The following is a 57,671-nucleotide window of genomic DNA, read 5'->3' as shown; positions in this document are numbered from 1 at the left end:
CTCGAGGGCACGAGTCAGGTCCACCTCACGCTCGGCGTCGCGCCCTTCCAGCAGCGCCACCAGGGCGCAGGCCAGCGCCACGCAGCCGCGCTCGGCGGCGTGTTCGAGCATCACTGCCAGGCGCGGATGCATCGGCCAGCGCGCACAGCGCCGGCCACGCTCGGTCAGATGATGCTGTGCGTCGAGCACGCCCAGGCGCTGCAAAAGATCGCGGCCGGCGGCCAGCGCGGCGGCCGGTGGCGGAGTCACCCAGTCCAGCGCAGCGGCGTCGCTGATGCCCCAGCGCGCCAGCTCGAAGGCCAGCGGCGCCAGGTCGGCCTGGCGTATCTCAGGCTCGGCATGGGGCACCAGCGGCTGCTCCTCGGCCCACAGCCGATAGCAGACGCCGGGGGCCTGACGCCCAGCGCGCCCGCGCCGTTGATCGGCGCTGGCGCGGTTGACGTGGCGTGTGGTCAGGCGCGTCAGGCCAGTGCGGGGCTGAAACAGCGGCACACGCTCGCGCCCGGCATCGATCACCACCCGCACGCCGTCCACGGTGACGCTCGACTCGGCAATCGCCGTGGCCAGCACCACCCGCTGGCGCCCGTCGGGGTCTCGGCGCAGCGCGCGGCTCTGCGCCTCCAGCGGCAGCCGGCCGTGAAGCTCGACCACCGCAGGCGTCGCCGAGCGCTCGGCGAGCACCCCGGCCAGGCGACGAATCTCGGCCACCCCGGGCAGGATCACCAGCACGTCGCCCGCCGCCTCGGCGAGCGCCTCCGCCACCACATCGGCCTGCTGGCGGGCCGTGTCGTGGGGGTGGCGTGCAGCACGCAGCGGGCGATAGTGGGTGGTGACAGGATGACTGCGGCCCGGACACTCGATCAGCGGGGTCTCTGCGCCCAGCAGCGCCTGAAGCGCCGCCACGTCAAGGGTCGCCGACATCACCAGCAGGCGCAGGTCGTCGCGCAGGCCCCGCTGTACGTCGAGGGTCAGCGCCAGTCCGAGATCGGCCTCGAGGCTGCGTTCATGGAATTCGTCGAACAGGATGCCGTTCACGCCTTCGAGCAGCGGATCGTCCTGCAGCAGGCGGGTCAGCACCCCCTGGGTGACCACCTCGATGCGCGTATGCGGCCCAACCCGGCTCTCGCCGCGCATGCGATAGCCCACCGTCTCCCCTACTGTTTCGCCGAGCTGCTCGGCCATATAGCGCGCCGCCAGGCGGGCGGCCACTCGCCGCGGCTCGAGCAGCAGCAGCTTGCCGTTTTGGCACCACTCGGCATCGAGCAGCTCCAGGGGCACACGGGTGGTCTTGCCGGCCCCGGGCTCGGCGACCAGCAGCGCCGTGTTCGACGCATCCAGGGCGCCGACGATGGCCGGCAGCCGCGCCTCGATCGGCAGCTCGGACACGCGGCTAGGCGGGCTGAGCGAAGATGGCGGCGAGATCGATCTGCGCCGTCTGCGGACGCAGGTCGAGCAGCGCCTCGAGGCTGTCGAGGTGGGCGTGCAGCGCAGCTCTAGCGGCGGCGCTGTCGCCTGCGGCCAGCGCGTCGCGCAGCCGTGGGTGGTCGCCCTCCAGGTAGCAGGAGGCAAGCCCTGAGTGCTTGTAGAGGGCGATCACGATCGAGGTGCGCAGGATCAGGTCGCCGAGCATGGCGCCGAGGATGCGGTTGGGCGAATGTTCGGCCAGGGTGTGGTGCAGCGCCAGCGAGTGCTCGATCCTCTGCGGCTCATCGCCGCGGGCGTGGGCGTCTGCCTCGGCCTCGCACAGCTCGCTCAGGCGCGCGTGCCAGGAGGGGGCCGGCTCGAGCGCCAGCAGGGCCACCACCTCCCCCTCCACCAGGCGACGCGCGGCGAATATCTCGCGGGTCTCGTCGACGCTAGGCGCGCTGACCCGCGCCACCTGGTTGGGCTGCTGGGTGATCACGTGGTCCGCGGCCAGCCGCGTCAGCGCCTTGCGCACCACCGAGCGGCTGACGCCGAAGATATCGCCCAGCGCCACTTCCGGCAGGCGGGTGTTGGGCGGCAGACGCTGCATCAGCACCGCCTGGCGGATGCGATCGACGATGTGCTGATCATTGATGCGGACGCCCGAAGCGACGTCGGCGAGTACCTCGTCCTGCCAGCGGCTACTCATGGTGTGCTGTCCTCGACGCGTATCCACGCGCTACGCTTTTGGAGAGTGTCATCCAGACATGATGCAATACGACTGCTCACCATTACATCATCTATTTGTATACAAAGTCAGCCTTACCGACGCCCGGTGACGCCGCACCCCTTGAGTATCACCGTGCACAGGAATTCGGTGATGCGCTGGTAGTCCTCGTCGCTCAACTCGTTGCGGTCGGTGATGCCCAGCACCTGGGCCTCGAAGTCGGCGTAGTGCTGGGTCGACGACCAGATCAGGAAGATCAGCCACACCGGGTCGATGCGGTCCATCAGGCCGCGCTCGGCCCACTGCTCGAAGACCCGCGCCCGCGCCTCGACCCAGTCGCGCAGCTCGCCGCGCAGGTACTCCTGCAGGAAGGGCGCCCCGCCGAGGATCTCGGCGGCGAATAGCCGCGAGCCGCGGGGATGGTCGCGGGTCAGCTGCATCTTGCTGCGAATGAAGGCTTCGAGCACCTCGGCGGGGTCGTCGTCGACGCTGATATCGTCGAGCATGGCGTTCCAGCGCGCCATCATGCGTTCGAGCAGGGTCACGTAGAGCTTCTGCTTGCTGCCGACGTAGTAGAGCACGTTGGACTTGGGCAGCCCGGCGGCCTCGGCGATGGCCTGGACGCTGGCGCCGCGGTAGCCGTGCTGGGCGAAGACCTGCTCGGCGGCCTCGAGGATCGCCTTCTCGTTGCGCAGGCGGGTAACGGTGGATTCGGCCACAGAAGAGGTCGCGGTCATGGCTCAAGCTCTTGCGAATGGAGCCCACAAGCTTGCCGCAGGCGCCTGCGCCCTGCAATGCCGGGCATGGCGTGAGACGCCAGGGACACGCCATTGGGGGCTATTGTCGACGGGGCGGTCACCAGGACGCAGCGAGGGACGCCGGGGACAGGTCGAAGAGGGGGTTCTGCGCCATGGATGGCGCAGGTAGCGCCCAGGGACGGTTTACAGCGCCCCCTCGTAGGCCTGTCGACGGATCAGTCCCGAGCGGTGCCGCCTGCATTGCCCTCACCCTCTCGAGAATTTTCTGCGCCAGAACCTTGCGCTCTCACCGAGGATGGGCCACGCTTATCCATAGTTGACCATTTGGTCAGAACCCGACACTATCACCCTAGCGTTACCTTGCCAGGCCGGTACGGCCTGGCGAGCACAACAACCAGCGGATCCTGCGATGATCGACTTCTACCTCAACGGCAAGCGTCAGCGGTGCGACGGCGTGCCCGCCGACACCAGCATTCTCGAACTGCTGCGCACCCACCTGGGCCAGACCGGCACCAAGGAAGGCTGCGCCTCCGGCGATTGCGGTGCCTGCACCGTGGCCATCGGCGAACCCGGCGACGACGGCGCGCTGCGCTATCAGGCCGCCAACGGCTGCATCACCCCCGCCCACCAGCTCGACGGCTGCCACCTGGTGACCGTCGAAGGGCTGGCCCGCGGCGATGCGCTGCACCCGGCCCAGGCCGCCATGGTCGAGTGTCACGGCAGCCAGTGCGGCTTCTGTACGCCGGGCATCGTGATGTCGCTGTTCACCCTGCACGAGGAGCAGCGCCGCACGCCGGCGCCGTTGAGCCAGCAGCGCCTCGAGGAGGTGCTGGGCGGTAACCTGTGCCGCTGCACCGGCTACCGACCGATCCGCGATGCCGCCCTGAGCATGAACGACTATCCCGACACCCACCCGCTATGGGCCGATGACCCAGACCTGGCCAGCAACGTCGCGCAGCTGCGTGCGGCCAAGGCTGCCTCCCGCAGCGGCGGCCACTATGTCGCGCCGCGCGACCTCGCCGCCCTGCGCCAGCTCAAGGCCGAGCGCCCCGAGGCGCGGCTGGTGGCCGGCGCCACCGACCTGTGGCTGGAGACCACCCAGCAGCTCAAGGCGCTGGACGACCTGATCGACGTGCGCCAGGTGGCCGAACTCAACGCCATCGAAGAGACGCCGCAAGGCTGGTGGATCGGCGCCGCGGTCACCTACTCGCGCCTCGAGCCGCTGTTCGAGCAGCACTACCCCGCCTTCGCGCATCTGCTGCATCGCTTCGCCTCCAAGCAGATCCGCAATCGCGGCACCCTGGGGGGCAATGTCGCCAACGCCTCGCCGATCGGCGACTCGCCGCCGGTGCTGCTGGCCCTCGACGCCCGCGTCAGCCTCGACGGCCCCGACGGCGAGCGCGAGCTGCCGCTTGGGGACTTCTTCCTCGACTACAAGCAGACCGCGCTTGGCGCCAACGAATTCATCCGCGCGATCTTCCTGCCACGGCCCAGCGAGACGCAGAATCTCAAGGTCTGGAAGCTGTCCAAACGCCGTGAGGACGATATTTCCGCGGTGCTGGGCGCCTTTGCCTGGCGCCTCGAAGGTGGCGTGATGCGCGACGTACACCTGGCCTTCGGCGGCATGGCGGCGATTCCCAAGCGCGCCGCAGGCGCCGAGGCCGCCCTCGAGGGGCAGGCGCCAAGCGCCGACACCTTCGCCGCGGCGCGGTCAGCGCTGGCCGGTGACTTCCAGCCGATGAGCGACGTGCGCGGCAGCGCCGAATATCGCCAGGTCGCGGCGAGCAACCTGCTCGAGCGCCTGCGGCTGATGATCGACACCGACAACACCATCGACGCGGAGGTGACCCTGCATGCGTACGCTCACTGATATTTCGCCCGCTTCCGTCAAGGCGCGCGCCGACCAGCAGGGCCGCAACAAGGGCGATGGCCCGCTGGCCCGCGATGTCAGCGACGTCAGCCGCCAGGGGGCGGCAGGCTCAAGTCGCGCCCATGAAAGTGCCATCAAGCACGTTACCGGCCGCGCCGCCTATATCGACGACCTCCAGGCCCCGGCGGATACCCTGCACGTGGCGCTGGGGCTATCGCCGGTGGCCCATGGCCGCCTGACCCGCCTCGACCTGGAGAAGGTCAAGGCCGCCCCCGGCGTGGTCGATGTGATCACCATCGTCGACGTGCCCGGCCATACCGATATCGGCCCGGTATTTCCCGGCGACCCGATCTTCGCCGACGACGAGATCAGCTACGTCGGCCAGTGCCTGTTCGCGGTGGCTGCCGACAGCCACCAGGCGGCGCGCCGCGCCGTGACCCTGGCCGAGATCGAGATCGACGAGCAGCCGGCCAGCCTCGACCCGGTGGCCGCCGCCCAGCGTAAAGAGTTCGTGCGTCCCACCCACGTGCAGCAGAGCGGCGACTGGCAGGCGGCGCTGGACGGCGCGGCCCACGTGATCGACAGCGAGCAGTTCGTCGGCGGCCAGGAGCACTTCTACCTCGAGGGCCAGGCCTGCCTGGTACAGCCCACCGAGGACGAGGGGGTGATCGTGCACACCTCCAACCAGCACCCCAGCGAGACCCAGAAGCTGGTCGCCGAGGTGCTCGACATTCCCTTTCATGCAGTCACCGTGGAGATGCGCCGCATGGGCGGCGGCTTCGGCGGCAAGGAGACCCAGGCCTCGCCGTGGGCCTGCATCGCCGCGATCATCGCGCGGCGCACCGGGCGTACCACGCGCGTACGCCTGCCCCGCGCCGAGGACATGCGCGCCACCGGCAAGCGCCACCCCTTCCACAACCGCTACACGCTCGGCTTCGATGCCCAGGGCGTGCTGCAGGGCGGCGACATCAGCGTGATCGGCGACTGCGGCTATTCGCCGGACCTCTCCGAGGCGATCGTCGACCGCGCCATGTTCCACGCCGACAACGCCTACTCATTGGGCCGCGCACGGGTCACCGGCCAGCGGGCCAAGACCCATACCGCCTCCAACACTGCCTTCCGCGGCTTCGGCGGCCCCCAGGGCATGATGATCATCGAGGCGGCCATGGACGATATCGCCCGGCGCCTCGGCGAGGACCCGCTGACGATTCGCAAGCGCAACCTCTATCGCGCCGCCGAGGAGCACGGCATCAAGCGCGACGTCACCCACTACGGCCAGCCGGTGGAGCAGCTCGGCCTGCTGCACGACCTGATCGCCCAGCTCGAGCAGAGCAGCGACTACTGGGCGCGCCGCGAGGCCGTGGCCGCCCACAATGCGCGCAACCCGATCATCAAGAAGGGCCTGGCGCTGACGCCGGTGAAGTTCGGCATCTCGTTTACCGCCAAGCACCTCAACCAGGCCGGTGCCCTGCTCCACGTCTATACCGACGGCAGCGTGATGATCAACCACGGCGGCACCGAGATGGGCCAGGGCCTGCACACCAAGGTGTGTCAGGTGGTGGCCCGCGAGCTGGGCCTCGACCTAGAGCAGGTGCGCATCACCGCCACGCGCACCGACAAGGTGCCCAACACCTCGCCCACCGCGGCCTCCAGCGGCGCCGACCTCAACGGCCAGGCCGCCCGCGATGCCAGCCTCAAGCTCAAGGAGCGGCTGTTCGACTTCGCCGCCGAGCATTTCGGCGCCGACCGCGGCGGCCTCGACCGCGAGGGCATGCGCCTGGAGGGTGGCGAGCTGATCGCCGGCAGCGGCGAGGCCGAGTGCCGCATCGCCTGGGGCGAGCTGGTGCAGGCCGCCTACCTGTCGCGCATCTCGCTGTCGGAGAAGGGCTTCTACTCCACGCCGCTGATCCACTACGACCGCGAGACCGCCAAGGGCCGGCCGTTCTACTATTATGCGTTTGGCGCCGCGGTGGCCGAAGTCAGCGTCGATACCCTGAGCGGCGAGTACCAGGTAGATCGCGTCGACATCCTCCACGACGTCGGCGACTCGCTGAACCCGGCCATCGATATCGGCCAGGTCGAGGGTGGCTTCATCCAGGGCATGGGCTGGCTGACCAGCGAGGAGCTGAAGTGGAACGACGCCGGCCGGCTGGTCAGCGACGGCCCCGCGACCTACAAGATCCCCGCCTTCGGCGACCTGCCGCCGCTGTTCAACGTCGAGCTGATGCAGGGCCACCCCAACTCCCAGGCCAGCATCTACCGCTCCAAGGCGGTCGGCGAGCCGCCGTTCATGCTCGGCATCGCGGTGTGGTCGGCGCTGCGCGACGCGCTGTCGAGCCTCGCCAACTATCGCCAGTGCCCGCGGCTGGACACCCCGGCCACGCCGGAGCGGGTCTTGATGGCCGCCGAGGCGTTGCGCCGTGGCGGTGACACCCAAGAGGCGCAGCATGCACCGGCCTGAGGCATCGCTGCAGCAGGCCAGCGCCCTGCCCTGGCACGCCGCGCTGCACCAGCTGCAGCGCGAGGCACAGCCCCACGCCCTGGCCAGCGTGGTCGGGGCGGCGGGCTCCACGCCCCGCGAGCCCGGCGCCAAGATGGTGATCACCGAGGACGCCGTGCACGACACCCTGGGTGGCGGCACCTTCGAGTTCCAGGTCATCGCCTGCGCCCGCGAGGCGCTGGCCCGCGGCGAGTCCGGCACCCGCCTCGAGGCCTTTCCCCTCGGCGGGCGCAGCGGCCAGTGCTGCGGCGGCTACGTGCACGTGCTGATCGAGCTGTTCGCCGGCGCCGAGATGCAGGTCGCGGTGTTCGGTGCCGGCCACGTCGGCCAGGCACTGGTGGGGCTGATCGCCCCGCTGGCCTGGCGCGTGGACTGGTTCGACAGCCGCGACGACGTCTTCCCCGCACAGCAGCAGCCGCGCCTGGCAAAGCACCACTCGCCGGACCCGGCGGCGGCGGTGGCCACGCTGCCCCGCGGCTGCCATGCGCTGGTGATGACCCACGACCACGGCGAGGACTGCGCGCTGGTCGATGCCCTGCTGGCCCGCGGCGACTGCGCCTCCATCGGCCTGATCGGCTCGCATAGCAAGTGGGCCAGCTTTCAGCGCCGCCTGCGCGACGCCGGCCATGCACAGGCGCGCCTGGAACGCGAGGTACGCTGCCCGATCGGGGTGGCCGGCGCCAAGGGCAAGCTGCCCTACGAGATCGCGCTGTCGGTGGTCACTGAGCTACTCACGCTCAAGCCCGCACAGATACACGCAGACCGACGCGGCGCAGCACCCGAGACCCTGCGCAAGGCATTTGCGCCCCCGACGGACGAATGACGGCGGGGCCGAGCCCCCGCCCAGACGGAGAACGACATGACCAACGCTGCCCCTTCAGCGGGACGCCTGCTGCGTGGACCCGTGGTGAGCTTTCTCAACGACCCCGGTGAAGGCGACACGCCCGAACCCGGCAGCCTGCTGCACCTGGAAGACGGCGCCATCTGGCTGGTAGATGGCCGCATCCAGGCGATCGGCGACTATGCCGAGCTGGCCCCGCAGCTGCCCGCCGGCATCGAGCAGGTCGACTATGCCGGCAAGCTGATGATGCCCGGCTTCATCGACAGCCACGTGCACTATGTGCAGCTCGATATCATGGCCTCCTACGGCCGCCAGCTGCTCGACTGGCTCAACGAGTACACCTTCCCCGAGGAGTGCCGCTTCGCCGAGCGCGCCCACGCCGAGAATGTCGCCGAGGCATTCCTCGACGAGCAGCTGCGGGTCGGCACCACCACCGCACAGGTGTTCTGCACCTCGCACCCGGTGTCGGTGGACACCTTCTTCGCCGCCGCCCGGCGCCGCGGCCTGCGCATGCTGGCCGGCAAGGTGCTGATGGACCGCCACGCCCCCGAGGCGCTGACCGACAGCGTCGAGAGCGGCGTACGCGACAGCGAGCGGCTGATCGGCGACTGGCACGGCAAGGACCGCCTCGGCTATACCCTGACGCCGCGCTTCGCGCCGACCTCCAGCCCGGCGCAGCTGGATACCGTGGGCGGCATCCTGCGCAACGCACCGGACCTGCACCTGCAGACGCACCTGTCGGAGAACAAGGGCGAGATCGACTGGGTCGCCGAGCTGTTTCCCGACTGCCGCGATTATCTCGGGGTCTACGAGCGCTATGGTCTGGTGGGGCCGCGCAGCACCTTCGCCCACGGCATCCACCTCGATCAGCCGATGCGCAACCGGCTGGCCGCCGCCGGCGCCAACATCGCCTTCTGCCCGACCTCCAACCTGTTCCTGGGCAGCGGGCTGTTCGACCGCCTGGCATGCCGCGACGCCGGTCTCAACACCACCCTGGCCAGCGACGTCGGCGGCGGCACCGACCTGTCGGGCCTGGCCACCCTCAAGGCGGCCTACCAGGTCGGCCAGCTGCTCGGCCAGCCGCTGACCGCCTGGCAGGGCTTCTACCGCCTGACCCTGGGCAACGCCCGGGCGCTGCACCTCGACACCCACATCGGCAGCCTGCGCCAGGGCAAGGAGGCCGACATCGTGGTCCTCGACCCCGCCGCCACCCCGCTGCTGGCACGCCGCAGCGCCAGGACCCGCAACCTCGCCGAGCAGCTGTTCGCGCTGATGATGCTCGGCGACGACCGCAGCGTCTATGCCACCTGGGCCAACGGTGAATGTGTGCACCAGCGCGACGTCGCCTCTACGCCCTGATAGCCATGCATGTGCCAGGTACATGAGCGTTGCGCTGATTGGGCGACCATCTCTGATGGTCGCCCCTTTTTATGTCTGCTTTGTATGCTTGCTTGATCCAGCTCAAGGCACGTTTCCCTGCGGCCCCTTAGCCTGATATGGCACCGCTTTCTGGTCTCTGATGCGGTGTGAAAAACAGATACAGGGATACGAAGAGGGGAAACCAAACATGCAACACAAGACATCCTGGATCGCTGCAATTGGCGCAAGCGCGCTGCTGGGAGTATCGCTCAGCGCCAGCGCCGATGACGGCTTTGCCGACTATCGAGAGCGCTTCGAGCCACTGCCGCATTTTCCGCCGATTCCTGCCGATAATTCGCTGACCGAGGAGAAGGTCGAACTCGGTAACATGCTGTTCTTCGAGCCGCGCATTTCCGCCAGCGGCGTGATCAGCTGCGCCACCTGCCACAATCCGGCACTCGGCTGGAGCGACCGAATCCCGCGCGCCACCGGCCACGACGGCCAGATTGGCGAGCGCAACACCCCCACCGTGCTCAACTCGGGGTTTCTCGAATCGCAGTTCTGGGACGGTCGCGAACCGGACCTCGAGGGCCAGGCGCTGGGGCCCATCGAGGCCGATATCGAGATGGCCATGCAGCTCGAGCACGCCATCGAACGGCTGACCGAATTCTCGCTGTATCAGGAGAAGTTCGCTGCCGCCTATCCCGATGATGAGGACCCCATCAGCACCGACAACCTGGCCAAGGCGCTGGCCAGTTTCCAGCGCACCTTGAATACCCCGAACTCGCCCTTCGACCGCTATCTGCGTGGCGACCTGGATGCGCTCGACGAGCAGGAAAAGCGCGGCATGGTGGCCTTCGTCGATAACGGCTGCGCCGCTTGCCACAGTGGCCCCGCCTTCACCGACAGCAACTTCCACCGCATCCAGGTGCCGGGTTCCACTGACGTCGGCCGCTACGAGGTTACCGGCGAGGAGCGCGACATGTACCGCTTCCGCACCCCGACGCTGCGCAACGTGGGTGTGACCTACCCCTACATGAACAACGGCGCCACCGCGACCCTCGAGGAAGCCGTCGCCATCATGGGCAGTGAGATGCTCGGCCGCGAGTTCGAGGTGGACAAGATCGACGATATCACCGCCTTCCTGCACACCCTCACCGGTGAGATGCCGGAGTTCGAGGTCCCGGCGCTGCCGTAGCACCCCATCGCCAGGACGGCCAGCAAGACGATACCGGCTCAGGCCGGTATCGTTGTCTGAATAGCCAAGCAGCGGCAGGTGGCGATCTCGGCCCTCGATGGTAGTCTGGACATAGCGCCAATGCTTTTATCCCGCGGAGAATCGCCCATGACCGTCACCCTGGCATCCCCCCAAGCCGTCGACCAGCCCGAGTGGATTCGCCTCTATCGCGGCTACGCCGACTACTACGGCGTGCCGATGACCGAGCAGACGCTGGACACCGTATGGGACTGGATTCAGCAGCCGGACATGGCCTTCTACTGTCGGCTGGCGAAGAGTGAGGAGGGCCGGGCCATTGGCCTGATGCACTACCGCGCCATGCCGTCGCCGCTGCGCGGCACGTACATCGGCTTCCTCGACGACCTCTATGTCGACCCGGCCCATCGCGGCAGCGGCGCGGTGGACACCATGCTCGAGACGCTACGCGAGGAGGCGCGCAGCCACGGCTGGCCGTTCGTGCGCTGGATCACCCGCGAGCAGAACTATCGCGGCCGCGCCGTCTATGACCGCCACGCCACGCATACCGACTGGCAGACCTATCAGCTCGACACCCAGTAACCAAGCAACGCGAACAGGACGTTCACCCCATGCAATGGATCAGCGATCACGCCCAGGCGATCAATGCGATCGCCGGTGTCCTCACCCTCTTCGTCTGGGTGTTCTACGCCCAGCTGCTCTACAACGGCTATGTCCGCCAGCGTCGTGCGCGGTTGATCATCAACCGCGGCCAGGGCAAGGACATCGACTCACTCTGCCTGATCAGCAACATGAGCGCCGAGGCGATCTTCATCCAGCATATCGTGGTACGTATCGAGACCTCGCAAGAGCCGCTGCTGCTCGATGTCAGCGACTACCAGCAGTCCAACGACGACGGTCAAACCGAATATCGTAGCCACCAGGGGCCCTTGTCATCCGGCGGCTACCTGCATATCGGCAGCTTTAAGGAGCTGATACAGCGGGTTGCCGAGGACCACGATATCGAGCTCGACGGGCATCGCCCCAGCGGCGAGCTGACCTTCAAGGCCATCGAGCTGCGCGTCATCGCCATCTACGGTTCCGAGGACCAGCCGGTGGGCGCACGACGCCGCTTCATTCTCGACGATGATGGCGATGCCTGCTCGATCACCCCGGCTCAGCTCGACACCCAGCGCCTGACCCGGCGCCGCGACCGGCGACTGGTCAAGCAGTGGATGCGCAATCTCGAATAGCGCCTGGCGACTTACACGGCGAGGGCGTCGAGGCGCGCCAGCAGCTCGGCGCGCCGCGCGTCGTCCATGAAGGCCACGTCGATGGCATTACGCGCCAGCCCCACCAGGGTCGCCTCGGACCAACCGAAGGCACGCTGGCAGGCGCTGAAGTTGTCATGCATGCCGCCGCCGAAATAGGCCGGGTCATCGGAGTTGATGGTCAGCAGCAGGCCCGCCTCGAGCAGCTGCGGCAGCGGGTGGTCGTCGATACGCTCGACCACCTTGAGCTTGACGTTGGAGAGCGGGCAGACCGTCAGCGGCATCTGCAACTCACGCAGCCGTGTGACCAGAGCAGGATCTTCGAGGCAGCGCACGCCGTGATCGATGCGGCACACGTCGAGCAGGTCGAGTGCCTGGGTGATATAGGCCGGCGGCCCCTCCTCGCCGGCGTGGGCAACCCGTGCGATACCCAGCGCCCGGGCGCGCTCGAACACCTCGACGAATTTCTCCGGTGGATGGCCGTGTTCGGCGCTGTCCAGTCCGATGGCGTCGAGCATTTCCCAGTAGGGGGCGGCGCGCTCGAGCACCTGCATCGCCTCGTCCGCCGGGCGGTCGCGCAGAAACGCCATGATCAAGGCGCTGCTCAGGTCGAGCTCGCGCCGGGCCAGCCGGCAGGCTCGGGCCAGCCCTTCGATCACCACACCTAGTTCGATGCCCCGCGACAGATGCGCTTGGGGGTCGAAGTGCAGCTCGACGTGGACCACGCCTTCGGCGCTGGCGCGGCGGAAGTAGTCCATGGCCAGGTCGAAGAAATCCTCGGCCGTGCGCAGCACGCTCATGCCCTGGTAGTAGAGATCCAGGAACGACTGCAGGTCATCGAACTGGTAGGCCGCACGCACCTCCTCGACGCTTGCGTAGGGCAGCGCCACGCCATTGCGTTCGGCGAGGGCAAACATCAGCTCGGGCTCCAATGAGCCCTCGATATGCAGGTGCAGTTCGGCCTTGGGTAGGCGGGTAATGAAGTCTTGCATGATGAGTTCCTGATCAGGCATCGGCGCGGATTTACTCCATCCTGCGACACTTTGACCGTTTGCGCAAAACCACCCGTAGCGACGCGTGCCAACGTTGGATATCTCACATTGAAGCATGTAGCAGTGCAGTATCGTTCGGGACTGATCCGCCGGCAGGCCTATGAGGAGGCGCTATAAACCCATCCCTGGGCGCTACCTACGCCGTCCATGGCGTAGGACCTCCTCACCGGCGTCCCTCACTGAGAGCCATTTTCCCCCTCTCCAGTTGCCGCCAGTCGTCAACGCCGAGCGCCGCCAGCGGCTGACCAGCGCGCTGGTGGCAGAGCAGCAGCAGGCTGCGTCCGGCAAGCCAGTGGTCGAGGCGCGCGGCGATGCGTTCGGCCAGCGCCGCATCGAGCCCGGCGAAGGGCTCGTCGAGAATCACGATGCGCGGCTCGGCCAGCAGCAGCCGCGCCAGGCACAGGCGCCGGGCCTGGCCACCCGACAGCTGTTGGCCGCCCTCTCCGACCCGCGTTGCCAGCCCCTGCGCCTGCTCCGCCCAGGCATCCAGCTCGACCGTGGCCAGCGCCTGGCACAGCTGGGAGTCGCTGGCCAGCGGAGCGCCGAGCCGCAGATTGGCGGCCAAGCTGTCGTCGAACAGCTCACCCTGCTGGGTCAGCAGCCCGACGCAGCCGCGCACCTCGTGCAGTGCCAGTTCCACCAGCGGCTGGCCATCGAGGGTCACCCGGCCCGTCTGGGGGTCGATCAGGCGTGTGGCCAGCTGGGCCAGGCTCGACTTGCCGGCCCCCGAGGCACCCAGCAGCGCCAGCCGCTGTCCGGCCTCCAGGCCCAGCGAGACTTGCTCCAGCGCCGGCTGCAGCGCCCCCGGATAGCGCAGCGACACAGCCTGGAACGCGAGGCGAGGCGTGGTCGAGCCTAGCGGCGCTGGCTGCCTGGGGTCGTCTATCGCTCCCTGGGCGGCGCCCAGGGCGTTGAGGCGTCGGGCCGCGGCGCGGGTCGCACCCAGCTGCGTGAAGGCGCTGGGCAGCAGTCCCAGCGTCTCGGCCAGCGCCAGCACCGCCAGCGGCATCATCACCACCAGCGGCCCGCTCAAGACGCCGCGAGCATAGGCCAGGCTGGCCAGCCACAGTACCGCCAGCAGTGTCACGCCGACCCCCAGCCCCACCAGGGCATTGCCGAGTGCTGCACGTCGACCGAGCAGACGCTGATCGGCATACAGCGCCTGCTGGTGCTCGTCCAGGCGCCGACGGTGGGCCGCCAGGCCGGTATAGGCGCTGAGCTCGGCGAGCCCCTGGACATGCTCGATGGCACGGCTGCGCAAGCGATCCAGGCTGGCAACCCGACGCTGGCTCGCCGCCATGCCCAGGCGCGCCTGCCCCAGGGTAAGCAGCACCCACAGCCCCAGCAGCAAGCCGCCCGCCAGCGCCCCCGCCCAAGGCAGGAACACGCCAATCAGCAGCGTCAGGCCGGCAATCGCCAGCAGCGCCACCAGCGGCGGCGCCATAAGGCGCAGGTAGAGGCTGTCGAGGGTATCGATATCGGCGGTCAGGCGGTTCAACCACTCGCTGGCGCGCCGCTTCGACAGCGCCTGGCCGTCGAGCCGCACCAGCACCCGGAACATGCCGCCGCGCAGGTCGGCCAGCAGGCGCAGCACGCTGTCGTGGTTGTAGACTCGCTCGAGATATCGGGCCACGGTGCGGGTCAGCGCGAAGAAGCGAATCCCGCCGCCGGGCACATATACGTCGAGACTCGCCGCCACCCCGGCGGCCAGCAGCATGCCGGTCAGGGCGGTGGCGGTGATGAACCAGCCCGACAGCGCCAGCAGGCCGATACCGGCGAAGGCGGTGATCGCCATCAGCAGTGCGCCCAGCGCCAGCCGCCCGCGGCGCCGACCGAGCAGCTTGAGCCAGGGGCGTAGCTCGCGGTAGACGCTCGCCAGCAGACTCATGGCATCACCTCATCGACGCGCCTGCCGTCCTCGAGGCGTACCACGCGGCCGGCCATTCCCATCAATGCCGGATGGTGGGTGGCGATGATCAGGGTCCGCCCCGCCGCCGTCAGCGCCTTGAGCGCCTCGATAAGCGCTGTCTGGGTGTCGTCGTCGACGCTCGCGGTAGGCTCGTCGAGCAGTACCAGCGATGCGCCCGACAAGAACACCCGTGCCAGCGCCAGGCGCTGGGCCTGGCCGCCGGAGAGCCCGGCGCCGCGCTCACCCAGCGCGGTGTCGATCCCCGCCGGCAGCGCGCCAAGCAGCTCGCCGAGCCCCGCCTGCTCGAGCGCCCTCTCGATATCCGCGTCGCTTGCCTCCGGGGCCGCAAGACGCAGGTTATCGGCCAGGCTGCCGTGGATCAGCAGCGGCCGCTGATCCATCCAGGCGACCTCGCCGGCCGGCACCGTCACCCGTCCCGTGTCGCTGTCGACGAAGCCGGCAATCAGCTGCAGCAGCGTCGACTTGCCGGCCCCGGAGGGGCCTGCCAGGGCGACGCACTCGCCGGGCGCGATGGTGAGATCCAGCGGCCCCAGCACTCGCCCGCGACCGGCAAAGGTGACGCTCACCCCATCCAGCGACACCACCGACTGGCCGTCGCTTGGCTGGCGCCGGGCGGCGCCTTTCGGCAGCGGCAGATTGAGCAGCGCCACCAGCGCATCGGCGGCGCCCAGCGCCGCGGCACGGTCGTGATAGTGCTGCGACAGGGTGCGCAATGGCTGGAAGAATTCCGGCGCCAGCAGCAGGATCAACAGGCCGCTGAACAGCGTCAGCTGCGGCGAGGGACCGTAGTCGATATAGCCGAGCAGGCCGAAGCCGATATAGATCGCCAGGACCGCGATGGCCACCGCGGCAAAGAACTCGAGCACCGCCGAGGAGAGGAACGCCAGCCGCAGGGTGCGCATGCTCAGGCGTCGATAGTCGTCGGCGGCGGCGTGCACCTCGGCGCTGGCCTGCTCGGCGCGATTGAACAACTGCAGGGTGGTAATGCCGCGCACGCGGTCGAGGAAATGCCCCGCCAGCCGGCTGACGGCGGCGAACTGCTGCCGATTGAGGCGTTCGGCGCCGATTCCCACCAGCGCCATGAACAGCGGGATCATGGGCGCCGCCAGCATCAGGAAGATCGCTGCCAGCCAGTCGAGCCACAGCACCAGCACGGCGATGACCGCGGGGATCGCAACCGCCAGGCGCAGCTGCGGCAAGAAACGCGCGAAGTAACCATCCAGCGCCTCGACCTGCTCCACCAGCTGACCGCCCAGGGCGGCACTGTGGCGCCCGCCCAGCCGCACCGGCCCCAGCGCCTCGATATGCGCCAGCAGCTCGGAGCGCGCCGCCTGGCGAATGCGCAGGCTGGCTTCCTGGCCGGCCACCTCCTGTGCCCATTGGGCCGCCGCCCGCAGCGCCAGTACAACGATCAGCGCAACGCCCAGGCCGGCAAGCGACGTCGGTTCGGCATCATCCACCAGCAGTGCGCTGACCCAGCCGGCGATCAGCGCCATCTGCACGATGGTGGCCAGCCCGACGCACAGCCCCGCGCCCATCGACAGGCCAATCAGACGCCGCTGGCGGGCGGCCAGGCGGCCCAGCCAACGGCGCGGCGTCAACACAGAGTCTTGCTGCCCCACGCTGGCGACCTCAGTGATAGCCCTCACCTACCTTGACCTTGCCGCGGAACACCCAGTAGGTCCAGGCGGTATAGGTCAGGATGATGGGGATCACGAACAGCACCCCGATCAGCAGAAACAGCTGCGACTCCGGCGCCGAGGCGGCGTCCCAGATGGTGTAGTCGGGCGGCACGATCACCGGCCACTTGCTGACCACCAGGCCGAGGTAGGTGAACAGGAAGATGCCCAGCGTCGACATGAACGGTAGCAGCTCGCGGCGCTGCCTGATCGACATCACCAGCAGCGCCATGCACAGCGTGGCCAGCCCCGGCAGTATCCAGATGATCTGGATGTTGCCGAACCAGCGCTGCCAGACGACAGGATTGACGAACGGCGTCCACAGGCTGATGGCGAAGAAGATCGCCACCACGCCAATCAGCAGTCGGGGCGTGATCCGGTAGGCCCAGTCCTGGATGTAGCCCTCCGACTTGAGGATCAGCCAGGTAGTCCCCAGCAGCGCATAGCCGATCATCATGCCGATGCCGGTGAGCACGGTGAACGGCGTCAGCCAGTCGAAGGCGCCGCCGACGTAGGCGAAATTCTCGGTCTCGAAGCCCTGGATGTAGGTGCCGACCACTGCGCCCTGGGCGAAGGCCGCCACCGACGAGCCCCAGCAGAAGGCGCGGTTCCACCAGCGACGATTCTTGCGCGACTTGAAGCGCAGCTCGAAGGCCACGCCGCGGAACACCAGCCCGGCAAGCATCAGGAACACGCCAATATAGAGCGCCGGCAGGAACACCGAATAGACCAGCGGGAAGGCCCCCAGCAGGCCGGCACCGCCCAGCACCAGCCAGGTCTCGTTGCCGTCCCACACCGGCGCCACCGAGTTCATCATCACGTCGCGGGCGTCCTCGTCGGGGGCGAAGGGAAACAGGATCCCCAAGCCCAGATCGAAGCCGTCCATGAGCACGTACATCATGATGCCGAAGCCGATGATCAGCGCCCAGATCAATGACAGGTCGAACATTTCCATGGCTCAGCTCCTCTCCGCCGGTGCGGGATCATCGTCGAAGGGAATATGCGTCGCCGACCACGGGCGCATGGGCCGCTCCACTTCGTCGATCAACCGCTCTTCCTCCTTGGGTACCATGCCGTTGCGCACCACTCGAGTCAGGTAGTAGACCCCGGCATAGAACACCACGCCGTAGACTGCGGCATAGCCGATCAAGGTGAACAGCGCCATGCCGCCGGTCAGCGACGGCGTCAGGCCCTCGGCGTGGGTCATGATGCCGTAGACCAGCCACGGCGCGCGCCCTGCTTCGGTGACGATCCAGCCCGCCAGCACCGCGATGAAGGGCGTGACGCTCATCAGTCGCAGTAGCTGCAGAAAGCCACGATGCTCATAGACACGACCGCCGCGCCGCAGCACCAGCCCCGCCAGCGCTACCGCAATCATCAGCAAGCCGATGCCAACCATGACCCGGAAGGCCCAGAATACCAGCGCCACCGGCGGCTGCTCCTCGGCACTTACCTCGTTGAGGCCCGGCACCTCGCCGTCCAGGTCGTGGGTCAGGATCAGGCTGGCCAGGCGCGGAATACCGAGCTCGAAGCGGTTCTCCTGGGCTGCCTGGTCAGGCAGCGCGAACAGCAGCAGCGGCACCCCCTCGCGGGTCTCCCAGTTACCCTCCATCGCCGCCACCTTGGTCGGCTGGTACTCCAGGGTGTTGAGGCCGTGGAAGTCGCCCATCAGCGCCTGGGCCGGGGTCAGGAACAGCAGCAGCCACAGGCACATCGACAGCGCGCGCTTGTTGGCCTCCACGTCGCGCCCCTGGAGCAGGTACCAGGCGCTGACCCCGGCGACCACAAACCCGCCGGTGATGAACGACGCCAGCGCCATATGCCCGAAGCGATACGGAAATGACGGATTGAAGATCGCCTCCATCCACGACACCACGTAGAAGGAGTTGTCGGTGAACTCGACCCCCGCCGGCGTGTGCATCCAGCTGTTGGCCGAGAGAATCCAGAACGTCGAGATGAAGGTACCGATGGCCACCATGATCGCGGCGAACAGGTGAACCCCCTGGGGCACCTTGCCGCGACCGAACAGCAGCACCCCAAGGAACGCGGCCTCGAGGAAGAAGGCGGTTACCACCTCATAGCTGAGTACCGGCCCGAGGAAGTTGGCAGCGGCCTGGGAGAAGTTGCTCCAGTTGGTACCGAACTGGAAGGACATCACGATGCCCGACACCACCCCCATGCCGAAGACCACGGCGAAGACCTTGGTCCAGAACACCGCCAGGCGCTCCCAGGCGGGGTTCTCGGTCTTGTAGAACAGGCCATGCAGCAAGGCGATATAGGATGCCAGGCCGATGGTGAAGACCGGAAAGATGGCGTGAAACGAGACGACAAAGGCGAACTGCATGCGTGACAGGACGAGCGGATCAAGCTCCATCATCATACTCCCTACGAAGACACTGACTCGTGATCGCCGCGATCGATGCGAAGGGGTGGCGGCTCGCCACCACGTCTTGTCACTCGGGCCCAGCGGGCCGTTGCGCATTTCTGTGCGACTTACGGGGCGTTGCAGCCTAAGCCTAGACGCTTGGCAGCGTTAATACCCGTCACCGGTGCCCTAATGCACCGGCTCGATCATGTTACGTATAGGAGGCGTACAACTAAAGAAGGTTTCTTCGCTAACGGTGTGTCGCGTTGCCGCAGGGCAGCACAGCCAGTGTTCGTGCCTGGCCTAGATGATGGCGCGACGCACCCGTGCCGATACCCACTCCGAGGCCAGCACCGTGACGAATATCATCAGGAAGATCACGCTGACCTGGTTCCACGCCAGACTATTGATCGCCGAGTTGAGCTGTAGCCCGATGCCGCCGGCACCGACCAGCCCCAGCACCGTCGACTCGCGGATGTTGATGTCCCAGCGGTAGACACTGATCCCGGCAAAGGCGGGCATCACCTGGGGCAGCACGGCATAGCTCATCACCTGCATGCGGCTGGCACCGGTGGCGTTGATCGCCTCTACCGGAGTCGGGTGGATCTCCTCGATGGCTTCATAGAGCAGCTTGCCGACGAAGCCGATGGAGCGTAGCGCGATGGCGATGATTCCCGCCAGCACCCCCGGCCCGAGGATGGTCACCAGCAGCATCGCCCAGATCAGTGAATTGATCGAACGCGAGGAGACGATGACGACCAGTGCCGCGCTACGCACCAGCGGATGCGGGCTGGTGTTGCGCGCCGCCAGGAAGGCCACCGGAAAGGCCATGGCGATGCCCAGCAGCGTGCCCAGGGTGGCGATGTTGAGGGTATCCCACATCGGCTGCCACAGCCGCTGGGCATAGCTCCACTGCGGCGGCAGCATGCGGCTGATCAGGTCGCTTCCCTGGCGGCCGGCGTCTTCGACGAACACCCACATGGTGTTGTCGGAAATCAGCTTCCAGCACAGCAGGAACAGTGAGATTCCTGCCAGCCAGGCAAGATAGCCCAGCCACTGAGCGCGGGTGGTGCGCAGGCGCCAGATCGGTTCGCCCTGCTCATTGGTCGAAACAGGCATTTATTTACTCCTTAATTAGCCGATGCAATGCGCGTCGCCAGGGCATCACTGGGTCCAGCGGCGCACGTGGCTGGAGCTATACTCGCTCAGCAGCACGATGCCGATGATGATCAGCAGGATCGCCGCCGAGGTGTCGTACTCGTAGCGGCTGATCGAGGTATTGAGGGTCGCGCCGATGCCACCGGCACCGACGATGCCGATCACCGCCGACTCGCGGAAGTTGATGTCCAGCCGGTACATGGAGAGACCGATCAGGCGCGGCATCACTTGCGGTTGGACCGCGTGGTTCATGGTCTGCAGCCAGCTGGCGCCGGTTGCGCGCACCGCCTCGACCTGGCGCCAGTCGAGGTCTTCGATGTCCTCGGCGAGCAGCTTGGCCATGAAGCCGATGGTGGCAAACGCCAGGGTGATCATCCCCGCCAGCGGGCCGAAGCCGAACATCACCACGAACAGGATGGCGATGATGACCTCCTGGAAGGTGCGCGACACGGTAATGATGCCGCGGCACAGCAGGTATACCGGCAGCGGCGAGATATTGCGTGCCGCGCCAAGCCCTACCGGGATCGCCAGCGCGACGCCGATCACCGTCGAGGTGAGGGTCATGGTCAGGCTTTCCAGCAGGCCGTTGACGATATCGCCGCGTCGGCTGATGAAGTCCGGCTGAGCGAAGGCGGCCAGGAAATTGAGCCCGCGGCTCATGCCCTCGGCGACCCGCGCCCAGTTGACGCTGATCGAGCTCAGCGCCAGCACCAGGTACAGCACCACACCGATCACCAGCAGCCAGCGCAACCGCGCATCGCCGATCAGCGGCATCCGCCGCCACTCGCCCTGCTCGGCCAACCGTTCACGCGCAGCGCTCATCGCCCGCCCCCCATGGCCAGCGCCGGTGCCGGCGTTACCTGCACGGCATCGTCGGCGTCGTCTTCTTCGCCCTCTTCGTTGCTCCAATCCTCTTCGCCGTAGATGGTCGTGAGGATCTCGGCGTTGAGTTCGCCGGGCTTGCCATCGAAGACGATCTCGCCGCCACGCAGCCCGACGATGCGGTCGGCAAACTGCCGCGCCAGGCTGACATCGTGGATATTGATGATCGCCGCCAGGTCGCGCTCCGCACACAGCTCGCGGATCAAGCGCATGATCTGTCGCGAGGTCTTGGGATCGAGGCTTGCGGTGGGCTCATCGACCAGCAGCAGGCGCGGGTCCTGCAGCAGGGCGCGGGCGATACCCACCCGCTGGCGCTGGCCGCCTGAGAGCGCATCGGCGCGCTTGTCCAGTGCATGCCCCAGGCCGACCCGCTCGAGCAGTCGAAATGCCTCGATCACATCGGTCTTCGGGTAGCGGCGCAGAAAGCTGCGCCAGAAACCGACGTAGCCGAGCCGTCCGGAAAGCACGTTCTCCATCACCGTGAGGCGATCCACCAGCGCATACTCCTGGAAGATCATCGCCATGGCCCGACGGGCCTGGCGCAGGCGTCCGCTCGAGAGCCCAGTGAGCTCGGTATCCTCGAGGTGAATGCTGCCACCGCTGGGCTCGACCAGCCGATTGACGCAGCGAATCAGGGTGCTCTTGCCGGCCCCCGAGGGGCCGATCAGCGCCATCACCTGGCCGCGTGGCAGCGACAGGTGGATGTCGTTCAAGGCCAGATCGCCGGTGGCATAGCGCTTGGTCACCGCGCTTAAGGTAAGCATCTGAGTATCTCCCCTCGCGACGTGCCGCCGGGGGATATGCATCCCCCGGCGGCACGGCCGTCACGTCGTTGGCAGCGATCAGTCGCAGTCGTAGGTCACGCCGTTGGCATCGGCAATGGTGCGAATCACCGCCCAGTGCTCCTGGTAGGTGATGGGGATGAACTGCGACTCGCCGGAATTGGCGAACTCCTCCTGCAGCGCACTGCCTTCCCATTCGAAGGTCTCGAACGCCTCGGTGACCTTGTCGACCAGCTCGGGGTGCAGGTTGTAGACGTGGCCGTAGGCGGTAGTGGGGAAGGTTTCGGAGGTGTAGATGATGTCGTAGTCGCCCTCGTCGACCACGCCGCGGGCGATCATGCGCGTGCCCACCGAGTTGGCGATAGCGGCGGCATCGTAGTCGGCGTTGACCACGCCGAGAATGGAGTTGTCGTGGCTACCGGAGAACGCGGCCTCGAAGTCCTCATCGGCCTCGAGGCCGTACTCCGAGCGCAGCAGCGCGGAGGGCGCACGGAAGCCCGAGTTGGACGTCGGCGAGGTGAACGCCAGGTTGCGACCGGCGAGATCCTCGACGCTCTCGATGCCGCTACCCGGATAGGTGATGATCTCCATCTCATAGCCGAACGAGCCATCCTCGGAGGCCATCATGGTGAAGGGCACGAAGCCGGAGCAGTTGACCGCTACCGGCACCCCACCGGTATTGAAGCCCGCCACGTGCAGGCGGCCGGCGCGCATCGCCTCGAGCTGGGCCGAGTTGGACTGCACCGGGAAGAACTGCACCCGCTTGCCGGTGACCTCCTCCATGTGCTCAAGGAAGCCGGCCCACACCTCAGCGTAGACCGCCGGGTCTTCCACCGGTGTGTAGGCAAACACCAGCGTATCCGGATCCACCCACTGCGACTCGTCGCTGGGCGCATCGGCGACCATGTCGCCATCGGCGTCGCTGAAGCGTTCTGCCAGGTCGGCGCTGGCCAGGCTCGAGCAGAGCACCAGGCCGGCGGCGCCGGTGCTAAGTAGGGTGCGATACAGTGCATGCGGAAATGCCATGGGAGTGCCTCGTCTTGGTGGAGTCTACGGGGCACTACCCTAGGCGGCGTGGATGACAATCAGGCAACCGTTGCGTGTCAATTTGGCGACACGCCGATGACACTCAGGGGGCCAGTACGCTGCCTACCAGGTAACCGGTATAGGCGACGAACAGGGCCAGCAGCGCTGCCCCCTCATAGCGGTTGATACGTCCCGGCCGGCCGCGCCAGCCCAGCGCGAACAGCGCCAACAGGCCTGTCATCACGGCCATCGCCAGCCAGTCGCGGGCCAACACCTCGGGACCGGCCTCGATGGGCGTGATCACGCCGGCGAGCCCGACTACCGCCAGGGTATTGAAGAGATTGGAGCCGACCACATTGCCGAGCACCAGATCGTGCTCGCGGCGGCGCAGCGCGCTGATCGACGCGGCGAGCTCGGGCAACGAGGTGCCCACCGCCACTACCGTCAGGCCAATGATCAGGTCGCTGACGCCGAAGGCCGCCGCGATCTCCACCGCACCCCATACCAGGATTCGCGAGCTGACGATCAGCAGCGCCAACCCCAGCAGGGTCCACAGCACCCCGCGCGACAGCGACATCGACTGCTGTTCGAGGCTGTCGGCGGTGTCGCTGGCCAGGGCATCCTCGCGGCCACCGCGCTGGCGGCTGCGCCAGATACTGAAGCCGATGAACAGCGCCAGTACCACCAGCAGCACGGCGGCCTCGGTGGCGCTGATCACCCCATCGCGCAGCTGCCAGGCGGCCAGCAGGGTCACCGCGCCCAGCACCGGCAGCTCCTGGCGCAGCACCTGGGAGTGCACTGCCAGCGGCGAGACCAGCGCCACCAGCCCGAGGATCAGGCCAATATTGGTGATATTGGAGCCATAGGCATTGCCCAGCGCCAGCCCAGGGCTGCCTTCCAGCGACGCCAGCGCCGAGACCATCAGCTCCGGGGCCGAGGTACCGAAGCCGATCACCAGCATGCCGATCAGCAGCGGCGACAGCCCCAGGTGGCGAGACGTCGCGACCGCGCCGTCGACGAAGCGCTCGGCGCTCCACACCAGAATCACCAGCCCAACCACGATCGCCGCTACTGGCAGCCATGTCATCATATGCCGTCCTCTTCGTATTCCCGCAGACCACTTGCATCGAACATTCACGATTGAATGTTTAACTGTGGTGTCACAGTCGGCATAATGCCAGACTGGATGAGCAGCACGGCACTAATTCAGTGATTGCCGGCTCACCCCCGACGGTACCGCTGACCATGACCGACAACGCCATCGACACGACCCAGGAACCTGGACCACCGCCCCGCACGCGGCGGCGCCTGCGTGCCTGCCATGAATGCGACCTGGTGGTGGCGTTGCCGCCGTTGCGCGCCCGTGAGCGAGCCGACTGCCCACGCTGCGGCCACACCCTCAGCAAGCGGCACTACCGCCCTGCCCAGCGCAGCATGGCGCTGGCCTGCAGCGCCCTGTTAGCACTGATGATGGCGGTGAGCTTTCCGTTCATCAGTTTTCAGGTCGGCGGCGTCGGCAATCGCATCGAACTCTCCGAGACGGCCTCCACCATGCTCGGCTTCCACCAGCCGCTGGTGGCGATCGCCGTGGCGCTGACCATCATCGTACTGCCGGCGGTCTACCTGTGCGGCATGATCTGGCTGCAGTTCGGGCTACTGCGCCGCCAACCGCTGCCGTTCAGCCGCGGCATCGCCCGCTCGCTGGCACACCTGCATCCATGGATGATGGCCGACGTCTTCATCATTGGCGCCCTGGTCAGCCTGATCAAGGTCGCCGGCATGGCCCAGATCGAGTTCGGCGTGGCGTTCTGGGCGTTCTGCGTCTTCGCTATCCTGCTGCTCTACACCACCCAGTCGGTGGACTCGGACTGGATGTGGTTCTCGCTGGCCGGCGAGCCGCTGGCCCCACGCGGCGTGCGCACCGGCGAGACCGCGGCTCCCCAGCGGGTCACCGGCTGTCCCACCTGCGGCCTGGTCAACCGCCTCACCGCCGACGGCCACGGCCAGTGCCGACGCTGCGGCGAGCGGCTTCATGCGCGGCTGCCGCACAGCCTGCAGCGCACCTGGGCATTGCTGGCCGCCTCAGTGGTGATGTATGTCCCGGCCAACGTCTATCCGATCATGACCACCACCACCCTGGGCCACACCTCCCAGTCGACGATCATCGGCGGCGTGGTGGAGCTGTGGCAGATGGGCGACTGGCCGGTGGCCACGGTGATCTTCGTCGCCAGCGTGGTCGTGCCGGTGGGCAAAATCCTGGCCCTGGCCTGGCTGTGCCTGATGATCAACCGCAGCGACGAGTTGAGCAACGCCACGCGCACCACCCTGTACCGAATCACCGAGTTCATTGGCCGCTGGTCGATGATCGACGTCTTCGTGGTCGCCATGCTGGTGGCACTGATCCGCGCCGGCGCGCTGATGTCGATCACCCCAGGCCCCGCCGCGCTTGCCTTCGGCGCGGTGGTGGTACTCACCATGCTCGCCGCCATGACCTTCGATCCGCGCCTGATCTGGGACCAACCGCCCCACCGCGCCACCACCGAGCCCACTGCTCGAGGAACCGCCTGATGTCAGAAGACCGCCCCGCTGCTCTCCCCCACAAGGCCAAGCGCCGGCGCCAGCGGCGTATCTCGCCGATCTGGATCGTGCCCATCGTGGCCGTGCTGATCGGCCTGTGGCTGGCCTATGACAACTATCTGCAGCGCGGCACCCAGATCACCCTGGTGATGGACAACGCCGAGGGCATCGAAGCCGGCAGCACCCTGATCAAGACCCGCAATGTCGAGATCGGCCGGGTCGAGCGGGTCGGCCTGTCGGATGATCTGCGCAGCACCGAGATCGTGGCGCGCATCAGCCCCGACGCCGAGCGCATGCTGGTCGACGACACGCGTTTCTGGGTGGTCAAGCCGCGCATCGGCCGCGAGGGCATCAGCGGCCTGGGCACCGTACTGTCGGGCGCCTACATCCAGCTGCAGCCGGGCAGCAGCGACGCGCCGCGGCGCGAGTTCGAGGTGCTCGACCAGCCGCCGGTCGCCTCCCAGGATGCCGAAGGCATTCGGATCAACCTGCTCAGCCAACTCGGCAACTCACTGCGGCTCGGCGACCCGGTCACCTATCAGGGCTACACCGTGGGCCGCGTCGAGGCCACCGAGTTCGACGCCGACAACCGTCAGATGCGCCAGCGACTGTTCATCGAGAGTCCCTACGACGTCCTGGTTACCGAGAGCACCCGCTTCTGGTCGGCCAGCGGCATCGACCTGCGCCTCGACTCCGAAGGGGTGCGCGTCAACGTCGAGTCCTTCGAAGCGCTGCTGGGTGGCGGTGTGACCTTCGGCGTGCCCGAAGACGTCCCCCTCGGCCCCAGGGTCGCGCCCGACACCACCTTCAGCCTCTATCCCGACGAGGACAGCGCCCTGCAGGGTAGCTTCAACCGCTACCTGGAGTACGTCATGCTGATCGATGGCACCGTGCGCGGCCTGTCGCGCGGCGCGCCGGTGGAGTTTCGCGGCGTGCGCATCGGCACCGTGGCCAGCGTGCCGTGGAACTTCAGTGCCACCCAGCCGGAGGGGCGTCAGGGCTTTGCCATTCCGGTACTGGTGCGCATCGAGCCGCAGCGCATCGCCAATGACGATGACGACGGTCGCTTCGACCTGGACGAATGGGAGGCGCGATTCGAGCGGTTGTTCGACATCGGCCTGCGTGCCTCGCTCAAGAACGGTAACCTGCTCACCGGGGCGATGTTCGTCGATCTCAACTTCCAGCGCGACCTGGAGGGCGAGTACGTCGCCGAAGTCTTCGAGGAGCGCCGCGTGTTCCCCACCACCTCCGGCGGGTTCGCCCAGATCGAGGCCCAGGTCACCAACCTCCTCGACAAGCTCAACAACCTCGAGATCGAGCCGATCCTCAGCGGCCTAGACCGCAATCTGGCGCAGTCCGAAGCGATGCTCGATGAAGTCCGCGAGCTGACCGCCACCTTCCAGTCGATTGCCGATGATCCGGCTACCCGGGAGATGCCGGACAACCTCAACCGCAGCCTGATCGAGCTGCGCGAAACGCTCTCGGGGCTGTCACCGGAGTCAGATGCCTATCGCGAGTTGACCGGCGCCATGCAGCGCCTCGAGCGGCTGATGCGCGACCTGCAGCCGGCCGCACGCACCATCAGCGAGCAGCCCAGTGCGCTGATCTTCGACCGCCGTGGCGGCGACGACCCGGAACCCAGGGCACCGCGGGACTAGATGCAAAACCGCGTCCGATCGACCATCATGATGCTCACCGGCACGGCCCAGGCCGTGCCGCCTAACACGGAGATCACGACGTGCTGCAGTTTCGCTCATGCGACCGCTCGACCCCGTTCGGCCCACGCTGGCCTGGCATCGCCGTACTGCTGCTGGCACTCACCCTGCTGGCCGGCTGCGCCAGCGGTGGCGGCACCAGCGCCCAGCGCTACAGCCTGCCGGAGGGTGCTGAACTCGGCCAGGCCAGCCGCGTCGAAGCGCCCAGCCAGCGGCTGGTGGTATCACGGGTACGCGTCACCGACTACCTCGACGCCGAAGGCATCGTCATGCAGCTCGACGACATCACCGTCAATCGCGCCCGCCAGCACCTGTGGGCCGAGGACCTGCCGCGCCAGCTGCAGCGCGGCTTGCGCCAGCGGCTCGCCGAGCGCCTGCCGGACACCCAGGTACTCGGCGAGGAGGGCCGCCGCGACGGCGCATACGAGCTGCGCCTCGACGTCACCCACTTCCAGGGCCGCTACGACGGCCAGGCCATCGCCCGCGGCGAGTGGCAGCTGCGTGATGCCCGCGGCGAGGTGATCGCCCTGGAGCCGTTCTCGGCGAGCACCGTCCTGGATGCCGACGGTTATCCGGCGCTGGTACGCGCGCTGGGCCAGAGCTGGGATGCCGTGGCCGACCAACTCGCCTACCGGCTACGCGAATTACGCTAGTCTGTAAGGTGCTTCAACGTCACAGGACGCATGACATGGATGAACAGCAGCAACAGCGACACGCCCTGGCCCTCGAGCTCAAGGCCCGCGCCGAGCGCGTCGAACACGCCCTTACCCAGGCCATCGACGGCCAGGACGCCACTGAGAAGCGTGCCCTGCTGGGCCAGGCGCTCGAGGACATTGTCGCGCTGGAAGCCCTGGCCGAGGCTCACCCCGACATCCAGCTGCCACCGCTGCCACGCATCCGCCAGGGCATGGCCGGGCTGGCGCTGATGCTCTACCAGCAGGGCGCCTGCGACGGCCTGAGCGAATCCCAGCAGCACGCCTTCCTCGACGCCCACGCGGCACCGCTGACGGCGGTGGATGGTATCGGTACGGTGACCGCACGACGCCTGCTGCTGGCCGGGGTCACCAGCGTGGAGGCACTTCGCGGCCTGTCACGCGAGCAGCTCGAGGCCATCCCCGGCATTACCAACGCCACCCTGGCACGCCTCCAGGCCGGTCTTAGTCAGTAAAGGATGCAACTGCCCCTAAGCGAAGGGCGCCGGGGACAGGCCGGAGAGGAGGTTTGCGCCATGGATGGCGCAAGGTAGCGCCCAGGTACGGGTTTACAGCGCCTCCTCGCAGGCCTGTCGACGGATCAGCCCGAGCGGTACCGTCCACCTGTAGTGGCAAACCAATCCTTTATTAGTGCAAGAGGGGGCGATGTCTGTCATCATATTGCGCTGCGGCACTTTACGGTCCCCCTTGCCGCGCCTGTCATCGATTTTTTTCACGTCGTGCCCCGGGACTCACGCCTCTCACCTGATACAGAGGCGAGCGGTCACGTCGTGCTATCCGGAGTTTGCATGAGCTTTTCCGACCTCGGCCTGCGGGCCGAACTGCTTCGCGCTGTCGAAGAACAGGGCTATACCATCCCCACGCCGATTCAGCTCAAGGCGATTCCCGCCGTGCTTGAAGGCCGCGACATGCTCGCCAGCGCCCAGACCGGCACCGGCAAGACCGCCGGCTTCACCCTGCCGCTGCTGCAGCGCCTGGCCGACGGCCCGCGCCCCAAGCCGCGCCAGATCCGCGCCCTGGTGCTGACCCCGACCCGTGAGCTGGCCGCACAGATCGGCGAGAACGTTACCGGCTACGGCCGCTACCTCAAGCTGCGCTCCCACGTGATCTTCGGCGGCGTCGGACAGCAGCCGCAGGTCGATGCGATCCGCGGCGGCCTCGACATCCTGGTGGCCACCCCCGGCCGGCTGCTCGACCTGCACCAGCAGAAGCACATCGACCTCTCTCAGGTCGAGACCCTGGTGCTCGACGAAGCCGACCGCATGCTCGACATGGGCTTCATCCACGACATCAAGAAGATCCTGCGCGTGCTGCCGCAGAAGCGCCAGAACCTGCTGTTCTCGGCGACCTTCTCCGACGAAATCCAGCGCCTGGCCGGCGGTCTGCTCGACAACCCCACCATGATCGAGGTGGCGCGTCGCAACACCACCGCCGAGCTGGTCGACCAGGCCGTCTACAAGGTCGACCGCGAGAAGAAGCGTGAGCTACTCGCCCACCTGATCAGCACCCAGCAGTGGTATCAGGTGCTGGTCTTCACACGTACCAAGCACGGCGCCAACCGCCTGGCCGAACAGCTCTCCAAGCAGGATATCCCGGCCATGGCGATCCATGGCAACAAGAGCCAGTCGGCGCGCACCAAGGCGCTGGCCTCTTTCAAGGCGGGTGACCTGCAGGTGCTGGTCGCCACCGATATCGCCGCCCGCGGCCTGGATATCAGCGAGCTGCCCCACGTGGTCAACTTCGAGCTGCCCAACGTGGCCGAGGACTACGTGCACCGCATCGGCCGCACCGGCCGCGCCGGCAGCGAAGGCAAGGCGGTATCGCTGGTCTGCGTCGACGAGCATGGCCTGCTCAAGGGTATCGAACGGCTCATCAAGCGCGACCTCGAGAAGCGCATCGAGCCGGGCTTCGAGCCCGACCCCAATGCCAAGCCAGAGCCGATCGAGAACGGTCGCCGCGGCCAGCCGAAACGTGGCGGCGGTGGCAACGGTCGCGGCAACGCCGGTGGCCAGCGCGCCAGCGGCAATCGCAGCGACCAGCCGCGGCGCAGCAGCGACGATGCCCGGGCACCGCGCCGCCGCCGTGGCGGCCGCTCCAAACAGGCCTGAGCCTTTGCCAAGCGTTCTGCATGGCCACCCACCCGGGTGGCCATTTTATTACTGGATACCCCCCCACCTTTGGTCAATACTCGTCGTCCCACGACCTCATCCTTGGTCCCTGCGTCCAGCGAGGTTCGACCATGACGTCAAGCACCCCGCCCCCGCTCGACACACCCTTGACCTGCGAAGTGCTCAAGCCGCTGCTTGACCAGCTCAGTGACGGGCTGACCCTTTGCGACCATGATGACGGCGTGCTTTATGCTAACCACGTCGCACTACGCCTGCTGGGCAGCAATGTCATCGGCCACCGGCTGGAAAGCCAACTGATCGACGATCAGCCCGGGGTGAAGATCGCCATCCACACCGGCATGCATCTCGATATGCGTGAACTACCTTTCGGGCTGGGCATGCGTGCCTATCTTTTTCGCGATCAAGGTTCGAGGATCAGTGCCGATCAAGCCCTGGCACGGCTGCGCGGGCTGGTCGAGGCGTGGCCCGATGCCGTGCTGTTCTGCGACGCCAATGGTCTCGAGATCAGCGATGCCAACCGCGCCGCGCGACAGTTGCTGGAAGATGATCATCATCGCCTGACCCGCGAGAACCTGTCGGTAATTTTCTGCGACAAGGATGCCGATCGCCTGCAGAAATTCATTCGCCAGGGCTTGCTGTCGCGGCGCGGCGCCGTCAGGCGCGAGATGCTGTTGCGCAATGACGTGCCCGTCGAGGCGACTCTGATCCGTCTCGATGAACACCAGGGTCAGCTGACGCTGATGGCAATGCTTCGCGACCGCTCCCACTATTTGGGCAAGCTGCGCGCGGTGGAGCACAAGCTTGCCAAAGCGCAATCGATGATCAGCCGCGACAGTCTCACCGGGCTGTGCAATCGCCACGGCTTCGACAAGGCACTCGAAGAGTTCATCATTGCCGGCGCCAGCGGCCGGGAGTTCGCATTGATGATTGGCGACATCGACCACTTCAAGCAGATCAACGATAGCCACGGGCATCTGGTCGGCGATGAGGCGCTACACAAGATTGGCCAGTGCATTCGTGCCCAGTTGCGCGACGCCGATCTAGTGGCGCGCTACGGCGGTGAGGAGTTCTGCATTCTGGTGGTGTGCGGTGCCGCCATGCTCTCGGAGATTGCCGAGCGCATACGCCATGCCGTGGGCGATACACCACTGGCCCTCGATAACGGCACCCTGCTGCCGGTCACCCTGAGTCTGGGCGCCTGCATGTTCGAACCCGGTATCGACGGTGAAACCCTATTCGAACACGCCGACGATGCGCTTTACGCAGCCAAGGAAAGCGGTCGCAACCGCGTTGTGATGTTTCAGTCGCCTTAGCTAAATTGTCACGTTCGGCGGCGACGAGTACTATCCTCACCATACCCTCAGGATGAGAACGCGGCATACCCGCCCGCCCCTTGGGGTCCGACAGGATCGAACGCAGGGAACCACCGTGCCATCAAGCAGCGATACTCCTCTGGCCAGCGCGACCGGCACCGACGTAAGCCCCGATGACAGCTACTGCATTGCGCTGCAGCCGATCTGCGACGCCGATTTTCAGCACGTCGGCGATGAACTGCTGTATCGCGCCAGCGCCAGCGATGCCAGCGCGACTGTCAGCGACCCGCTGCTGGCCACTGCCCGGGCCAGCAGCATGGCCATCTATGAGATCGGACTCGATAAGCTGATCGGCGATCGCCTGCTGTTCCTCAAGGTCTCCCGTGAATGGCTCGAACGGCCCGAGCTGCTGCCGTTTCCGGCCGACAACGTGGTCATCGAGGTACTCGACGACGGCACGCCGCTAGACGACCTGAGCAACGCCCTGGCGCTGATCAAGCAGCGAGGCTATCGCCTGGCGCTGGATGCCACAGCGGTACTGCAGGGCGATGTCGATACGCTCAGCGGCATGGCCGATATCATCAAGCTGCGCCTCGACGAGGGCATCGACCCCGCCCGACTCGCCGCCTTTCGCGACGCCGGCTGCCAGCTGCTGGCCCAGCGCCTCGAGACCCGCGACGACGTCGAGACGGCGCGCCAGGCCGGATGCGCACTGCTGCAGGGCTTCTTCTTCGCCCAGCCGAGCAATGTCGCCCCGCCCACCGCAAGCCGCCGCAGCAACCCCAGCATCCAGATCAAGCTGATTCGCGAACTCTACCGCGACATGGTCAATATCGACCGCCTGGCCGACATGATCGCCCAGGACCCGCATCTCTACCTGATCGTCATCAAGCGTGGCAACTCGAGCTACTACGCCCAGAGCGGCGGCGGCGGCAGCCTGCGCCGCAGCCTGCAGGTGCTGGGTATCAATGAGCTGCGCACCCTGGTCGCCACGGTGATGCTGGCCCAGAACGGCCCGGTGTCGCGTCTCACCCTCAAGCATGCCCTGACCCGCGCCACCATGTGCAAGCACCTGGCCGCGCCCTTCCCCCAGCTCGACCCGGAAGACGCCTTTACCACCGGCCTGTTCTCGTTGATGGACACCATGCTGGGGGTCGATATGCTCGACTTGCTCAATGAGGTCGAACTCAGCGCGGCGATTACCGCCGCCATCGGTGACGGCAGCGGCCAGCTCGGGGCGATTCTGATCATTGCCCGCGACTACCAGTCGTTCATCGCCCTGGATGAAGCGGGACAGGCAGGCCAGACGCTGCCGGCCAATGCGCAGCTGCGTGCGGCCTATCTGAACGCCGTGCAGGAAACCCAGGCACTGATGAACAGCCTGCAGGAGAGCTAGCGACCGACGCGCTCATAGCCCCTGGGCACCACGCCGCAGCCAGTCATGTACGAAGACCAGTTTGCGGCGTGACACTTCGGAGAGCACGAAGGGATAAAGATCCGACAGCCCCATCGCACGGTTGATGTGGTTGACCGCCATCACCTGGTGCGTCGCGACATGGATCAAGCGCTCGGCGTCTGCCTCCATGTAAGGGTCCCAGCCGTGATACGGCAGTTCGCTGGAGGAGAGTCCCGCGGCGGCGAAGCTGTCGGCGATATCCGTCAGATGCAGCAGATGGGCCGCGGTTTCGGCCCAGTCCTCGTGGGGATGGGCGGAGGCATAGGTGCTGACGAAGCTCGAGCGCCAGCCCTCGGGTGGGCCCTGCTGGTAGTGCCGCTGCAGGGCTGCGGCGTAATCTTCACGCTCGTCGCCAAACATCGCCCGGAAGGCCTCGAGAAAGTCATCTCGCAGGCTGAGCCGCCACCACAGCATGTGTGAGATTTCATGGCGCATATGGCCGATCATGGTGCGGTATGGCTCGTCGAGCGCCTCGCGACGCGTCGCGCGCAGCACCGGGTCCGCTTCCGCCACGCTGATGGTCACTACCCCCCCCACATGCCCCATGGCCACCGGCGTTGGTCCTTCGGCAAGCATGTAGAACACCGGGGGAGCGCCGGGGTCTTCCGGGCGGAACCAGTTCCAGCGCCCCAGATTATCCAGCACCCAGCGCTTGGCGGCCTCGGTCTTGGCCCAGTGGGGCATGGCATCGGGAATCGCGGGATCCGGAGCCAGCGCGGTCATCGCGCAGGCGCGGCAGAACGCTCCCTGCTCGGGGGCGATCCAGTTACAGCCGATCACGTCGCGATTGGCGCAGAACGGCGGCATGGTGATCATGGCCCTGGCCTGCGGGTCGTAGGCGACAGGCGTGCCGGTGGCAGTAGCGAGGTTGTCGAACCACAGGGACCCGGGACCGACCGGGTTGGCAAAGACGCGCATAAGGCAGTCCCTCCTGGACAACGCCAGAGCGCAGCGCTCTGGTAAAGATAGCGGCTGAATGCAGCACTCCATCCTGCAGCCTACCATTGAAGCGTCAGGCGCCCAGCCACCTATCGTTGCGCGGAGGAAAAAAACCAGAATGCGTGTTGCCAGCGTCACATGCGCAGGGCGTCTCGGTCGACGTGTGCCGGCTAGGTCAAGCGAGCTCGCAGCCGTGCCACTGCCTGGCTATGCAGCTGGCAGACCCGCGATTCGCTGACCCCCAGCACCGCGCCGATCTCCTTGAGGTTGAGCTCTTCCTGGTAGTAGAGCCCCAGCAGCAATTTCTCGCGCTCGGGTAGCAGCTCGATGGCGTCCACCAGCCGCTGGCGCTGCTCACCGTCGACCAGTGCGGCGAACGGCGACGGCGGTGCGCCCTCACCATTGCCCGGTTCGACGCCCTCCGCCACCAGCTCCTCGTAAGGCAGCAGCTGGCCACCGTTGGTATCACCCAGCTGCTGATGGTACTCGGCAAGCTCGATGCCCAGCTCGTCGGCGATCTCCTGCTCGTCGGCCGCTCGCCCCAGGCGCTGCTCGGTACGCCGCACCGCTTCGTCCAGCGCCCGCGCATTGCGCCGCACGCTGCGCGGCACCCAGTCGCGACTGCGCAGCTCATCGATCATCGCCCCGCGAATGCGCTGACTGGCATAGGTCGCAAAGCTCGCCCCCTGCCCCGCGTCGAAGCGGTTCAGACAGTCGAGCAGGCCGACCATGCCGGCCTGTATCAGGTCGTCGAGTTCGACGCTCGCCGGCAGTTTGACCTGCAGCGCCAGCGCCTGACGGCGCACCAGCGGCAGGTACTGCTCGAGCAGTGCGCCTTGATCGATCTTGCCCTTTGCCGTGTACATCGCTGTCGTTGCGACCTCAGTCAGCCTGGAAATCGAATCGTGACCGCCGCGGCGGTCTCATCACCCTGGCATTATCGCGCGACGGATCGCAGCACCAAGCCGGGAATAGCCTCATTGGCCAACGGTTTTTTTCGCCTTTGCCGCGGCGGGCCGGCGATGATCGACGATCACCTGCAGCCCGTTTACCTGCACCGGCCTTGCCCCCTGGCCGAGGCGGAAACGGAAGTGCAGCGGCTGGGCCGCGGACAGTCCCGCTAGCCCCTCGCTCTGCCCCCTGGCGCCATTCAGGCGCAGGCAGCGCTGAGGATGGCAAAGCCACGCCTCGAGCAGCGCCCCCGGCGGGGTGGCATACTGCCAGCTGATACGCGCAATCTGTGCGTCGGATGGTGCCGCACCGCTCAGCCCACGACTGTCGGTGTCACGTCCTGGCACCGCCACCCGCACGCCCTCCGCCTGGGCGACCCAGCTGCCCGACACCGCGGGCGCCCCGGCCTGGGCCCAGCAAGCGCCGGCCAGCAGCACCAGCAGTACACCCAACCACGCCTTCATGACCGCTGCTCCGATTGGCGCACCATCAGCAGGCGAATCCCCAGAAAGTCGGCGGCGGCCTGGCGCAGGTTGTTGAGCAGTCCGCGCGACACGCCCAGCCTCGGGTGCAGCAGCAGCAGCCCACGGGGCCCGCCACGTTCGGCGAGCCTTCGCAGCAGGGAGTAGCTGCGCCGGAAGGCGTCTGGATCGCTGTCGACCCACAGCGCCCAGCGGGTCTGCTGGGCGGCCAGCGTGGCCAGGTGCGGGCTGTTCTCATCGAGCGCTACCACCCGCCACCCCTGGGGGTCACCCACCCAGGCCTGTCCCTGGTGACGCCAGGCGTCGAGCAGGCGATAGACCCGGGCGGTATCGCCGTCGGGCAGCCCTACCACCAGCAGCGCCCGATCGCCTGAAGAGGACACCGCTGCATCGCGGCGCGGTGCAACGTCCGATGGCGTATCGACATCCGTCGCCGGTGTCTGGCTAAGCTCACCGGCCCACTGCCGCAGCCCCGCAGCCTGGTCCTTGAACGTCATGCTCGACATCTCAGGCAGCCACCTCACGGAACACGTCGCGCGCGGTGAACAGATGGATCAGTGCATCGAGCAGTGTCGCTGCCTGGCGGCTGCGCTGGCTGCCGAGCAGCGCCAGCAGCTGGGCGCGTACGTCCATGGCCCAGTCGCCGTCAGCGACGGCCAGGCTGAGCGCCACGTTGGCCAGCCCATGGGCGAGCTGCAGCCGCAGTTCGGCATCGCAGGCCCCCAGACCGGCATCGGCCAAGCCCTGCCAGGCGCGACGCGTCAGCGCCGGCATCTCCGCCAGCAGCAGCTGCTGGGCGATCAGCGCACGGTCATCCGGCGCCTCGGGCGCCAGCCAATAGCGCCGCGCCAGGCGCTTGCCGCTGTCGCGGTCAACGGGTGTAGCGGTGAACAGCGACAGGGGAACCGACGACTCGCCGCCGCGCCGCGCCGCATACTCGACCGTCATGCGCTGCAGCGGAAGCGTCACAAGACGCCCCTGGTGGCGACACGCCAGCTCGCTGTCCGGTGCCGCCAGCGCGGCCAGTTCCGATACTGCCACCCGTCGTCCGTCGACCAGCACGCGCTGATTGGGCTTGGCCGCAGCCAGCCACGGCAGCTGCCAGGCGCTTAGCCAGGCCAGCGCATCCGGCGCCGGTAGCGTGGCCAGCACGTGGGCCTCAGGGCCGAGCTGCTGAGCGCTCCACTCGAGCCGCTCAACGTCACCCGCCGGCAGGCGCTGGGCCTGCCAGCCGCTGGCCAGCAGCTGGCCAGCGTTGGTGGCCGCCCCGCACGGCAAGCGCCAGTCGCAGCCGTTGACACGCTGGGTGCCCCACAGCAGGGTCAGGGCACTGCTGTCACCGGCCTCGCGGGCCGCGGCCAGCTGTGCGGCGTGCAGGCCGTCAAGCGCGGCACGCTGATGCCCCAACGGCTGGCCGGCGAGCTGCCAGGCACCCTCGACCAGCGCGAAGCCGGGCTGCTGGGCGCGTAGCGCATCTAGTGCCGCGCGCAGGGCACGCCCCTGGCCGAGCAGCCCTCGCGAGAGCGCCGTAAGTCGCTTCTGCCCACTTGCCACCGGCTCGCGCAGCGCGCTGAACTCAGGCGTGAACGGTGAATCGTTATCGACCCGCAACGCCTCGGCGACCAGCGCCCCGGCATCGGCCAGGCTCAGGTCTTCCGGCACCTGCTGGCCGTGGGACACATAGTGCAGGCTCAGCGCGTGGCGAATCACGCTATCCAGCAGCGGACCCAGGCGCGCAGACTCGTCGCGCTTGGTCAGAATGCAGTCGTCGAGGCGGTTGCCGGCCGCCCGCGCCGCCTGTCGATAGCTGACGATGACATCTTCGAGGGTATCGCCGTGGCTGGCGGCATTCAGCAGCAGCAGCAGCCGCACCTGGCGCCCGCTGGCAGAGAGCTGCTCGATCTGTTTCACCAGGCGCTGGTCGCGCTGGCTCATGCCTACGGTATCGATGATGATCAGCCGCTTGTCAGCGAGCCGCGCCAGCGTTTCGTCGAGTGGCGCATCGGCCTCCTGGGCGTGCACCTCGACACCCAGCAGACGCGCATAGATGCGCAGCTGCTCGTGGGCACCGATGCGGTAGCTGTCGGTGGTCACCAGCGCCACCCCGTCGCTGCCGTGGCGCATCACGTAGCGCGCCGCCAGCTTGGCGGTGGTAGTGGTCTTGCCGACCCCGGTCGGCCCGACCAGGGCAATCACCCCGCCCTGGTCCAGCAGCGCCGCCTCGTCGCCGGGCGTACTAAGCCTTGCGGCGAGCTGACGGCCCAGCCAGGCGTCTTCAGCGGCAGCGTCGCCGGCAGCATCCAGCTCGGCGGGCAGCTCGGCAAGCAGCTCCGCTGCCAGGCGCGGGCCGACCCCCGCCGACCACAGGCGCTGATGCAGCCGCGCCAGCGGGTCACGATCGCTGCGCTGGTCGCGCTGCTGGCGCCCCAGCATGTCGCGCATTTCCTGCATTTCACCCAGCAGCCGCTCGCTGAGCGCAGCAAAATCGGGCTGTGCGGCGGCGGGTGGCGCGGCAGCGCTCGACGGCTCCGGGCGATGTTGAGGCTCGGGTGCCGAACGTGCCGCGGCCTGGCTGGCATAGGCCCGCGCCTGACGCGAGGCGTCGGCGGGCGAACGCAGTCCCGGCGCCGCGTCTCCAGCGGGTGGCGAGGCTGCTTGGGTGGGCGCAGTCATGCGCCCATGGGCATCGTCGGCCAGGGCGAGGACTTCCACGCCGCCGTCGACGTTGCGATTGGAAAGAATCAGGGCGTCGTCGCCCAGGGCAGCACGCACCTGGCGCATTGCCTCACGACTGTTGACGCCGAGGAAACGTTGAACACTCATCGCACGCCCCTCACAGGCTGGGATTGAATGGCAGATTCAATGCGCTGGCTCATCCGCGCGCCCCCACCGTACTGGTCACGCGCAGGGTACGGTCGTCGGGAATTTCGGCCTGGGACAGCACCACCAGCTGACGCAGGCGGCGTCGCAGGAAGCGCGACAGCACCGCGCGCAGGCTGTGCTGGACCACCAACACCGGCGGCTCGCCAGCCATCTCCTGGCGGTTCAGGGCCTGCTCGGCCTCGCTCATCAGGGTATCGGCGAGACCAGGCTCGAGCGCCCCGCCGTTGTTCATGGCCTGCATCAGCACCTGCTCGAGGTTGGCATCCAGGCCGATGACGTGGAGCTCCTCGGTGCCGGGGAACCACTGCTGGGTGATCGAGCGACCCAGCGCCACGCGCACCACCTCGGTGAGGCTGGCGGCATCGCTCTGCTGGCCGGCATGCTCGGCCAGGGTGTCGAGAATGGTGCGCATGTCGCGGATCGACACCTCCTCGTCGAGCAGATTCTGCAGCAGCCGCTGCAGCGTGGTGAGGCTGATCGCCTTGGGCACCACGTCCTCGACCAGTGCCTTGCTGTCGTCGCCCAGCTTGTCGAGCAGCTGCTGCACCTCGTTGCGGCCCAGCATCTCGCTGGCATGGCGATGCAGCAGGTGGTTGAGGTGGGTGGCCACCACGGTGCCGGCGTCGACCACGGTGTAGCCGTAGACCTGGGCGTGCTCGCGCTGGGCGGTATCGATCCATACCGCCGGCAGGCCAAAGGCCGGGTCGGTGGTCTCGGTACCCTCGACATGGCCGGAGACCTGGCCCGGGTCGATGGCCAGCCACTTGCCCGGGAAGGCCTCGCCGCGCCCGACTTCTACGCCCTTGAGCGAGATCACATAGGTGTTGGGTCCCAGCTCCAGGTTGTCGCGAATATGCACCACCGCCGGCAGGAAGCCGACGTCCTGGGCGAATTTCTTGCGCACGCTCTTGATCCGCCCCAGCAGCTCGCCCTGCTGGCGATGATCGACCAGCGGAATCAGTCGATGGCCGACCTCCAGGCCCAGCGTATCGACCAGCTGCACATCGTCCCAGCTGGCCTCCGGGGCCTCGGGTGGCGGCGGCGCATCGGCCTTGATCTCCTGCTCGGCGATGGCGCTCTCCTGACGGCGCATCAGCCACCAGGCCAGCCCGCCGAGCAGCGCGGTGAAGAACAGGAACACGAAGTTGGGCATGCCCGGGACCATACCCAGCATGCCCATCACGCAGGCCGACAGGATCAGCACCTGGGGATTGACGAACAGCTGGCTGATCATCTGCTGGCCAACATCTTCATCGGTCGTGACCCGCGATACCGTCACCCCTGCCGCGGTGGAGATCACCAGCGCCGGGATCTGCGCCACCAGGCCATCGCCGATGGTCATCAGGGTGTAGGTGCGCGCGGCATCGCCGAAGCCCATGCCGTGCTGCAGCATGCCGATCAGCAGGCCACCGATGATGTTGACCACCATGATCACCAGGCCGGCCATGGCATCGCCGCGCACGAACTTGCTGGCGCCGTCCATGGAGCCGTAGAAATCGGCCTCCTGGGCCACCTCGGCACGCCGCTTGCGTGCGTCATCCTCACCGATCAGGCCGGCGTTGAGGTCGGCATCGATGGCCATCTGCTTGCCGGGCATGGCGTCGAGCATGAAGCGCGCGCCAACCTCGGCAATGCGCCCGGCGCCCTTGGTGATGACCATGAAGTTGATGATCACAAGGATCAGGAAGACCACCAGGCCGACCGCAAAATTGCCGCCAACCAGAAACTCGCCGAACGCCTCGATCACCTTGCCCGCGGAGTCGCCCCCGCTGTGGCCTTCCATCAGGATCACCCGGGTCGAGGCCACGTTCAGCGACAGCCGCAGCAGCGTGGTAAACAGCAGAATTGCCGGGAAGGCGGCGAAGTCGAGGGGCTTCTGGGTGAACATGCTGACCAGCAGCACCATCACCGCCAGGGCAATATTGAAGGTAAAGAACATGTCCAGCGCAAACGGCGGCAGCGGCAGGATCATCATCGACAGGATCATGAGGATGAGGATCGGGCCGGCCAGCAGCTTCATATGCACGCTGCCCATCCAGTCGCGGCGGCTCATCAGGTCAGTCAGCGCTCTCATCGAGGCTCCTCGGTTGCATCATTCTCTCCTGACGCCGCGCCTGGCGACTTGACGTCGAGTTCAGCCGGTACCGGCAGGTCACTAGGCGTATCGGGCATCTCTTCGGCTCCGGCATGGGCCCGCTTGAGGCGGAACGCCCAGGCCAGGACCTCGGCCACCGCGGTATACAGTTCGAACGGTATCTCACGGTCGAGGTCAACGTGATGGTAGAGCGCGCGCGCCAGCGGCGGCGCTTCGAGCAGCGGCACGCCGTGCTCCTCGCCCAGCTCGCGAATTCTCGCGGCCACCGCGTCGGCGCCCTTGGCGACCACCCGCGGCGCCGACATCAGGCCATCGTCATAGCTCAACGCCACCGCATAGTGGGTCGGGTTGGTAACGATCACATCCGCATTGGGGACCTTGCTCATCATGCGGTTACGCGCCATCGACTGCTGCTGCGAGCGGATCCGCGCCTTGAGATGCGGGTCACCCTCGGACTCCTTGTGCTCGCGCTTGACCTCGTCCTTGCTCATGCGCAGCTTCTTGGCATGGCTCCATAGCTGATAGGGCACGTCGATCAGGATCACCACCAGCAGTGCCAGCACGATCAGCCCACAAGCCAGCGCCGCCAGCTGCATCGCACTGGCCAGGGCCTGCTGGATGGGCTGATCCATCAGGCTCAGATAGCGGCCACGGTTGGTATACAGGAAGGTCAAGGCCACGCCCCCTACCAGCACCGACTTGGCGATCGCCTTGAGCAGCTCGATCACCGCCTGAACGCCGAACATGCGCTTGAGGCCCTTGAGCGGGTTGAGCTTGGAGAGCTTGGGCTGCAGCGACTTGGCGGAAATCAGCCAGCCACCGAGCAGCGCCGGAGCAACCAGCGCAACGACCATCAGCAGCAGGAACAGCGGCAGCATGGTCAACAGGGTGTGCTGGCCGATATTGAAGATATGCGTCAGCATCGGCATCACCTCGAAGGCGTGCCGGCGCTCGAACAGGAACGCCTGCTCCATGGCCAGGCCCAGCTGGTCGTAGAGCATCGCGCCCATGGTATACAGGCCGATGACGCCGCCCAGCAGCAGCATGAAGGTAGTCAACTCACGGGAACGCGCGACCTCGCCATCCTCGCGCGACTTCTGCAGGCGGCGTGGCGTGGCTTCTTCGGTCTTTTCCTGATCGCTGCTCTGGTCGGCCATGGCGCTTAGGCGTCTTCACGAAGCTGAGGGGTGGACGCTGGCCATTGTCGATAAAGGTGGGCAAGGGTGATACGCCAAACAGCGCGGCAATCGTGGCGTTATTCACGACTACCGCGCCAGGACACAGACTGCAGGGGCTATCCGCCAGGCTTAGAAGCCCAGCTCATCGAGCAGGTCGTCGACCTGATCCTGTGAGCTCACCACGTCGGCACCCTCGGGCTTGATCTGGGGGCCGTTTAGCAACGACTCCTCGCGCTTCTTGGCATCCGCCTCCCACTGGCCCTCGGCGCGGCGCTGCATCTTCTCGCGCTCCTCGCCTTCGGGCACGCTGTCGAGCAGCACCTGGACCAGCTGATGCTCGATCTCGCGGATCACCTCCATCATCTTCTTGATGACCTGGCCGGTGAGATCCTGGAAATCCTGTGCCATCATGATTTCCATCAGCTCGGCGCTGGTGGCCTGGGTCTGGGCCGGCACCTTGCCCAGATAGCCGCGGGTCTCCTGAACCAGCGCCTTGGCTTCGTCGAGCTCCATGGGGTTCTCGAACCACGCCTGCCACTGCTTGTCGAGCGCCTCGGCCTGTTCACCCAGCGAGTCCTGGATCGGTTGGGCGCGATCGATGGCATTGAGGGCGCGGTCGGCGGCCTGCTCGGTCATCGACGCCACGTAGCTGAGGCGGTCGCGGGCATCGGGAATCGCCTCGGCGGCGCGCTCGATCTCCTTGTCCAGTCCCAGCTCACGCATGCTCTCGCGCAACATTCGCGTCAGGTGGCCGATCCGCTGAACCAGATCTTCATCGCCGGCCGCCCCCTGGGCAGACGCACGCTGTGCATCGCTCATAATCGTCATCTCCTTGAGGCCGGCTGTTGGCCATCGATGAATGAAACCACCCTGCTCACATGCCCAGCTTCTCGAAGATCTTGTTGAGCTTCTCTTCGAGGGTAGCGGCGGTGAACGGCTTGACCACATAGCCATTGGCACCGGCCTGGGCGGCAGCGATGATGTTCTCCTTCTTGGCCTCGGCTGTCACCATCAGCACCGGCAGGTCCTTGAGGGCGTCGTCGGCGCGAATCTGCTTGAGCATCTCCAGGCCATCGAGGTTGGGCATGTTCCAGTCCGAGACCACGAACTCGAAGTTGCCGCTGCGCAGCTTGGATAGCCCTTCCTGGCCATCCTCGGCCTCTTCCACATTGGTGAACCCCAGCTCCTTGAGCAGGCTACGCACGATCCGGCGCATGGTCGGAAAGTCGTCCACCACCAGAATACTCATGTTCTTGTCGGCCATCGGTGTTCCTCGTTACGTCATGGCGGTCAATCAGGGCCGGCGCGGCCGGCCCGCTAGGGGCATTACGTCGCAAGCGACGCGTTCAAAATTCTTCCCAATCGTCTTCGGTCACCGCCTCACGGCGTTTGCGAGAGGCGGGCTCCGGCGTCTGGGGCCGTGGCTGAGCCGGGCGCGTCAATTGGGCTGGCGCATCGTGCTGGGCGTCGCGCTCTTGTGCTGCCGGCAGCGCAGCGGCCTGGTCGCCGGCCTGCAGGCGGAACACCGCCACCGCCTGCTCGAGCCGGCTGGCCTGGTCCTCCAGCGACATCGCCGCGGCGGCGGCCTGCTGGACCAGGGCGGCGTTCTGCTGGGTGACCTCGTCCATCTGGCTGACGGCCTGACTGACCTGCTCGATGCCGTCGCTCTGCTCCTGGGAGGCCGCCGATATCTCATCCATGATATCGGTGACGCGCCTTACTGCCGCCACCACCTCCTGCATGGTCTCTCCGGCCTGCTCGACCAGCGTCGAGCCCGCCTGGACCTGGGACACCGAGCCCTCGATCAACGCCTTGATCTCCTTGGCGGCATCCGCGCTGCGACCCGCCAGGTTACGCACCTCGCCGGCCACCACCGCAAAGCCGCGGCCCTGCTCGCCGGCACGCGCCGCCTCCACCGAGGCGTTGAGCGCCAGGATATTGGTCTGGAAGGCGATCGAGTCGATCACCCCGGTGATATCGGCGATCTTCTTCGAGCTGCCGGAGATGCCGTGCATGGTGGTGATCACCTGGTCGACCACCTCGCCGCCGCGACTGGCGGTGCTCGAGGCATCGAAGGCCAGGCCGCTGGCTTGACGCGCGTTGTCGGCGTTCTGCTTCACCGTCGCGGTCAGCTGTTCCATGCTGGTGGCGGTCTCTTCGAGAGAGGCCGCCTGCTGCTCGGTGCGCGATGATAGATCGGCGTTGCCGCTGGCGATCTCGCGGGTCCCGACATGGATCGAGTTGCTGCTCTGGCGCACGTCGCCGACGATCTTCATCAGGCTCTGCTGCATGCTGCGCATGGCGTTGAACAGCTGGCCGATCTCGTTGCGCCCCATGACGTCGATCCGCTCTGACAGGTCCGCCTCGGAGATACGCTCGAGACTCTTCACCGCACGCCCCAGCGGCTTGACCAGCAGCGCACGCAGCACCACGAACAGTGCGATCACCAGCAGCGCCACCAGCGCCAGCATGCCAAACTCGAGCCAGGTAAAAAGCTGCGCCTGGCGGTCATAGGCGGCGCGCTGCTCCGCCACTTGGCTGTCCGCATGTCTGACGAAGGCAGCCGATGCTTCGGCCAGCTGTGTGCCGGGCTCCTGCATCTCGGCACGCACCCGGGCGAAGCCGCTGGTATCCATCTGATCAAGGGTCACGGCCTGCTCACTGGCCATCGTCATCAGCGTCGCGAAATGCTCGATGACCGGCTCGGCCAAGGCCTCCCCCTCATGGCTCTTGGGGGCATCAATAAAGCTCTGCATCCGCACCTGAGCACGCTCCAGGAACGCTTCGGCCGTCTCGCCGGCCTCACGGGCCTCGCCCATGCGCCCCACCATCATATGCCCGAGCCCCGCCTCGAGATTGACCCTGGCCTGATTGAGCAGCGACTCGGCGCGGTTGAACTCGTTGAGCTGACTATCGCTGACGTGCGCCTGCAGTTCGATGGTCTGGTTGGCGCTGCGCGATTCCAGCGTATTAAGTACCAGTAGCGCAACAAACATCACCACGAAGGCAGCCAATACCGCGTTGACCAGTAGACTTATCTTGAGATTGCGCAGTAGTCCCATCATCCCGGCGTTTCCTTAATAGTATTTTTTATCCCACTCCGCCCGCTAACTGGCGAAGTGGCGTTGCTCAACTGCAGACAGCTCCACGTCCTATACCCGCTGCGCACGGCCCGACGCCGCCACCAGCGCCATCAGTCGCGAGGCAATATCATCCAGGCTGACGACTTCGCTGGCACCGCCCAGGGCAATCGCCTCGCGGGGCATGCCGAACACCACGCAGCTCGCCTCGTCCTGGGCAAGGGTCACCGCCCCCGCCTCGCGCATGGTCAGGAGCCCCTTGGCCCCATCCTTGCCCATCCCGGTGAGCAGCACGCCGATGGCATTGCGCCCGGCGTGCTTGGCCGCCGAGTCGAACAGCACGTCAACCGAGGGGCGATGCCGATTGACCGGCGGCCCGTCGTTGAGGCGCGCCACATAGTTGGCACCGCTGCGCGCCAGCTCCAGATGCTGGTCCCCAGGAGCAATATAGGCGTGCCCGGGCAGCACCCGCTCGCCGTCCTGGGCCTCCTTGACGGTGATCCGGCACAGCTTGTCGAGGCGCTCGGCAAACGACCGGGTAAAACCGCCCGGCATATGCTGGGTGATCAGAATCGCCGGGCTGTTGGCCGGCAGCGGCTCGAGCACCTGGCGGATCGCCTCGGTGCCGCCGGTGGAGGCGCCAATGATCAGCAGCTTCTCACTGGTGATCAGCGGCGCCTTCAGCGCCTGTGGCGCTGGCGCATCGCTGCGACGCGCCTGGCGCGGCCGCGAACGCGCCGCAGCACGAATCTTGTCGGCGATCAGCTCGGCGTAGTCGAGCATGCCGCTGCGAATACCCAGCGCCGGCTTGGCCAGGAAGTCCACCGCCCCCAGCTCGAGCGCACGCAGGGTGACTTCGGAGCCGGCCTGGGTCAGCGACGAGACCATCAGCACCGGCATCGGCCGCAGCCGCATCAGGCGCTCGAGAAAGTCGAGGCCATCCATGCGCGGCATCTCGACATCGAGAGTCAGCACATCGGGGTTGTGCTGCTTGATCAGGTCGCGCGCGGCGAGCGGATCGGGTGCTACCGCGACCACTTCCATATCGTCATGGTCGTTGATGATCTCGCTGAGCAGATCACGAATCAGCGCCGAGTCATCGACACACAGCACCTTGATCTTGGCTGCACTCAAGGCAGACCTCCTTTGCAACAATCAGCCGCAGCTTCGACTGGCGAAGCGTCATGCTAGTGATATCGGCGCATACCGGGGAGACTTTAGGCGTTTGCTCAAAACCGCCGCTACTCGACGATGTAGCGGCCAACCCCTGGCGAAACATCAACGTTTCGGGGTCAGCACGTAGACCGTCTGGCCGCGCAGCCGAAATGCCTCGCTGATATAAGAAAAATTCTCGGAATGGCCGGCGAATAACAGACCGTCCGGCTTCAATAGCGGCGCAAAGCGCGCCAATATCTTGGCCTGGGTGCTCTTGTCGAAGTAGATCATCACGTTGCGGCAGAAGATGGCATCGAAGGGCCCCTTCACCGCCCAGCTCGGCGCCAATAGGTTGAGCGACTCGAATTCGACCATCTCGGTCAGCTCGGGTCGCACCTTGGCCAGGCCGATACGCTCGCCGCCGCCTTTGAGGAAGAAGCGCTTGACCCGCGACTCATCGAGCTTGCGTACCTGCTCCATGGGGTAGATGCCGGCCCGGGCACGCGCTAGCGCTTCGGTGTCGATATCGGTCGCCACCACCCGCGCCTCCTTGGCACGCGGCCCCAGCGCCTCGGTCAGGCACATGGCGATGGAATAGGGCTCCTCGCCGGTAGACGCGGCGGCGCTCCATACCCGCACAGGGCCGCTCTGGCGCGCCACGTGCTCGGCCAGCAGCGGGAAGTGATGCGCCTCGCGAAAGAAGGCGGTCAGGTTGGTGGTCAAGGCGTTGGTGAAGGCCTCCCACTCCTTGGCCGCCGGCTGGCGCTCGAGCCGCGCCAGATAGTCGCCGAAGCGCGTCAGGCCGTGGTGGCGCAGGCGCTTGGCGAGGCGGCTATAGACCATCTCGCGCTTGTGCTCGGCGAGCACGATGCCGGCACGCTCATAGATCAACTGACGGATACGCGTAAAGTCGCTCTCGGTCAGCTCCAGATCCCGTTCCAGCATACTGCTGGAGGCCCAGCCGGAGCTGCTGGCCTCCTGTCCCGGCGGCATATTGCTCAAAACTCCTCCCACTCATCGGCGCTAGCCGGCTGAGGTGCCTTGGCGGTGGGCTTGCGATGATCGCGCGCCTCACCGTCGTCGATACGCTCCACACGCTTCTCGACGCGCTCGGCGCGGGCCTCGACGCGCTGCTCCTGATGCTGTAGCGAGGCAGTGGCAGCCTCGGCACGCTTGACCTGCTCCATGCCCGCGCCGCGCAAACGGAAGGCCGCCACCGCATTGGCCAGCATCAGCGCCTGGCTCTCGAGTTCCGCAGCGGCGCGCGCCGAGGACTGGACCCGGGCGGCATTCTGCTGGGTGACCTCGTCCATCTGCGCGATGGCCTGATTGATCTGGGTGATGCCGCCGCTCTGCTCGTCCGAGGCCGCGGTGATCTCGCCCATGATGTCGTTGACCCGAGTCGCCGCGGACACCACCTCGCCGATCGAGGTTTCGGCGCGCTTGACCAGCTTGGCACCGCTGTCGATCTCGGCATTGGAGCCGTCGATCAGCTGACGAATCTCGCGCGCGGCATCGGCGCTGCGCCCGGCCAGGCTGCGTACTTCACCTGCCACTACCGCGAAGCCGCGGCCCTGCTCGCCGGCCCGCGCCGCCTCCACCGAGGCGTTGAGCGCCAGGATATTGGTCTGGAAGGCGATCGAGTCGATCACACCGATGATCTCGCTCATCTTGCGCGAGCTCTCGGTGATACGCTGCATGGTCGCAACCACGTCGTTCATCACCTCGCCGGTACTGCGCACGCTGCTGGCATTATCCACCGCCAGGCTACTGGCCTGACGGGCGTTGTCGGCATTCTGGCGCACCGTGGCGGTCATCTCCTCCATGCTCGAGGCGGTCTCCTGGAGGGAGGCAGCCTGCTGCTCGGTGCGCGCTGATAGATCCTCGTTGCCGCTGGCGATATCCCGCGCCGCAGGCGTCACCACGCTGACCCCCTGGTTGACGTCGCCGACGATGCTGCCAAGGCTCTTGCGCATGGTGTCCAGCGCGCCGAGCAGCCGCCCGACCTCATCGTTACGCCGTGCCGGCACCTCGGCGGCAAGATTGCCGCCGGCGATCTGCAGCGTGAAGTTCATCGCCTCGCGCAGCGGCTTGACCAGTGCGCGAATGGTCATAACGCCCATGCCGATCAGCAGCAGCAAGCCGACCAGCAGCACCCCCAGCTGAGCCACCAGCATAAGCTGCTGCCCCGCCTCGGCTTCGGCGGCAAGCGCCTGGGCGTCGGCCTGCTTGTCGGCGATCAGCGCATTGATATCGCCGGCCAGCGCCTGCCCCATCTCGCGGCTGATATTGTTATGGGCGTTATGAGCCTGATAGAAATCTCGCTCCTCAAGATGCTGAACCGACATCAACAACCCATCGTGCATGACATGGTTCAGCCGCTCGCTGAAATCAGCAACTTCCGGCGTCTGGTTAACCTCACGGGCGATAAACTCAGCCCATAGTTGTTCAATGTGATCAACCGCAGCGTCAGTGTCTTGCCGCAACGCCACCAGGTCGGCTCCCATGGCGTTGTTAATGGGCTGCTCCATACTCTGCCGCGCCTGGGTTAGCAGCTGATCGACCTGCTGCAGGCGCGCCACATCCTCGAGGCCATCGCGGTTCAGGGTCTGCAGCCGCTCGCCGGAGACTTGCAGGCCGTAGAGGCCCAGGCTGCCGCTCACCACCAGCAGCGCCACCGCCACCGCCACCATGGTGGTCATGCGGGCGCGCATGGTGCGCAGGTTTAGCCTGGAAGCCAGGCCTGCCAGACCGCGCCGGCGCAGCTTGCCGCGCTCCAGGGTCAGGTGCTTGCCCTGGCCGTCGCGGATCTTGCGATAGGCTGCCTCGGCGGCATCGACGGCCTCGCGGCTTGGCTTGACCCGCACCGAGGTGTAACCCGCCACCTCGCCATTCTCGACGATCGGCGTGACGTTGGCATCGACCCAGTAGTGATCGCCGTTCTTGCGGCGATTCTTGACCATTCCACGCCAGGTCTCGCCGACCTCCAGGGTCTGCCAAAGGTTGGCGAAGGCCTCAGGCGGCATGTCGGGGTGGCGCACCAGGTTATGCGGCGCACCGATCAGCTCCTCGTGGGTGAAGCCGCTGACCTCGATAAAGGCCGGATTGGCATAGGTGATACGGCCCTTGAGATCGGTACGCGAAATCAGGAAGTGCTCATCGTCGAGCACGAACTCACGTTGGGTAATTGGTTGATTATTCTTCATTCTATCCCTCCCGGAACGGCCTCGACGATGACGGATGGCATGTTTTAAAAGGTTTCCCACTCGGCTTCTGGCTGGCGACTGGCAGGCCGCTGCGTCACCGCAGCTGGCCTCTCCGACGCCGTCAGAGCCGCGGGTGAGGATTCCACAGGCGCCGCGCTTGCCCGCTCGGCGGCCTGAGCCAGGCGGAAGGCCGAGACGGCTTCGCGCAGACGGCTCGACTCGAGCTCGAGTTCACTTGCCGCGCTCGCCGCCTGCTGAACCAGGGTGGCGTTCTGCTGGGTCACCTGATCGAGCTGGGTGATGGCCTGGTTGACCTGGCCGATGCCGTTGCTCTGCTCCTGGGAGGCAGAGGCGATCTCGTCCATGATATCGGTGACCTTCTGCACCGAGTCGACGATCTCGGCCATGGTCTGGCCGGCTTGATCCACCAGTGTGGTGCCCGCTTCGACCTTGCTGACCGAGGCTTCGATCAGCTTGCGAATCTCGCTGGAGGCCTCGCTGCTGCGCCCGGCCAGGTTGCGCACTTCACCGGCGACCACCGCAAAACCACGGCCCTGCTCACCGGCCCGCGCCGCCTCAACCGACGCGTTCAGCGCCAGGATATTGGTCTGAAAGGCAATCGAATCGATGACCTTGATGATCTCGGTGACCTGGCGCGAACTGTCGTTGATTTCACGCATGGTGCTGACCACGTTGCCCACCACTTCGCCGCCGCGGCTGGCGGTCTGCGAGGCGGTAGTGGCCAGTTGGCTGGCCTGGCGAGCGTTATCGGCGTTCTGGCTCACCGTCGAGGTCAGCTGCTCCATGCTCGAGGCGGTCTCCTCGATGGAGGCGGCCTGCTGCTCGGTGCGTGCGGAGAGATCATTATTGCCGTGGGCGATCTCCTGGGCGCCGACGAAGATCGACTGACTGCTGTTGCGCACGCTGCTGACCGTGGTCGACAGCCCCTCCTGCATATGCTCGAGGGAAGCAAACAGTTGGCCGATCTCATTGTTGCCACGTCGCTCGATGGCCGCCGACAGATCGCCTTTTGCCATCTGCTCGAAGTGCGCCACGACCCGCTTGAGCGGACGAATCACATTCACGGTGACGCCCCACAGCACGACCACGATAGTGACGGCAGCCGCAGCTAGCGCCGCAATGATGGCTATCATCAACCAGCCGGCAATATTCATGAAATCGCTGTAGAGTGCCTGACCCTCGGCGTCGGCACGGTCGAAGAAGGCGACCGAATCGCGATAGAAACGATCCGTGTAACGATTTGCCAGGTCGCGCAGCTCGAGAAAGGCCTGTGGGTCGTTGTTGGCCAACGCCTGCTGCTGTGGGCGCAGCACATCGGCCATCAGCATCTGGAACGCGGCCTCGATCTCATTCAACATCGGCCGATGCTCGGCCTGGGCCGGCACGGCCTGGAAATCGGCGAAGGTCGATTCGATACGCTCGAGCTCAGACGCCATGCCCGTTGCCTGCTGCCGGGCCTGCTCGGTCTGCTGACGAGAGCGCGCCTCTGACAGGCTCTCCTGGATGTGGTTCATCGCCAGCCGGGTCGAGAGCAGCTGGGAGTTAGTGCGGTTCAACTCGGCACGCTGATCGACATTGACTCGATTGAGTGTCTCAAGCGAACGTTCACTGTAGTTGACGGCATACAGGCCCAGCGCACTGAGCACTGCGATCAGCACGGCGAACACGGCCAATACCAATCCCCAGCTCACGCGTACCGTCATATTGTCGAGTAACTTCACGTCAGTCCTTTCTCCATTTCGACATTACCACCCCTCAACAGGCGCTAGCTCTCTAGCGCACAGGCATACTTGAAAGGCCACTCATAAACTATCGGCAGTAGCGCCCAAGTCTTTAGCCTGAAAGGGAAATACCAAATAGAACAGGAGGCCGAAGCCTCCTGAGATGAGCACTGGTGGCCACGCTGGTGATCAGCGGGTGGCATCTGACACCGGCAAGCGTGCCGGAGGCTGCCACTGAAAGCCGCTGGACGACGACTCGGCACCCGCAATCCGGAAGCGTGCGATGTGTTGACGAAGCAAACCGCTCTGCGCCTCCATGCGCTGGGAAGCCGCAGCGCTCTCCTGTACCAGCCCCGCATTCTGCTGGGTCATCTGGTCCATCTGTGTGACGGCCTCGTTGACCTGCTCGATGCCGTGACTCTGCTCGTCGGAGGCAGCCGAGATTTCGCTGACCAAGGTACTCAGCTGGGTGATGCTATCGACCATCCCGGTAATGATGGCGCCGGTATCGCGCGCCTGCTGGCTGCCCTTGGCGGTCTGACTATCGGAATTGTCGATCAAGGACTTTATCTCGCTGGCCGCCTCTGCGCTGCGGCTAGCCAGGTTGCGCACCTCTCCAGCCACCACGGCAAAGCCGCGCCCTTGCTCACCGGCTCGGGCCGCTTCCACCGAGGCATTGAGGGCCAGAATATTAGTCTGAAAAGCGATCGACTCGATGGTATCGACAATCGTGCTCATCTGGCTGGCACTGGCACTGATGCTCTCCATGCTGGAAACCAGGGTTTCCATGGACTGCCTGCCGCGATGGGCACTGTGTGCCGTATCCTCGGCCAGCACACGCGCATGCTCGGCGTTCTCGGCGTTCTGCTTCACTGTCGCCGTCAGCTCTTCCATGCTCGAGGCCGTCTCGGCAAGGGAGGCAGCCTGCTGCTCGGTGCGGGTCGCAAGCTCGTCGTTACCGGCAGTAATCTGCACCGCAGCCGCGCTGACATCATCGGCACTGAGATGAATATCGCCGATGGTACTGACCAGCGCCTCGCGCATGCGGTTGATATCGTATAGCAGGCTGTGGCGATCGCCTGCGGTTAGCGTGGCCTGATGCGTCAGGTCGCCATCGGCGATGAGCGACACCACCTCAGCCGCGTAGCGGGGGTCGCCGCCTAGACGCCTGGAGACATCGCGAATCACCAGCCCCATCAGCAGCGTCAGGGGCAACCCGATTATCAGCAGAATGACGGCCGTGCGCAGCAGACCTGCCATGAATGCCGCATTGATGTCGTCGATATAGACACCGGTGGCAACATACCAGTCCCACTCCTCGAAGCGCTCTACATAGCTGACCTTGGCCGACTGCTCCTCGCCGCCGGCGCGGCGCGAGTAATACTCGACGAAGCCGCCCCCCTCGCTGCGAGCGATATCGAGCAGATTGGCATAGGTACGATTGCCCCTCGGGTCCTCGAAACCACTCATGTCATCGCCTGCGCTGCGCCGGGCATGGGAGACGATATGCATCTGGCTGTCGAAGGCGAAGATATATTCGTCTTCCCCGAAGCGTACGCTCCCCAGGTTGGCCAGGGCGCGCTGACGCGCCTCTTCCTCGCTCAGCTCTCCGGCCACGACACGCTGCTGCAGCGATTCCAGCTGGCTCATGACGCTCTCGATGACGTAGCGCACGCTCTCGCGCCGTTCGCTCTCGATGGTCTGGCGATTCTCCCAGCTCATCCATCCAACCAGCATCAGCATTGCCAGCCAGATACCCCCCAGCAAGCTCCACAGCTTGCTGGTCGTCGTCATTTGCGCCACTTCACAATTCCTCTACCACAAGCCGCAACGATTGCGCCTTACTCGGCAACGTGGTCGACCAGCGCCATCTCTTCGCTGGTCAACAGTTTTTCGATATCGACCAGTACCAGCATGCGGTCCTCGAGACTGCCCAGGCCGCTCAGGTAGTCGGAGGAGAGCGTGACGCCAAACTCCGGCGCCGGCTTGATCTGTTCGGGCGTCAAGCTCATCACGTCGGACACGCCGTCGACCACAATGCCAACCACCCGCTCGCCAACGTTGACCACGATGACCACGGTCTGGCCGCCGTACTCGACGCTGTCGAGGTGGAACTTGATGCGCAGGTCGACGATCGGCACGATCACGCCACGCAGGTTGGTCACCCCCTTGATGAAGTCAGGCGCATTGGCGATCCGCGTGACATTCTCGTAGCCACGGATCTCCTGCACCTTGAGGATATCCACGGCGTACTCCTCTTCACCCAGCGAGAACACCAGGAATTCGCGGCTATGGGCGTCGGCCGCAGCGACGTTGGCGGCGTTGAGGTTGCTGGTCATGACGGTTCTACCTCCTTGAAAGGCACGGGCGTATTGACGCCCGAGGGAAAGCGCGAGGCGTGACGTGCCTCTTTCTTGGTTCTACTCAGACGGTGCATGTCGGCGATATCCAGGATCAGAGCGACGCTACCGTCGCCGAGGATGGTGGCAGCGGAGACACCGGGCACCTTGCGATAGTTGGTTTCTAGGTTCTTGACCACGACCTGCTGCTGGCCAATCAGGTCGTCGACCAGCAGCGCATAGCGGCGCCCTTCGCCCTGCACGATCACGGCAATCGAGTCGGTGAGCTTGGTGCGCGCGTTGGCCACGTCGAGCACCTCATGCACGGCGATCACCGGCAGGTACTCGTCACGCACCTTGAGCAGGATGTCGTCGCCGGCCATGGCGTAGAGCTCCTCCTCGGTGGGCTGCAGCGACTCGAGCACCGCGCCCAGCGGCAGGATGAAGATCTCTTCGCCGACCTTGATCGACATGCCATCGAGAATCGCCAGGGTAAGCGGCAGCACGATGCGCGTGGTAGTACCCTCCCCGGGGCGTGACAGGATCTCGACGTGTCCGCCCATGCCCTGGATGTTGCGCTTGACCACATCCATGCCGACACCGCGTCCGGAGACGTCGCTGACTTCCTGGGCGGTTGAGAAGCCGGGGGCAAAGATCAGCTGCCAGACCTCGTCGTCGCTCATGCTGTCGGAGACGCTCAGGCCGCTCTCGCGGGCCTTGCTCAACAGCTTGTCGCGGTTAAGGCCGGCGCCGTCGTCGATCACCTCGATCAGGATATTGCCCCCCTGATGCTGGGCGGACAGCGTCAGGCGACCGGTGCGTGGCTTGCCGGCAGCCTCGCGCTTGTCGGGCGTTTCGATGCCGTGGTCGAGGCTGTTGCGCACCAGGTGGGTCAGCGGATCGATGATGCGCTCGGTAAGACTCTTGTCGAGTTCGGTGGACTTGCCTTCGGTGACCAGCTCCACGTCCTTGTCGAGCTTGGCGGCCAGGTCACGCACCAGCCGCGGAAAACGGCTGAACACATAGTCCATGGGCACCATGCGGATCGACATCACCGCTTCCTGCAGGTCCCGCGCATTGCGCTGCAGCAGGCTCATGCCGTTGACCATCGCCCCGTGGGCCACGCCGTCCAGTTCACTGGCAGTCTGGTCGAGCATCGACTGGGTGATGATCAGCTCGCCGACCAAATTGATGATCTGGTCGACCTTGTCCACCGGCACGCGTATCGACGTCGACTCGCCGCCGGCTGCCTTGGCCTTGGGCTTGCTGCTCGGCGCCTTGGCAGGCGCATCCTTGGGCGCCGTGCTGGCGGGCACTGCAGGCTCGGCGACAGCCGGCGGTGCGGCGGGCTTGCTGGCAGGCGCGCTATCGCCACTGCCCTGCTCCGCAGCGCGCAACGAGCGAACTTCGACCTGGTCGGCGTCGATGATAAAGCACATCACCGCCTCGATATCGTCGGCGCTGGCGCTGGTATCGAGCGTTACCAGGTAACGCTCGCCATCGCTGCGCTGTGACAGCACCTCACCGAGTTGCCCAAGCTCCTCCACCAGCAGCTCGCGATCCTTGTCGTCGACCTTGATCAGCGCGACCTCGAGATGATCACCAGCGTCTCCGGCCGCTGCCGACTCGGCTTGCGGCTCGGGCTCAGGTTGAGGCTTGGCAGCGGGGGCCGGTGCGCCCTCGTCGACCGCCACACCCATCTCTTCGAGAGCCATCTGCTGAAGGGTCTGGCAGATTCGCGCGTAGGCCTCGGCGTCGGGCTGCTGGCCGTTGCGGTAGGCATCGAGCTGGTCGTGCAGCATATCCTTGGTTTCCAGAAAGGTGTCGACGATGTCGCGGCGCAGCGCCAGCTCGCCGCGACGTGTGTAATCGAGTATGTTCTCGAACAGGTGGGTGGTGTGCTGCAGCACATCGAAGCCGAAGGTGCCGGCACCGCCCTTGATCGAGTGGGCGGCACGGAAAATGGCGTTGAGCTGCTCGGCGTCGGGATCATCGAGATCCAACTCCAGCAGGTGCCGCTCCATATCGCCGAGAAGCTCTTCGGCCTCTTCGAAAAATGTGTCGTAAAAGTCGGTGATATCCATGCGCATTCCCTGAATGATTAAACCGCTAGTCGTTGCTCAGCGTTTCGTCGAGCCCCTGGCGGAACTGCTCGACCGGCGAGGCGTCGATCTCGTCGGCCAGCCGCGAAGCAGCAGGCGAAGGTATGCTTCCGCCACCTGGCAAACCCTGGGAGCGAATCGCCTGGGCCGAGCGCTCGTCGAGCACTACGATGGCAATGCGCCGATTGACCGGATCGTCGGGCTGGGTGTCTGACAGCGGCACGCGATCGCCCATGCCCGCCACCCTCAGCAGCTTGTCCGGGTCGAGCCCGCCGGCCACCAGCTCGCGTCGCGAGGCATTGGCACGGTCGCTGGAGAGCTCCCAGTTGCTGTAGCCGCGGTACCCCCCGGAATAGGGAATGCTGTCGGTGTGGCCGCTGAGGCTGAGCGGGTTGTCCATTTCATTGAGCAGTGGCGCGATGGCCCTCAGCAGGTTGCGCATGTAGGGCGCCACGGCATCGCTGCCGAGTTCGAACATCGGGCGCTGCTCGGTATCCACCAGCTGTACTCGCAACCCCTCGGGGGTCATGTCGAAGCGGATCTGACGGCGCAACTCGCGCAGCTGCGGGTCGCCCTCGATCAGGGTCTCCATGCGCTGCTGGAGGTTGCGAAAACGGCGAATCTCATCACTGCTGCGGCTCTGGGTACGCATGTCGATGCGCATCCGTTCGCCCTCTTCATGAACCGGGTCCGGGCCGCCGCCTGGAATCGCGCTGTCGCTGGAGGAGGTACGGTCGCCGCCGGCAATCGCCACCGCCAGCGGCGTACGGAAGTACTCGGCCACGCTCTCCAACTGCTCTTCGCTGGCCGTGGACAGGATCCACAGCACCAGGAACAGCGCCATCAGTGCGGTCATGAAGTCGGCCAGCGCTATCTTCCAGCTACCACCATGATGGCCATGTACGACCTTCTTGCGCTTGATGATGATAGGGCGGCGATCTTCGCTCATGCGCCCCCCGTACCCGTGCTCTTGGCGGCGCGAACGTGATCCTCGAGCTCATTGAAGGTCGGGCGTTCGGCGGTGTGTAGCGCCTTGCGGCCAAACTCCACCGCCAGCTGGGGCGCATAGCCGTTGAGGCTCGCCAGCAGCGTGACGCGGATGCACTGCAGCATCTTCACCGCTTCAGCGACCTGGCGATCGATACGACTGGCCAGCGGATTGACGAACCCGTAGGCCAGCAGGATGCCAAGGAAGGTACCGACCAGGGCGTGGGCGATCATGTAGCCCATCTCGTCGGGACCTGCATCGGCGGCGCTCAGTGCCTTGATGACCCCCAGCACGGCAGCAACGATGCCGAACGCCGGCAGACCGTCACCCACCTTGGCGAGAGCGTCGGCAGGTATGTGCGCCTCGTGCTCGAAGGCCTCGATCTCGTGCTCCATCAACTCGTCGATCTGGTGCGGATCCATGTTGCCGCTGATCATCAGGCGCAGATAATCGGTGAGAAAGCCCATTATCATCGGATCCGCCTGGATCTTGGGATACTCGGAGAACAGCGGGCTCTCCTGGGGGTTGTCGATGTCGCGCTCGATGGCCAGCATGCCATCGCGACGAGCCTTGGCCAGCAGCTTGTACTGCAGGGCCATCAGCTCCATGTAGGTTTCCTTGTTGTACTTCACCGTGCGCTTGAGCTTGGTGGTGGTGCGAAGGGTAGCGAGCATCGCCTTGCCGTTGTTGGCAGCCACGAAGGCACCAATCGCCGCACCGCAGATCATCAGGATCTCGGTGGGCTGATAGAGTGGCCCCAGATGGCCGCCGGCAAGTGCAAAGCCGCCGAATACGGAGAATGTAACGATCAAGAATCCAATGGGTATCAGCACGACCGGTATCCTTTGCTACGGCATGGGTGGCTTCAACACAGTTATCGGCACACACTGCGCTGGCTTGAGGGCCAATCGACAAAAACTTGTGGTGCAGCTGCGTCATCCAGAAATGAAAAACCCCGCACCAGGCGGCACGGGGCGAGCGGTACGGCAACGAGTTTAACGAGCGGCGGCGACGGCCTGCTCCGTGGTCACTGCCGCCCTGGCCTCGGCCAGGCGCTTGCGAGTCTTGCCGGCACGCGACGGCGGCTGGCAAATGCCGCACACGAAGTCCTGGCTGGGAGTATGCGCATGGGCCACGAAGTGACCACCGCAGCTGGTACAGGGATTGAGTTCGAGCATGTCGCTTTCGAAGAAGCGAATCAGGGTCCAGGCACGCGTCAGGCCAAGCACCGGTTCGGCCTCGTCGAGATCGACCTGCTCGAGATACAGCCGAAACGCCTTGACGAAGGCCTCCATCCGCTGGCAACCGTAATCTTGCTTTAGACGAAGGTAAATATTGTAGAACAGCGAGGAGTGGACGTTGGGCATCCAGGTGATGAACCAGTCGGTCGAGAACGGCAGCATGCCCTTGGGCGGCGACATGCCGCGCACCTCCTTGTAGAGGCGAATCAGGCGAGCACGGCTCAGGTCCGTTTCGGTCTCCAGTACCTGCAGACGCGCCCCGAGCTCGATCAGCTCGATGGCCATCTGCACCTGCAGCATTTCGCTGACGAGGCTCTTGTCCGGCATGCCTAGCCCTCCTGCAGCGCAACCGCGCCCGTCGGTGCAACCGCCATTAGCAGTGAAGCGTGGGTCTGGGAGAGCCCCTGCTCGCGCTGGTTGTGGGTCAGCTTGCGCAGCTGGTCGGCATCCTCGTAGCACAGCCGACACAGCAGCTGGTTGGTCCGCGACAGCTTGCCGAGCTGTTTGGCGGAGAGGGTTGCCAACAGCTCGGCCATCTCTTCGGTAAGCTTGAGGCGGAACATCGCCGAAGCGCGGTCTTCGCTCAGCAAA

The 57,671-nt window shown here is 66.1% G+C and carries 48 protein-coding genes (2 of these 48 cut by a window edge); 14 read left to right on the top strand and 34 right to left on the bottom strand.

Features of this window, described 5'->3' with window-relative positions; genetic code table 11:
* The 3 genes from hrpB to QC821_RS11090 form a co-directional block, all read right to left on the bottom strand.
* Nucleotides 1–1,386, bottom strand: the 5' portion of a protein-coding gene (gene hrpB, locus QC821_RS11100) for an ATP-dependent helicase HrpB (protein WP_309721077.1). It extends 1,074 nt beyond the left edge of the window; 1,386 of the gene's 2,460 nt are visible here — the first part of the coding sequence; the start codon lies at nucleotides 1,384–1,386; its stop codon lies off the left edge, out of view.
* Nucleotides 1,387–1,390: 4 nt separating this feature from the next.
* Complete coding sequence (locus tag QC821_RS11095) at nucleotides 1,391–2,113, bottom strand: GntR family transcriptional regulator (protein ID WP_309721074.1); 723 nt, start codon at nucleotides 2,111–2,113, stop codon at nucleotides 1,391–1,393.
* A gap of 113 nt (nucleotides 2,114–2,226) precedes the next feature.
* Nucleotides 2,227–2,868 carry a TetR/AcrR family transcriptional regulator gene (locus tag QC821_RS11090; protein WP_309721071.1) on the bottom strand — a complete coding sequence of 214 codons (642 nt, stop codon included), beginning with the start codon at nucleotides 2,866–2,868 and terminating at the stop codon, nucleotides 2,227–2,229.
* Between the two features lie 430 nt (nucleotides 2,869–3,298).
* Between QC821_RS11090 and xdhA the strand changes: the two genes are divergently transcribed.
* The 7 genes from xdhA to QC821_RS11055 all read left to right on the top strand — a co-directional run bounded on the left by xdhA (nucleotide 3,299) and on the right by QC821_RS11055 (nucleotide 11,904).
* The gene (gene xdhA, locus QC821_RS11085; RefSeq protein WP_309721068.1) at nucleotides 3,299–4,759 is read left to right on the top strand and encodes a xanthine dehydrogenase small subunit; all 1,461 of its coding nucleotides are present in this window, start codon (nucleotides 3,299–3,301) and stop codon (nucleotides 4,757–4,759) included.
* Complete coding sequence (gene xdhB, locus QC821_RS11080; RefSeq protein ID WP_309721065.1) at nucleotides 4,743–7,220, top strand: xanthine dehydrogenase molybdopterin binding subunit; 2,478 nt, start codon at nucleotides 4,743–4,745, stop codon at nucleotides 7,218–7,220. Before xdhA ends, xdhB begins: the two co-directional genes overlap by 17 nt.
* The gene (gene xdhC / locus QC821_RS11075) at nucleotides 7,207–8,082 is read left to right on the top strand and encodes a xanthine dehydrogenase accessory protein XdhC (RefSeq protein ID WP_309721062.1); all 876 of its coding nucleotides are present in this window, start codon (nucleotides 7,207–7,209) and stop codon (nucleotides 8,080–8,082) included. The genes xdhB and xdhC overlap by 14 nt, the downstream gene beginning before the upstream one ends.
* Nucleotides 8,083–8,118: 36 nt before the next feature.
* Nucleotides 8,119–9,459, top strand: coding sequence for a guanine deaminase (gene guaD, locus QC821_RS11070; protein ID WP_309721059.1), 1,341 nt, complete (start codon nucleotides 8,119–8,121; stop codon nucleotides 9,457–9,459).
* Between the two features lie 208 nt (nucleotides 9,460–9,667).
* Nucleotides 9,668–10,657 (top strand): cytochrome-c peroxidase, encoded by a 990-nt coding sequence (locus QC821_RS11065; RefSeq protein ID WP_309721056.1) that lies wholly within the window; start codon nucleotides 9,668–9,670, stop codon nucleotides 10,655–10,657.
* Between the two features lie 147 nt (nucleotides 10,658–10,804).
* Nucleotides 10,805–11,254: a GNAT family N-acetyltransferase gene (locus QC821_RS11060; RefSeq protein ID WP_309721053.1), complete on the top strand. Its 450-nt coding sequence runs from the start codon at nucleotides 10,805–10,807 to the stop codon at nucleotides 11,252–11,254.
* A 29-nt stretch (nucleotides 11,255–11,283) separates the two neighbouring features.
* Complete coding sequence (locus QC821_RS11055; RefSeq protein WP_309721050.1) at nucleotides 11,284–11,904, top strand: hypothetical protein; 621 nt, start codon at nucleotides 11,284–11,286, stop codon at nucleotides 11,902–11,904.
* A gap of 11 nt (nucleotides 11,905–11,915) precedes the next feature.
* On the opposite strand, the gene QC821_RS11050 is transcribed toward QC821_RS11055, so the two are convergent.
* The 10 genes from QC821_RS11050 to QC821_RS11005 form a co-directional block, all read right to left on the bottom strand.
* Entirely contained in the window at nucleotides 11,916–12,914 is a 999-nt protein-coding gene (locus QC821_RS11050; RefSeq protein WP_309721046.1) for an adenosine deaminase, read from the bottom strand.
* A 223-nt stretch (nucleotides 12,915–13,137) separates the two neighbouring features.
* Nucleotides 13,138–14,862: a thiol reductant ABC exporter subunit CydC gene (gene cydC / locus QC821_RS11045; RefSeq protein WP_309721042.1), complete on the bottom strand. Its 1,725-nt coding sequence runs from the start codon at nucleotides 14,860–14,862 to the stop codon at nucleotides 13,138–13,140.
* On the bottom strand, nucleotides 14,859–16,508 hold the full coding sequence (cydD, locus tag QC821_RS11040) for a thiol reductant ABC exporter subunit CydD (RefSeq protein ID WP_309721562.1): 1,650 nt from the start codon (nucleotides 16,506–16,508) through the stop codon (nucleotides 14,859–14,861). The genes cydC and cydD overlap by 4 nt, the downstream gene beginning before the upstream one ends.
* A gap of 28 nt (nucleotides 16,509–16,536) precedes the next feature.
* Entirely contained in the window at nucleotides 16,537–17,538 is a 1,002-nt protein-coding gene (gene cydB / locus QC821_RS11035) for a cytochrome d ubiquinol oxidase subunit II (RefSeq protein ID WP_309721039.1), read from the bottom strand.
* A gap of 3 nt (nucleotides 17,539–17,541) precedes the next feature.
* Nucleotides 17,542–18,957: a cytochrome ubiquinol oxidase subunit I gene (locus QC821_RS11030; RefSeq protein ID WP_309721037.1), complete on the bottom strand. Its 1,416-nt coding sequence runs from the start codon at nucleotides 18,955–18,957 to the stop codon at nucleotides 17,542–17,544.
* A gap of 294 nt (nucleotides 18,958–19,251) precedes the next feature.
* Nucleotides 19,252–20,067, bottom strand: a complete 816-nt coding sequence (gene phnE / locus QC821_RS11025) for a phosphonate ABC transporter, permease protein PhnE (RefSeq protein ID WP_095619366.1) — start codon at nucleotides 20,065–20,067, stop codon at nucleotides 19,252–19,254.
* Between the two features lie 45 nt (nucleotides 20,068–20,112).
* Complete coding sequence (gene phnE, locus QC821_RS11020; protein ID WP_309721032.1) at nucleotides 20,113–20,928, bottom strand: phosphonate ABC transporter, permease protein PhnE; 816 nt, start codon at nucleotides 20,926–20,928, stop codon at nucleotides 20,113–20,115.
* Nucleotides 20,925–21,752, bottom strand: coding sequence for a phosphonate ABC transporter ATP-binding protein (phnC, locus tag QC821_RS11015; RefSeq protein WP_309721029.1), 828 nt, complete (start codon nucleotides 21,750–21,752; stop codon nucleotides 20,925–20,927). Before phnC ends, phnE (QC821_RS11020) begins: the two co-directional genes overlap by 4 nt.
* Before the next feature lie 78 nt (nucleotides 21,753–21,830).
* The gene (phnD, locus tag QC821_RS11010) at nucleotides 21,831–22,796 is read right to left on the bottom strand and encodes a phosphate/phosphite/phosphonate ABC transporter substrate-binding protein (protein ID WP_309721026.1); all 966 of its coding nucleotides are present in this window, start codon (nucleotides 22,794–22,796) and stop codon (nucleotides 21,831–21,833) included.
* 103 nt (nucleotides 22,797–22,899) lie between these two features.
* Complete coding sequence (locus tag QC821_RS11005; RefSeq protein ID WP_309721022.1) at nucleotides 22,900–23,886, bottom strand: calcium/sodium antiporter; 987 nt, start codon at nucleotides 23,884–23,886, stop codon at nucleotides 22,900–22,902.
* Nucleotides 23,887–24,041: 155 nt separating this feature from the next.
* Here QC821_RS11005 and QC821_RS11000 point away from each other — a divergent pair, with 155 nt between their 5' ends.
* From QC821_RS11000 to QC821_RS10970, 7 genes are all read left to right on the top strand, one after another.
* Nucleotides 24,042–25,364, top strand: coding sequence for a PqiA/YebS family transporter subunit (locus tag QC821_RS11000; protein WP_309721020.1), 1,323 nt, complete (start codon nucleotides 24,042–24,044; stop codon nucleotides 25,362–25,364).
* The gene (gene pqiB, locus QC821_RS10995) at nucleotides 25,364–27,031 is read left to right on the top strand and encodes an intermembrane transport protein PqiB (protein WP_309721017.1); all 1,668 of its coding nucleotides are present in this window, start codon (nucleotides 25,364–25,366) and stop codon (nucleotides 27,029–27,031) included. Before QC821_RS11000 ends, pqiB begins: the two co-directional genes overlap by 1 nt.
* Before the next feature lie 80 nt (nucleotides 27,032–27,111).
* Nucleotides 27,112–27,741 carry a PqiC family protein gene (locus QC821_RS10990; RefSeq protein ID WP_309721014.1) on the top strand — a complete coding sequence of 210 codons (630 nt, stop codon included), beginning with the start codon at nucleotides 27,112–27,114 and terminating at the stop codon, nucleotides 27,739–27,741.
* Nucleotides 27,742–27,776: 35 nt separating this feature from the next.
* Complete coding sequence (locus QC821_RS10985; RefSeq protein WP_309721012.1) at nucleotides 27,777–28,256, top strand: helix-hairpin-helix domain-containing protein; 480 nt, start codon at nucleotides 27,777–27,779, stop codon at nucleotides 28,254–28,256.
* A gap of 333 nt (nucleotides 28,257–28,589) precedes the next feature.
* Nucleotides 28,590–29,909: a DEAD/DEAH box helicase gene (locus QC821_RS10980; RefSeq protein ID WP_309721010.1), complete on the top strand. Its 1,320-nt coding sequence runs from the start codon at nucleotides 28,590–28,592 to the stop codon at nucleotides 29,907–29,909.
* Nucleotides 29,910–30,040: 131 nt separating this feature from the next.
* A complete protein-coding gene (locus QC821_RS10975) occupies nucleotides 30,041–31,243 on the top strand; it encodes a GGDEF domain-containing protein (protein ID WP_309721007.1) in 1,203 nt (400 codons plus the stop codon).
* Between the two features lie 115 nt (nucleotides 31,244–31,358).
* A complete protein-coding gene (locus QC821_RS10970) occupies nucleotides 31,359–32,639 on the top strand; it encodes an EAL and HDOD domain-containing protein (RefSeq protein ID WP_309721003.1) in 1,281 nt (426 codons plus the stop codon).
* A 12-nt stretch (nucleotides 32,640–32,651) separates the two neighbouring features.
* On the opposite strand, the gene QC821_RS10965 is transcribed toward QC821_RS10970, so the two are convergent.
* The 21 genes from QC821_RS10965 to flhD form a co-directional block, all read right to left on the bottom strand.
* Nucleotides 32,652–33,617 carry a zinc-binding metallopeptidase family protein gene (locus QC821_RS10965; RefSeq protein ID WP_309721000.1) on the bottom strand — a complete coding sequence of 322 codons (966 nt, stop codon included), beginning with the start codon at nucleotides 33,615–33,617 and terminating at the stop codon, nucleotides 32,652–32,654.
* 191 nt (nucleotides 33,618–33,808) lie between these two features.
* A complete protein-coding gene (locus QC821_RS10960) occupies nucleotides 33,809–34,504 on the bottom strand; it encodes an RNA polymerase sigma factor FliA (RefSeq protein WP_309720997.1) in 696 nt (231 codons plus the stop codon).
* Between the two features lie 111 nt (nucleotides 34,505–34,615).
* Complete coding sequence (locus tag QC821_RS10955; RefSeq protein WP_309720994.1) at nucleotides 34,616–35,053, bottom strand: flagellar protein FlhE; 438 nt, start codon at nucleotides 35,051–35,053, stop codon at nucleotides 34,616–34,618.
* A complete protein-coding gene (locus tag QC821_RS10950; RefSeq protein ID WP_309720992.1) occupies nucleotides 35,050–35,568 on the bottom strand; it encodes a hypothetical protein in 519 nt (172 codons plus the stop codon). Before QC821_RS10950 ends, QC821_RS10955 begins: the two co-directional genes overlap by 4 nt.
* 10 nt (nucleotides 35,569–35,578) lie before the next feature.
* On the bottom strand, nucleotides 35,579–37,894 hold the full coding sequence (gene flhF, locus QC821_RS10945; protein WP_309720989.1) for a flagellar biosynthesis GTPase FlhF: 2,316 nt from the start codon (nucleotides 37,892–37,894) through the stop codon (nucleotides 35,579–35,581).
* 49 nt (nucleotides 37,895–37,943) lie between these two features.
* The gene (gene flhA / locus QC821_RS10940) at nucleotides 37,944–40,028 is read right to left on the bottom strand and encodes a flagellar biosynthesis protein FlhA (protein WP_309720987.1); all 2,085 of its coding nucleotides are present in this window, start codon (nucleotides 40,026–40,028) and stop codon (nucleotides 37,944–37,946) included.
* Nucleotides 40,025–41,206, bottom strand: coding sequence for a flagellar biosynthesis protein FlhB (flhB, locus tag QC821_RS10935; protein WP_309720985.1), 1,182 nt, complete (start codon nucleotides 41,204–41,206; stop codon nucleotides 40,025–40,027). The genes flhA and flhB overlap by 4 nt, the downstream gene beginning before the upstream one ends.
* A gap of 150 nt (nucleotides 41,207–41,356) precedes the next feature.
* Nucleotides 41,357–42,046, bottom strand: a complete 690-nt coding sequence (cheZ, locus tag QC821_RS10930; RefSeq protein WP_095619381.1) for a protein phosphatase CheZ — start codon at nucleotides 42,044–42,046, stop codon at nucleotides 41,357–41,359.
* A gap of 55 nt (nucleotides 42,047–42,101) precedes the next feature.
* Entirely contained in the window at nucleotides 42,102–42,491 is a 390-nt protein-coding gene (gene cheY, locus QC821_RS10925) for a chemotaxis response regulator CheY (protein ID WP_095619382.1), read from the bottom strand.
* Between the two features lie 82 nt (nucleotides 42,492–42,573).
* Nucleotides 42,574–44,292 carry a methyl-accepting chemotaxis protein gene (locus tag QC821_RS10920; protein WP_309720979.1) on the bottom strand — a complete coding sequence of 573 codons (1,719 nt, stop codon included), beginning with the start codon at nucleotides 44,290–44,292 and terminating at the stop codon, nucleotides 42,574–42,576.
* 87 nt (nucleotides 44,293–44,379) lie between these two features.
* The gene (locus QC821_RS10915; protein WP_309720976.1) at nucleotides 44,380–45,441 is read right to left on the bottom strand and encodes a protein-glutamate methylesterase/protein-glutamine glutaminase; all 1,062 of its coding nucleotides are present in this window, start codon (nucleotides 45,439–45,441) and stop codon (nucleotides 44,380–44,382) included.
* 144 nt (nucleotides 45,442–45,585) lie between these two features.
* A complete protein-coding gene (locus tag QC821_RS10910; protein WP_309720973.1) occupies nucleotides 45,586–46,455 on the bottom strand; it encodes a CheR family methyltransferase in 870 nt (289 codons plus the stop codon).
* Nucleotides 46,456–46,460: 5 nt separating this feature from the next.
* A complete protein-coding gene (locus tag QC821_RS10905) occupies nucleotides 46,461–48,668 on the bottom strand; it encodes a methyl-accepting chemotaxis protein (protein WP_309720970.1) in 2,208 nt (735 codons plus the stop codon).
* 44 nt (nucleotides 48,669–48,712) lie between these two features.
* Nucleotides 48,713–50,410, bottom strand: a complete 1,698-nt coding sequence (locus QC821_RS10900; RefSeq protein ID WP_309720967.1) for a methyl-accepting chemotaxis protein — start codon at nucleotides 50,408–50,410, stop codon at nucleotides 48,713–48,715.
* A 189-nt stretch (nucleotides 50,411–50,599) separates the two neighbouring features.
* Nucleotides 50,600–52,204, bottom strand: coding sequence for a methyl-accepting chemotaxis protein (locus QC821_RS10895; protein WP_309720964.1), 1,605 nt, complete (start codon nucleotides 52,202–52,204; stop codon nucleotides 50,600–50,602).
* Nucleotides 52,205–52,251: 47 nt separating this feature from the next.
* Nucleotides 52,252–52,749 carry a chemotaxis protein CheW gene (gene cheW / locus QC821_RS10890; RefSeq protein WP_095619388.1) on the bottom strand — a complete coding sequence of 166 codons (498 nt, stop codon included), beginning with the start codon at nucleotides 52,747–52,749 and terminating at the stop codon, nucleotides 52,252–52,254.
* Nucleotides 52,746–54,833, bottom strand: a complete 2,088-nt coding sequence (gene cheA, locus QC821_RS10885; RefSeq protein WP_309720960.1) for a chemotaxis protein CheA — start codon at nucleotides 54,831–54,833, stop codon at nucleotides 52,746–52,748. The genes cheW and cheA overlap by 4 nt, the downstream gene beginning before the upstream one ends.
* Before the next feature lie 25 nt (nucleotides 54,834–54,858).
* Nucleotides 54,859–55,800 (bottom strand): flagellar motor protein MotB, encoded by a 942-nt coding sequence (motB, locus tag QC821_RS10880; protein ID WP_309720957.1) that lies wholly within the window; start codon nucleotides 55,798–55,800, stop codon nucleotides 54,859–54,861.
* Complete coding sequence (motA, locus tag QC821_RS10875; protein ID WP_309720954.1) at nucleotides 55,797–56,672, bottom strand: flagellar motor stator protein MotA; 876 nt, start codon at nucleotides 56,670–56,672, stop codon at nucleotides 55,797–55,799. The genes motB and motA overlap by 4 nt, the downstream gene beginning before the upstream one ends.
* A 162-nt stretch (nucleotides 56,673–56,834) precedes the next feature.
* Nucleotides 56,835–57,407 carry a flagellar transcriptional regulator FlhC gene (gene flhC, locus QC821_RS10870; protein WP_309720952.1) on the bottom strand — a complete coding sequence of 191 codons (573 nt, stop codon included), beginning with the start codon at nucleotides 57,405–57,407 and terminating at the stop codon, nucleotides 56,835–56,837.
* A gap of 2 nt (nucleotides 57,408–57,409) precedes the next feature.
* Nucleotides 57,410–57,671: the 3' portion of a flagellar transcriptional regulator FlhD gene (gene flhD / locus QC821_RS10865; protein ID WP_309720949.1), read on the bottom strand. The gene runs 68 nt beyond the window's last position; 262 of the gene's 330 nt are visible here — the last part of the coding sequence; the start codon falls outside the window, past its right edge; the stop codon is at nucleotides 57,410–57,412.

Source organism: Franzmannia qiaohouensis, assembly GCF_031451695.1.
Classification (GTDB): Bacteria; Pseudomonadota; Gammaproteobacteria; order Pseudomonadales; family Halomonadaceae; genus Franzmannia; species Franzmannia qiaohouensis.
The sequence above is the reverse complement of the archived record's forward strand: the minus strand, read 5'-3'. Positions and strand labels throughout refer to the sequence as shown.

Coding starts and splice junctions, on each gene's coding strand:
- QC821_RS11095 (WP_309721074.1), bottom strand. CDS start 2,113: ATGAGTAGCCGCTGGCAGGACGAGGTACTCGCCGACGTCGCTTCGGGC.
- QC821_RS11090 (WP_309721071.1), bottom strand. CDS start 2,868: ATGACCGCGACCTCTTCTGTGGCCGAATCCACCGTTACCCGCCTGCGC.
- xdhA (WP_309721068.1), top strand. CDS start 3,299: ATGATCGACTTCTACCTCAACGGCAAGCGTCAGCGGTGCGACGGCGTG.
- xdhB (WP_309721065.1), top strand. CDS start 4,743: ATGCGTACGCTCACTGATATTTCGCCCGCTTCCGTCAAGGCGCGCGCC.
- xdhC (WP_309721062.1), top strand. CDS start 7,207: ATGCACCGGCCTGAGGCATCGCTGCAGCAGGCCAGCGCCCTGCCCTGG.
- guaD (WP_309721059.1), top strand. CDS start 8,119: ATGACCAACGCTGCCCCTTCAGCGGGACGCCTGCTGCGTGGACCCGTG.
- QC821_RS11065 (WP_309721056.1), top strand. CDS start 9,668: ATGCAACACAAGACATCCTGGATCGCTGCAATTGGCGCAAGCGCGCTG.
- QC821_RS11060 (WP_309721053.1), top strand. CDS start 10,805: ATGACCGTCACCCTGGCATCCCCCCAAGCCGTCGACCAGCCCGAGTGG.
- QC821_RS11055 (WP_309721050.1), top strand. CDS start 11,284: ATGCAATGGATCAGCGATCACGCCCAGGCGATCAATGCGATCGCCGGT.
- QC821_RS11050 (WP_309721046.1), bottom strand. CDS start 12,914: ATGCAAGACTTCATTACCCGCCTACCCAAGGCCGAACTGCACCTGCAT.
- cydC (WP_309721042.1), bottom strand. CDS start 14,862: ATGAGTCTGCTGGCGAGCGTCTACCGCGAGCTACGCCCCTGGCTCAAG.
- cydB (WP_309721039.1), bottom strand. CDS start 17,538: ATGGAAATGTTCGACCTGTCATTGATCTGGGCGCTGATCATCGGCTTC.
- QC821_RS11030 (WP_309721037.1), bottom strand. CDS start 18,957: ATGGAGCTTGATCCGCTCGTCCTGTCACGCATGCAGTTCGCCTTTGTC.
- phnE (WP_095619366.1), bottom strand. CDS start 20,067: ATGCCTGTTTCGACCAATGAGCAGGGCGAACCGATCTGGCGCCTGCGC.
- phnE (WP_309721032.1), bottom strand. CDS start 20,928: ATGAGCGCTGCGCGTGAACGGTTGGCCGAGCAGGGCGAGTGGCGGCGG.
- phnC (WP_309721029.1), bottom strand. CDS start 21,752: ATGCTTACCTTAAGCGCGGTGACCAAGCGCTATGCCACCGGCGATCTG.
- phnD (WP_309721026.1), bottom strand. CDS start 22,796: ATGGCATTTCCGCATGCACTGTATCGCACCCTACTTAGCACCGGCGCC.
- QC821_RS11005 (WP_309721022.1), bottom strand. CDS start 23,886: ATGATGACATGGCTGCCAGTAGCGGCGATCGTGGTTGGGCTGGTGATT.
- QC821_RS11000 (WP_309721020.1), top strand. CDS start 24,042: ATGACCGACAACGCCATCGACACGACCCAGGAACCTGGACCACCGCCC.
- pqiB (WP_309721017.1), top strand. CDS start 25,364: ATGTCAGAAGACCGCCCCGCTGCTCTCCCCCACAAGGCCAAGCGCCGG.
- QC821_RS10985 (WP_309721012.1), top strand. CDS start 27,777: ATGGATGAACAGCAGCAACAGCGACACGCCCTGGCCCTCGAGCTCAAG.
- QC821_RS10980 (WP_309721010.1), top strand. CDS start 28,590: ATGAGCTTTTCCGACCTCGGCCTGCGGGCCGAACTGCTTCGCGCTGTC.
- QC821_RS10975 (WP_309721007.1), top strand. CDS start 30,041: ATGACGTCAAGCACCCCGCCCCCGCTCGACACACCCTTGACCTGCGAA.
- QC821_RS10965 (WP_309721000.1), bottom strand. CDS start 33,617: ATGCGCGTCTTTGCCAACCCGGTCGGTCCCGGGTCCCTGTGGTTCGAC.
- QC821_RS10960 (WP_309720997.1), bottom strand. CDS start 34,504: ATGTACACGGCAAAGGGCAAGATCGATCAAGGCGCACTGCTCGAGCAG.
- QC821_RS10955 (WP_309720994.1), bottom strand. CDS start 35,053: ATGAAGGCGTGGTTGGGTGTACTGCTGGTGCTGCTGGCCGGCGCTTGC.
- QC821_RS10950 (WP_309720992.1), bottom strand. CDS start 35,568: ATGACGTTCAAGGACCAGGCTGCGGGGCTGCGGCAGTGGGCCGGTGAG.
- flhF (WP_309720989.1), bottom strand. CDS start 37,894: ATGAGTGTTCAACGTTTCCTCGGCGTCAACAGTCGTGAGGCAATGCGC.
- flhA (WP_309720987.1), bottom strand. CDS start 40,028: ATGAGAGCGCTGACTGACCTGATGAGCCGCCGCGACTGGATGGGCAGC.
- flhB (WP_309720985.1), bottom strand. CDS start 41,206: ATGGCCGACCAGAGCAGCGATCAGGAAAAGACCGAAGAAGCCACGCCA.
- cheZ (WP_095619381.1), bottom strand. CDS start 42,046: ATGAGCGATGCACAGCGTGCGTCTGCCCAGGGGGCGGCCGGCGATGAA.
- cheY (WP_095619382.1), bottom strand. CDS start 42,491: ATGGCCGACAAGAACATGAGTATTCTGGTGGTGGACGACTTTCCGACC.
- QC821_RS10920 (WP_309720979.1), bottom strand. CDS start 44,292: ATGATGGGACTACTGCGCAATCTCAAGATAAGTCTACTGGTCAACGCG.
- QC821_RS10910 (WP_309720973.1), bottom strand. CDS start 46,455: ATGCCGCCGGGACAGGAGGCCAGCAGCTCCGGCTGGGCCTCCAGCAGT.
- QC821_RS10905 (WP_309720970.1), bottom strand. CDS start 48,668: ATGAAGAATAATCAACCAATTACCCAACGTGAGTTCGTGCTCGACGAT.
- QC821_RS10895 (WP_309720964.1), bottom strand. CDS start 52,204: ATGACGACGACCAGCAAGCTGTGGAGCTTGCTGGGGGGTATCTGGCTG.
- cheW (WP_095619388.1), bottom strand. CDS start 52,749: ATGACCAGCAACCTCAACGCCGCCAACGTCGCTGCGGCCGACGCCCAT.
- cheA (WP_309720960.1), bottom strand. CDS start 54,833: ATGGATATCACCGACTTTTACGACACATTTTTCGAAGAGGCCGAAGAG.
- motB (WP_309720957.1), bottom strand. CDS start 55,800: ATGAGCGAAGATCGCCGCCCTATCATCATCAAGCGCAAGAAGGTCGTA.
- flhC (WP_309720952.1), bottom strand. CDS start 57,407: ATGCCGGACAAGAGCCTCGTCAGCGAAATGCTGCAGGTGCAGATGGCC.